Annotated in this window: 53 protein-coding genes and 1 tRNA gene (2 of these 54 running past the window's edge); 42 read left to right on the top strand and 12 right to left on the bottom strand. The window is 54.9% G+C overall.

Annotation, left to right across the window (positions count from 1 at the left end; all coding sequences use genetic code 11):
* From V8J88_RS10715 to V8J88_RS10730, 4 genes are all read right to left on the bottom strand, one after another.
* A protein-coding gene (locus V8J88_RS10715) for a coniferyl aldehyde dehydrogenase (protein ID WP_338849497.1) crosses the window boundary here: on the bottom strand, positions 1–1077 show its 5' portion. The gene continues 372 nt to the left of window position 1, outside the view; 1077 of the gene's 1449 nt are visible here — the first part of the coding sequence; the start codon lies at positions 1075–1077; its stop codon lies off the left edge, out of view.
* Between the two features lie 112 nt (positions 1078–1189).
* Positions 1190–2092 (bottom strand): SDR family oxidoreductase, encoded by a 903-nt coding sequence (locus tag V8J88_RS10720; protein ID WP_338849498.1) that lies wholly within the window; start codon positions 2090–2092, stop codon positions 1190–1192.
* A gap of 27 nt (positions 2093–2119) precedes the next feature.
* A complete protein-coding gene (locus V8J88_RS10725) occupies positions 2120–2905 on the bottom strand; it encodes an SDR family oxidoreductase (RefSeq protein WP_338849499.1) in 786 nt (261 codons plus the stop codon).
* A gap of 1 nt (position 2906) precedes the next feature.
* Positions 2907–3215 (bottom strand): Dabb family protein, encoded by a 309-nt coding sequence (locus tag V8J88_RS10730; RefSeq protein ID WP_338849500.1) that lies wholly within the window; start codon positions 3213–3215, stop codon positions 2907–2909.
* A gap of 319 nt (positions 3216–3534) precedes the next feature.
* On the opposite strand from V8J88_RS10730, the gene V8J88_RS10735 reads away from it, so the two are divergent.
* Positions 3535–5232, top strand: coding sequence for an MFS transporter (locus V8J88_RS10735; RefSeq protein WP_338849870.1), 1698 nt, complete (start codon positions 3535–3537; stop codon positions 5230–5232).
* 71 nt (positions 5233–5303) lie between these two features.
* On the opposite strand, the gene V8J88_RS10740 is transcribed toward V8J88_RS10735, so the two are convergent.
* Positions 5304–6005 carry a PEP-CTERM sorting domain-containing protein gene (locus V8J88_RS10740; RefSeq protein ID WP_338849501.1) on the bottom strand — a complete coding sequence of 234 codons (702 nt, stop codon included), beginning with the start codon at positions 6003–6005 and terminating at the stop codon, positions 5304–5306.
* Here V8J88_RS10740 and V8J88_RS10745 point away from each other — a divergent pair.
* Positions 6004–6255, top strand: coding sequence for a hypothetical protein (locus V8J88_RS10745; protein WP_338849502.1), 252 nt, complete (start codon positions 6004–6006; stop codon positions 6253–6255). The two genes, V8J88_RS10740 and V8J88_RS10745, sit on opposite strands and share 2 nt — an antisense overlap.
* 72 nt (positions 6256–6327) lie before the next feature.
* Here V8J88_RS10745 and V8J88_RS10750 read toward each other — a convergent pair.
* Positions 6328–6404: transfer RNA gene (locus tag V8J88_RS10750), tRNA-Met, on the bottom strand.
* A gap of 317 nt (positions 6405–6721) precedes the next feature.
* On the opposite strand from V8J88_RS10750, the gene V8J88_RS10755 reads away from it, so the two are divergent.
* The 6 genes from V8J88_RS10755 (at position 6722) to V8J88_RS10780 (ending at position 12721) form a co-directional block, all read left to right on the top strand.
* A complete protein-coding gene (locus V8J88_RS10755; RefSeq protein WP_338849503.1) occupies positions 6722–7300 on the top strand; it encodes an NUDIX hydrolase in 579 nt (192 codons plus the stop codon).
* Positions 7301–7303: 3 nt separating this feature from the next.
* The gene (gene aat / locus V8J88_RS10760; protein ID WP_338849504.1) at positions 7304–8026 is read left to right on the top strand and encodes a leucyl/phenylalanyl-tRNA--protein transferase; all 723 of its coding nucleotides are present in this window, start codon (positions 7304–7306) and stop codon (positions 8024–8026) included.
* Between the two features lie 15 nt (positions 8027–8041).
* Positions 8042–8851 carry an arginyltransferase gene (locus V8J88_RS10765; RefSeq protein WP_338849505.1) on the top strand — a complete coding sequence of 270 codons (810 nt, stop codon included), beginning with the start codon at positions 8042–8044 and terminating at the stop codon, positions 8849–8851.
* Between the two features lie 53 nt (positions 8852–8904).
* Positions 8905–9939, top strand: a complete 1035-nt coding sequence (locus tag V8J88_RS10770) for a quinone-dependent dihydroorotate dehydrogenase (RefSeq protein ID WP_338849506.1) — start codon at positions 8905–8907, stop codon at positions 9937–9939.
* Between the two features lie 218 nt (positions 9940–10157).
* Positions 10158–11537, top strand: coding sequence for a pyridoxal-phosphate dependent enzyme (locus V8J88_RS10775; RefSeq protein ID WP_338849507.1), 1380 nt, complete (start codon positions 10158–10160; stop codon positions 11535–11537).
* Positions 11534–12721 (top strand): PLP-dependent aspartate aminotransferase family protein, encoded by a 1188-nt coding sequence (locus V8J88_RS10780; protein WP_338849508.1) that lies wholly within the window; start codon positions 11534–11536, stop codon positions 12719–12721. Before V8J88_RS10775 ends, V8J88_RS10780 begins: the two co-directional genes overlap by 4 nt.
* Before the next feature lie 287 nt (positions 12722–13008).
* Here V8J88_RS10780 and V8J88_RS10785 read toward each other — a convergent pair whose 3' ends face one another.
* Complete coding sequence (locus V8J88_RS10785) at positions 13009–13635, bottom strand: DUF1294 domain-containing protein (protein WP_338849509.1); 627 nt, start codon at positions 13633–13635, stop codon at positions 13009–13011.
* 322 nt (positions 13636–13957) lie between these two features.
* Here V8J88_RS10785 and tssI (V8J88_RS10790) point away from each other — a divergent pair, with 322 nt between their 5' ends.
* From tssI (V8J88_RS10790) to V8J88_RS10805, 4 genes are read left to right on the top strand one after another with little or no spacing between them, the layout of a single operon-like run.
* The gene (gene tssI, locus V8J88_RS10790) at positions 13958–16111 is read left to right on the top strand and encodes a type VI secretion system tip protein TssI/VgrG (RefSeq protein WP_338849510.1); all 2154 of its coding nucleotides are present in this window, start codon (positions 13958–13960) and stop codon (positions 16109–16111) included.
* 13 nt (positions 16112–16124) lie between these two features.
* Positions 16125–17456: a DUF2169 domain-containing protein gene (locus V8J88_RS10795; RefSeq protein WP_338848268.1), complete on the top strand. Its 1332-nt coding sequence runs from the start codon at positions 16125–16127 to the stop codon at positions 17454–17456.
* Position 17457: 1 nt separating this feature from the next.
* The gene (locus tag V8J88_RS10800) at positions 17458–22860 is read left to right on the top strand and encodes an RHS repeat-associated core domain-containing protein (protein ID WP_338849511.1); all 5403 of its coding nucleotides are present in this window, start codon (positions 17458–17460) and stop codon (positions 22858–22860) included.
* A gap of 23 nt (positions 22861–22883) precedes the next feature.
* Positions 22884–23135, top strand: coding sequence for a hypothetical protein (locus V8J88_RS10805; RefSeq protein WP_338849512.1), 252 nt, complete (start codon positions 22884–22886; stop codon positions 23133–23135).
* A gap of 59 nt (positions 23136–23194) precedes the next feature.
* On the opposite strand, the gene V8J88_RS10810 is transcribed toward V8J88_RS10805, so the two are convergent.
* Positions 23195–23335, bottom strand: coding sequence for a hypothetical protein (locus V8J88_RS10810; RefSeq protein ID WP_338849513.1), 141 nt, complete (start codon positions 23333–23335; stop codon positions 23195–23197).
* A gap of 139 nt (positions 23336–23474) precedes the next feature.
* Between V8J88_RS10810 and V8J88_RS10815 the strand changes: the two genes are divergently transcribed.
* The 22 genes from V8J88_RS10815 (at position 23475) to V8J88_RS10920 (ending at position 45019) form a co-directional block, all read left to right on the top strand.
* Positions 23475–24551 carry an RHS repeat-associated core domain-containing protein gene (locus V8J88_RS10815; RefSeq protein WP_338849514.1) on the top strand — a complete coding sequence of 359 codons (1077 nt, stop codon included), beginning with the start codon at positions 23475–23477 and terminating at the stop codon, positions 24549–24551.
* Between the two features lie 136 nt (positions 24552–24687).
* The gene (locus tag V8J88_RS10820; protein ID WP_338849515.1) at positions 24688–24942 is read left to right on the top strand and encodes a hypothetical protein; all 255 of its coding nucleotides are present in this window, start codon (positions 24688–24690) and stop codon (positions 24940–24942) included.
* Positions 24939–25283 carry an IS66 family insertion sequence element accessory protein TnpB gene (gene tnpB / locus V8J88_RS10825; protein ID WP_338844870.1) on the top strand — a complete coding sequence of 115 codons (345 nt, stop codon included), beginning with the start codon at positions 24939–24941 and terminating at the stop codon, positions 25281–25283. The genes V8J88_RS10820 and tnpB overlap by 4 nt, the downstream gene beginning before the upstream one ends.
* Before the next feature lie 119 nt (positions 25284–25402).
* Positions 25403–27025: an IS66 family transposase gene (locus V8J88_RS10830; protein ID WP_338849516.1), complete on the top strand. Its 1623-nt coding sequence runs from the start codon at positions 25403–25405 to the stop codon at positions 27023–27025.
* Positions 27026–27190: 165 nt separating this feature from the next.
* Positions 27191–27628: a hypothetical protein gene (locus tag V8J88_RS10835; RefSeq protein ID WP_338849517.1), complete on the top strand. Its 438-nt coding sequence runs from the start codon at positions 27191–27193 to the stop codon at positions 27626–27628.
* 341 nt (positions 27629–27969) lie between these two features.
* A complete protein-coding gene (locus V8J88_RS10840) occupies positions 27970–28173 on the top strand; it encodes a hypothetical protein (RefSeq protein ID WP_338849518.1) in 204 nt (67 codons plus the stop codon).
* 2 nt (positions 28174–28175) lie between these two features.
* The gene (locus V8J88_RS10845) at positions 28176–28484 is read left to right on the top strand and encodes a hypothetical protein (protein ID WP_338849519.1); all 309 of its coding nucleotides are present in this window, start codon (positions 28176–28178) and stop codon (positions 28482–28484) included.
* Positions 28485–28882: 398 nt separating this feature from the next.
* Positions 28883–29278: a hypothetical protein gene (locus V8J88_RS10850; protein ID WP_338849520.1), complete on the top strand. Its 396-nt coding sequence runs from the start codon at positions 28883–28885 to the stop codon at positions 29276–29278.
* A gap of 7 nt (positions 29279–29285) precedes the next feature.
* Positions 29286–29957: an RHS repeat-associated core domain-containing protein gene (locus V8J88_RS10855; protein ID WP_338849871.1), complete on the top strand. Its 672-nt coding sequence runs from the start codon at positions 29286–29288 to the stop codon at positions 29955–29957.
* A 76-nt stretch (positions 29958–30033) separates the two neighbouring features.
* Positions 30034–30360 carry a hypothetical protein gene (locus tag V8J88_RS10860; protein WP_338849521.1) on the top strand — a complete coding sequence of 109 codons (327 nt, stop codon included), beginning with the start codon at positions 30034–30036 and terminating at the stop codon, positions 30358–30360.
* A 105-nt stretch (positions 30361–30465) separates the two neighbouring features.
* Positions 30466–30864, top strand: coding sequence for an RHS repeat-associated core domain-containing protein (locus tag V8J88_RS10865; RefSeq protein ID WP_338849522.1), 399 nt, complete (start codon positions 30466–30468; stop codon positions 30862–30864).
* A gap of 431 nt (positions 30865–31295) precedes the next feature.
* Positions 31296–33494 carry a type VI secretion system tip protein TssI/VgrG gene (tssI, locus tag V8J88_RS10870; protein ID WP_338849523.1) on the top strand — a complete coding sequence of 733 codons (2199 nt, stop codon included), beginning with the start codon at positions 31296–31298 and terminating at the stop codon, positions 33492–33494.
* Positions 33495–33503: 9 nt separating this feature from the next.
* Positions 33504–33950 (top strand): hypothetical protein, encoded by a 447-nt coding sequence (locus V8J88_RS10875; RefSeq protein ID WP_338849524.1) that lies wholly within the window; start codon positions 33504–33506, stop codon positions 33948–33950.
* Positions 33937–35286 carry a hypothetical protein gene (locus tag V8J88_RS10880; RefSeq protein WP_338849525.1) on the top strand — a complete coding sequence of 450 codons (1350 nt, stop codon included), beginning with the start codon at positions 33937–33939 and terminating at the stop codon, positions 35284–35286. The genes V8J88_RS10875 and V8J88_RS10880 overlap by 14 nt, the downstream gene beginning before the upstream one ends.
* Positions 35276–36295 (top strand): DUF2169 domain-containing protein, encoded by a 1020-nt coding sequence (locus tag V8J88_RS10885; RefSeq protein ID WP_338849526.1) that lies wholly within the window; start codon positions 35276–35278, stop codon positions 36293–36295. Before V8J88_RS10880 ends, V8J88_RS10885 begins: the two co-directional genes overlap by 11 nt.
* The gene (locus V8J88_RS10890) at positions 36292–37419 is read left to right on the top strand and encodes a hypothetical protein (protein WP_338849527.1); all 1128 of its coding nucleotides are present in this window, start codon (positions 36292–36294) and stop codon (positions 37417–37419) included. Before V8J88_RS10885 ends, V8J88_RS10890 begins: the two co-directional genes overlap by 4 nt.
* A gap of 26 nt (positions 37420–37445) precedes the next feature.
* Positions 37446–41825: an RHS repeat-associated core domain-containing protein gene (locus V8J88_RS10895; RefSeq protein WP_338849528.1), complete on the top strand. Its 4380-nt coding sequence runs from the start codon at positions 37446–37448 to the stop codon at positions 41823–41825.
* A 13-nt stretch (positions 41826–41838) separates the two neighbouring features.
* Positions 41839–42468 (top strand): SMI1/KNR4 family protein, encoded by a 630-nt coding sequence (locus tag V8J88_RS10900; RefSeq protein ID WP_338849529.1) that lies wholly within the window; start codon positions 41839–41841, stop codon positions 42466–42468.
* Positions 42469–42490: 22 nt separating this feature from the next.
* Positions 42491–43255, top strand: coding sequence for an RHS repeat-associated core domain-containing protein (locus V8J88_RS10905; RefSeq protein ID WP_338849530.1), 765 nt, complete (start codon positions 42491–42493; stop codon positions 43253–43255).
* Between the two features lies 1 nt (position 43256).
* On the top strand, positions 43257–43631 hold the full coding sequence (locus V8J88_RS10910) for a hypothetical protein (protein WP_338849531.1): 375 nt from the start codon (positions 43257–43259) through the stop codon (positions 43629–43631).
* Between the two features lie 189 nt (positions 43632–43820).
* Complete coding sequence (locus V8J88_RS10915; RefSeq protein ID WP_338849532.1) at positions 43821–44615, top strand: RHS repeat-associated core domain-containing protein; 795 nt, start codon at positions 43821–43823, stop codon at positions 44613–44615.
* Entirely contained in the window at positions 44612–45019 is a 408-nt protein-coding gene (locus V8J88_RS10920; RefSeq protein ID WP_338849533.1) for a hypothetical protein, read from the top strand. The genes V8J88_RS10915 and V8J88_RS10920 overlap by 4 nt, the downstream gene beginning before the upstream one ends.
* 61 nt (positions 45020–45080) lie before the next feature.
* On the opposite strand, the gene V8J88_RS10925 is transcribed toward V8J88_RS10920, so the two are convergent.
* On the bottom strand, positions 45081–46427 hold the full coding sequence (locus tag V8J88_RS10925; RefSeq protein WP_338844876.1) for an IS5 family transposase: 1347 nt from the start codon (positions 46425–46427) through the stop codon (positions 45081–45083).
* Positions 46428–46583: 156 nt separating this feature from the next.
* Here V8J88_RS10925 and V8J88_RS10930 point away from each other — a divergent pair, with 156 nt between their 5' ends.
* The 7 genes from V8J88_RS10930 to V8J88_RS10960 all read left to right on the top strand — a co-directional run bounded on the left by V8J88_RS10930 (position 46584) and on the right by V8J88_RS10960 (position 55452).
* Positions 46584–50960, top strand: coding sequence for an RHS repeat-associated core domain-containing protein (locus tag V8J88_RS10930; protein WP_338849534.1), 4377 nt, complete (start codon positions 46584–46586; stop codon positions 50958–50960).
* 15 nt (positions 50961–50975) lie between these two features.
* Entirely contained in the window at positions 50976–51290 is a 315-nt protein-coding gene (locus V8J88_RS10935) for a hypothetical protein (protein WP_338849535.1), read from the top strand.
* Between the two features lie 172 nt (positions 51291–51462).
* Positions 51463–52467 (top strand): RHS repeat-associated core domain-containing protein, encoded by a 1005-nt coding sequence (locus tag V8J88_RS10940; RefSeq protein ID WP_338849536.1) that lies wholly within the window; start codon positions 51463–51465, stop codon positions 52465–52467.
* 13 nt (positions 52468–52480) lie between these two features.
* Positions 52481–52966 (top strand): SMI1/KNR4 family protein, encoded by a 486-nt coding sequence (locus V8J88_RS10945; protein ID WP_338849537.1) that lies wholly within the window; start codon positions 52481–52483, stop codon positions 52964–52966.
* A gap of 109 nt (positions 52967–53075) precedes the next feature.
* The gene (locus V8J88_RS10950) at positions 53076–54422 is read left to right on the top strand and encodes an IS5 family transposase (RefSeq protein ID WP_338844876.1); all 1347 of its coding nucleotides are present in this window, start codon (positions 53076–53078) and stop codon (positions 54420–54422) included.
* A 210-nt stretch (positions 54423–54632) separates the two neighbouring features.
* Positions 54633–55007 (top strand): RHS repeat-associated core domain-containing protein, encoded by a 375-nt coding sequence (locus V8J88_RS10955; RefSeq protein ID WP_338849538.1) that lies wholly within the window; start codon positions 54633–54635, stop codon positions 55005–55007.
* Positions 55008–55122: 115 nt separating this feature from the next.
* Positions 55123–55452 (top strand): hypothetical protein, encoded by a 330-nt coding sequence (locus V8J88_RS10960; protein WP_338849539.1) that lies wholly within the window; start codon positions 55123–55125, stop codon positions 55450–55452.
* A gap of 64 nt (positions 55453–55516) precedes the next feature.
* Here the strand turns inward: V8J88_RS10960 and V8J88_RS10965 are convergent, their stop codons facing one another.
* Positions 55517–55882: a hypothetical protein gene (locus tag V8J88_RS10965; RefSeq protein ID WP_338849540.1), complete on the bottom strand. Its 366-nt coding sequence runs from the start codon at positions 55880–55882 to the stop codon at positions 55517–55519.
* Positions 55883–56032: 150 nt separating this feature from the next.
* Here V8J88_RS10965 and V8J88_RS10970 point away from each other — a divergent pair, with 150 nt between their 5' ends.
* A complete protein-coding gene (locus V8J88_RS10970) occupies positions 56033–56197 on the top strand; it encodes a hypothetical protein (RefSeq protein WP_338849541.1) in 165 nt (54 codons plus the stop codon).
* Here V8J88_RS10970 and V8J88_RS10975 read toward each other — a convergent pair.
* Positions 56187–57263: a tetratricopeptide repeat protein gene (locus V8J88_RS10975; protein ID WP_338849542.1), complete on the bottom strand. Its 1077-nt coding sequence runs from the start codon at positions 57261–57263 to the stop codon at positions 56187–56189. The two genes, V8J88_RS10970 and V8J88_RS10975, sit on opposite strands and share 11 nt — an antisense overlap.
* A gap of 28 nt (positions 57264–57291) precedes the next feature.
* On the bottom strand, positions 57292–57671 hold the 3' portion of the coding sequence (locus tag V8J88_RS10980) for a TetR/AcrR family transcriptional regulator (protein WP_338849543.1). It continues 268 nt past the right edge of the window; 380 of the gene's 648 nt are visible here — the last part of the coding sequence; its start codon lies beyond the right edge, outside the window — the gene reads right to left on this strand; it ends in the stop codon at positions 57292–57294.

Genomic DNA, 57671 nt, shown 5'->3' on the forward strand with positions numbered 1-57671 from the left:
GAAGATTTCTTCCTGCAAAATGCGCATCTCATCGGTAGCGCCTAACACCAGGGTCGGGGCCAGCATGCGCGCTGCCGGATCCAGGGTTTCATGTTCCGGGTTGATTTCAATCACTTGCGCGCCGTGCGCATGGGCATCATCGAGCAGACTGCGCAAGCGCTGGTAATGGCGCTCAGAAATAATGCTGGTGTAATCCGGATTATTGGCGATGCGTGGAAACATACGCACCGTGGCGCGTTTGAAGGCGTCGATAAATTCCTGCAATTTGTCTTTCGGCACAAACACATAGTCCGGCGCGACACAAGTCTGGCCGGCATTGAACAGCTTGCCGTGCGCCACCCGCGCCGCCGTCTCTTCAATTTCAGCCGAGCTGTGCACCAGCACCGGCGATTTGCCGCCCAATTCCAGCGTGACCGGGGTCAGATTGCGCGCCGCCGCCTGCGCCACCAGACGCCCGACCTGGGTAGAACCGGTGAACAATAAATGATCAAAGGGCAGCTCGGAAAATGCGCGGCCAACTTCGGCATCGCCAGTGACTACCGCCATTTCATCGCTGCGGAAAAACTCAGCCACCATTTTTTGCAGCAAGGCGGCAAAACGCGGCGTCAATTCAGAAGGTTTGATCAAGACCCGGTTGCCGGCGGCCAGCGCGCCGACTGCCGGCGCCAGGGCCAATTGATAGGGATAATTCCAGGGGGCGATCACGCCGACCACGCCTAAGGGTTGGCGCATGATGCGGTTGGAGCCGGGTTGAAAATACAGTGCGGTAGGGGCGCGTCTGGTGCGCATCCAGCTGCTCAAATGTTTTATCGCGTGGCGCGCCGCTGCTTCCACCAGCATGGTGTCGGCCAGCATGGTGAGTTGCGGCGCGCGGTTGCCAAAATCTGCGGAAATGGTCTGCGCCAATTCATCTGCATATTTGCGCGTCATCAATTCCACCCGGCGCAAGCGGTCTTTGCGCACTGCCTTGGATGGGATCATCTCGGCTTGAAAAGCCTGTTGCTGCGCCGCGAACAGGTTTTTCAATTCCTGCAAAGGGGCTTGGGCTGTGGTGGGAAATTTGAGCACGCTGTCCATTTGTCTGTCCTTATTTCTTGTGCGCGGTGTGGCATGAATTTGCGCGGCAAGCGCAATGAAGCGCACAAGATAGCACAGGCGCAGGCCGGGCAGCTTAGTGCGCGCACTCCAATCAAGCTTGCAAACCCTGGCGCAAACGTTCGGCGATTTGCGGCGCGCTGGCATACGGGTCGCGCGGATTATTCCCCTGCAACACATCCTCCATGCGCTCTTGCACCCCCTGCAGGGCGTCGGGATGCGAGTAAATATAAAACCGCCCTTGTTCGATCGCGCCAAAGGTCAGCTGCGCCACTTTCTGCGCGCTGACGTGGGACGATTTGACCGCTTTATCGACCATGTTTTGCGCCAATAACTGGCTGTTGCTGGGCGCTTGCGCATTTTGCAAATCCGCCGGACGCTGCAAATGTGAACGGCTGATGCCGGTGCTGACAAAGTACGGACACAAGACCGAAACCGCAACCGCCTTGCACTGCAATTGCAAATCCTGGAACATGCTTTCGCTCAAAGCCACCACCGCATGCTTGGAAACATTATAGGCGCCCAACAAAGGCGCGTTGAGCAAGCCGGCCATCGAAGCGGTATTCACAATATGCGCTTGATAATTGGCATCGTCCCGCGCTGCTTGCAACATGCGCGGGGTGAAGTATTTCACGCCATGAATCACGCCCCACAGATTCACGCCCAAAACCCACTCCCAATCGGCCAGCGAGTTTTCCCACAGCAAACCGCCACAGCCGACGCCGGCATTATTAAACAGCAGGTGCACCGCGCCGAATTCAGTAAACGCCGCATCAGCCCAGGCCTGCACCTGCTCCGCTTTGCTGACATCGCACAAGGAACACAACACCCGGTGACCCTTGGCGCGCAATTCATCGGCAAACGCGTGCAAGGGTTCTTCTTGCACATCGGCTAAGGCCAAATGCATGCCGCGCGCGGCTGCTTCGAGTGCAAATTCGCGCCCGAAACCACTGGCGGCGCCGGAAATGGCCGCCACTTTATTACTGAATTCACGCATAGGTTTCTCCTGTTTTCCCGGATCAATTCAAGCCAGCACGGCGGAAACCCCGCCATCCACCGCCAACACCTGGCCGGTAATATGTTTGCCGGCAGCGCTGGCGAATAAGAGCGCAGCGCCCTTCAAATCATCTTCATCGCCCAAACGCTGCAGCGGCGCATGGCGGCTTAAGGCTTCAGCGCCATATTGCTGCAACACGCCTTGCGTCATGCGCGAAGGGAAAAAACCGGGCGCCAGGGCATTCACCGTGACGCCATATTGACCCCATTCAGCAGCCAGGGCGCGGGTGAAATTGATCAGGCCGGCTTTGGAAGTGTTATAGGCCAGGGTTTTCATGGTGTCCGGGGCATTCCCGGCCAAACCGGCAATCGAAGCGATATTGATGATGCGGCCATGGCGCTGCGCAATCATGGCGCGCCCTAGCGCCTGCGAGAGTAAAAACACGCTGCGCAGATTCAAATTCATCACCTTATCCCAAGCCGCCAGCGGATAGTCCTGGGCCGGCGCGCCCCAGGTGGCGCCGGCGTTATTCACCAGAATATCGACCTTGCCCAAGCGCGCCATGGCCCCATCGGCGCAGGCTGCCACGCCCTCTTCCGCGCCCAGATCAGCGGCCAGCCAGTCCGCGTCTTGCACGCCCGCCTCGCGCAAAGCGGCGCAGGCCTGCTCCAATTCCGCCTGCTTGCGCGCAACCAGCAGCACGCGCGCGCCCTGTTCGCCCAAGGCCTGGGCGATTTGCAGCCCCAGCCCGCGTGAGCCGCCGGTGACGACTGCGGTTTGTCCGTGCAAATCAAATAATTGCGCCACCCGCATCTTATTCTCCGCTCAGATAATCCATACATTGGCGCTCTTGCCGCACGGCGCCGATAAAGTCTTTGATCTTCACATGCTCAGGATGCGATTGATAGGCGTCGAGCGCCGCTTTATCGCTGAATTCACTGTACAACACCACATCATAGGTGGCTTCCAGACCGTCGCTGGCCAAAGCCACTTCAAATTTCAACGTGCCCGGCGTCAAATCGGCGCATGACAGCAGCAAAGCTTTGAGTTTTTGCGCGTTCTCAGCACGGCTGGCGCCTTCAGCAAAATCCTTTAATTTCCACATCACGATATGTTTGAGCATGACCTTCTCCAGCTGGCAAAAAAAGCCAGCATAGCACAGCGCCGCCAGCCCGCCGTGCGCGCCTCATGTGAAAAAAATTGTCTGCCTGACAGCCATGCAAGCTTTGCGTAAGGTTTCGCGCTGACACTGTTGGCAAGGATGGCAGCAAAACATCCTTGCACCTGGTGAAACCGGCGCCGCCGGATTCTGAGGAAGGGGACACGTAAGACAAGCGAAAAGCACAACGTGGCCAGTTGAAGTCTGCCAGCGCTGCGGGGCACAGCAAGCCCGTCAAAGCGCTGGCGCAATGCAGGGGACAAACAAAATGAGCAATATTCCTATGGACGCGGCCAACCGTGTCGGCAGCGTCAAGGCCGCAAGCAGCGAAGGCATGAGCAAAGAAGAGAAGAAGGTGGTGTTCGCCTCTTCGCTGGGCACTGTGTTTGAGTGGTATGACTTTTATCTGTATGGGGCCTTGGCGACCATCATCGCCAAGAAATTTTTCGCCGGCACAGATCCGAATACCGCCTTTATTTTCGCCCTGCTGGCGTTTGCCGCAGGTTTTATCGTGCGTCCCTTCGGCGCGCTGGTGTTTGGCCGCCTGGGCGATATGATTGGGCGCAAATACACCTTCCTGGTGACAATGGCCTTGATGGGCGGCTCGACCTTTCTGGTCGGCATGCTGCCCAGTTACGCCACGCTGGGGATTGCCGCCCCCATCATTCTGGTGTTCTTGCGCATCATTCAAGGCTTAGCCCTGGGCGGTGAATACGGCGGGGCCGCCACCTATGTGGCTGAACATGCGCCGCACGGCAAGCGCGGTTTATTCACCTCCTGGATTCAAACCACCGCCACCATGGGCTTATTCCTGTCCCTGCTGGTGATTTTAGGCACGCGCACGCTGTTAGGCGAAGCCGCTTTTGCTGAATGGGGCTGGCGCATTCCCTTCCTGCTGTCGCTGGTTTTGCTCATGTTTTCGCTCTGGATCCGGCTCTCCATGAATGAATCGCCGGCCTTTTTGCGCATGAAAGCCGAAGGTAAGACCTCCAAAGCGCCGCTGTCTGAATCCTTCCTGGTGTGGGGTAATCTGAAGCTGGTGATTTTCGCCCTGCTGGGCTTAACCGCCGGGCAAGCCGTGGTCTGGTACACCGGCCAGTTTTACGCCCTGTTCTTCCTGACCCAGACCTTGAAAATAGATCCGGTCACAGCGAATATTCTGATCGCGCTGGCGCTGCTGGTCGGCACCCCGTTTTTCATCGTATTCGGTTCGCTGTCTGACAAAATCGGGCGCAAGCCGATTATTCTTGGCGGCTGCCTGCTGGCGGCAATCACCTATTTCCCGGTGTTTAACGCCATCACCCACTATGGCAACCCGAAACTGGAACAGGCTTTACTGAATTCGCCGGTGGTGGTCAGCGCTGATCCGGCCTCTTGCCAATTCCAATTCAACCCGACCGGACAAAAGAAATTCACCAGCTCTTGCGATATCGCCAAGAAAGCCCTGGCTGATGCTTCGGTGAATTACAAAAATGAAATCGCCCCGCCCGGCAGTGTCGCCACCATCAAAGTGGGAGATAAACAGATTGCCGCATTTGACGCCGTATTGACGCCGGATGGCTTGAATTTCAGCAAGGAAAGCAAAGCCCAGGAAGACGCCTTCAAGAAACAATTGGGCGGCGTTATCAAGGCTGCCGGCTACCCGGAAAAAGCCGATCCTGAACAGATCAACAAAACCATGCTGTTCCTGCTCTTGCTGTATCTGGTGATTTTGGTGACGATGGTGTACGGCCCGATTGCCGCGATGCTGGTGGAAATGTTCCCCACCAAAATCCGTTACAGCTCTATGTCCCTGCCCTACCACATCGGCAATGGCTGGTTTGGCGGCTTGCTGCCCACCATTTCCTTCGCGCTGGTGGCATACAAAGGCGATATCTTCTATGGCCTGTGGTATCCGATTGTGGTGGCCACCATCACGGCGGTATTAGGCTTGCTGTTTGTGCGTGAAACAGTGCATCACGATATCAATCAGCACGATTGAAGCCGGGGTTGATGCTGCCGACACAAAAACAGCCCGGCGCCGGGCTGTTTTTATTTCAGGCAAAGTGCAGATCAAGCCTTGCGGCGACGCGCCAGTGCGCCCAATACGCTCAAGCCGCCCAACATCATGGCCCAGGTTTCGGCTTCCGGCACCGCTGCGATTTGGAAATTGGCTTGCAAGGCGCCCACATTGTCGGCGTAGTAACCCGGCGCGGCATTGAAGTTGTAAGCGTCCACAAAACCCAGATACAGGCGCGATGCATTGGAAGGCGCAATAAATTGCTGGATCTGGCCTTGCGCATTGCGGCCATCGCCAATGAAGAAGGTTTGACCGATTTGCGGCGCCAGTTGGCTGAAGTCATTCGCATCCGAGAAATTCAGCACAGCCGGGGCCGTCGCGCCCGGCGCGGCATCCGACAGGAAAACCCCGACCATGAACATAAAACGGTCGCTGTGGTTGACGCCGCTGATACCGCCAAAAGACGGCACCAGCGTGCGCCAGCGCGCGCCATCCGCACCGGCCATGCCGCCATTCGGGCCGCAGCAGCCAATCTGACCGCTCACGCTGGAAAAGGTCAGCACATTGCCAGCCGAGGCGGTGAAGTTATAGGCCGCCGGCAGCAAACCTGCGCCGCCGCCGCCCGGGGCTGGCGCGACACTCAAACCGGCGCCAAAGATATTCGATTTCGCATCCACCGTCATCGTCACGGCCTGGGCTTGCGCGCCGGCGAAGAACAAAGAAGCGGCCAATACGCTGAATTGCAGTTTTTTCATGAATACTCCTGTGTGGGGTGATTGTTTTGATGCTGTGGTTGATATTTCCGGTGGCTGTACGCCATTTGTTTTCATTGTTTTGATCATGCCACAGGGCAATATTCTGACTTTTTCCTTGCAAGATGGCAAGCACAGTCCGGAAAGTTTCTTGTTTTACAGATGCAGAGTAGCAAACTATGGCACACAGTGTGAAAATGTTAAACTTTCAGCAAAAACAGATCGCACAAGCAGGAAAAGCGGGGAGAAGTAACTTGAGGTAGATAGCAAAAAAGCCCGCTGTGAGCGGGCTTTTGGCGTCATGCGGCTGCATGATAAAATATTCTGGTTGCGGGGGCAGGATTTGAACCTACGACCTTCGGGTTATGAGCCCGACGAGCTGCCAGACTGCTCCACCCCGCGTCTGATGTAAGAATAATACAACAGCCTCCAAATTTTCGCAAGCATATCCGTCATTATTGTGAAGCTGTTACACTGTTTACTGCGTCAGACCAAGGTTTTGGCTGTCATCACCATCAAAAAATAGCCAAAATATCAATGTTTTTTGTGTTTTTCCCAAGAAAGTCTCTTTTTTTCGGCAACAAAAGCAATAAAGCGGTGTACAAACGTTTGCGCCTGCGCTTTTCTGCATCCGGCCAAGCAATCTGCCGCAAAATCTGCTATACACATAGGTGATGCTTGCGCATCACTGTTGTTCGATGTTTTTAGAAGTCACTCCAATGAAATTTTGTTCAGAATGCGCGCACCCGGTTGAGCTGCTGGTGCCCGAAGGCGACAACCGCCCCCGTTATGTGTGCGCCCAGTGTGCAACCATCCACTACCAAAATCCGAAAATGGTGATCGGCTCCATTCCCATCTGGGAAGAAGCAGGCGAAGTCGCCGTCTTGCTGTGCCGGCGTGCCATCGAGCCGCGCTACGGCAAATGGACCCTGCCGGGCGGGTTTATGGAAAACAATGAAACCACCTGGGCCGCTGCAATTCGCGAAACGCAGGAAGAATCCGGGGCCGATGTCGAGCTGCGCACCCTGTTTGCGCTCTTGAATGTGCCGCAAGTGCATCAAGTGCATATGTTTTACCTGGCGCGCCTGAAAAATCTCGACTTTTGCGCCGGCGAAGAAAGCCTGGAAGTGCGCCTGTTCAACCATGCAGACATCCCCTGGGACGAACTGGCCTTCCCGACCATCCGCAAGACCCTGAAATTTTTCTTTGAAGACTATGCCAAAGTGCAGGCAGGTGATGGCGACTATGGTTTTCACACCCACGACATCATCAAACGCCAGAACCGGCCAGATTTTTAAACCATGAATTTATGGATTGATGAAGACCAGCCCCTGCCGCCGCCGGAAGCCGCGCTGGGGCATGACACCGATGCGCCGGGCTTGCTGGCGATCACCCGCAGCTTGGACGCCGCGCGCCTGCAGCAAGCTTATCTGCAAGGCATCTTCCCCTGGTATGGCGAGAATATGCCGGTGCTGTGGTGGAGCACAGACCCGCGCATGGTCTTATACACCAGCGAATTCAAAATCTCCCCCTCCTTACAGAAAACCCTGCGCAAAGTGGCGCGCGATACACGCTGGGAAGTCCGCATGGATCATGATTTCGCCGCCGTGATGCGGGCCTGCGCTGCGCCGCGCGAAGGTCATGACGGCACCTGGATCAACCAAGACATCATCGCCGGCTATTGCGCCTTGCATGCGCAAGGCATGGCGCACAGCGTCGAAACCTGGTTTGACGGCGAGCTGGTGGGCGGGGCCTACGGGGTGGCGCTGGGACGCATGTTTTATGGCGAATCGATGTTTGCGCGCAAAAGCGACGCTTCCAAGATTGCGCTGGCGCATCTGGTCGATTTTTTACAAAAGCATGACGTGAAAATGATAGACTGCCAGCAGGAAACCGCCCATTTGGCCAGTCTCGGCGCCCGCCCGATTGCGCGTGCAGAATTTCTGCAACATTTGCGCGCTGCGGTGCAACTGGCCCCGATTGCCGAATGGCGTTTGCCTTCACACATTGCAGGCCAACCTTGAACTTTCAGGCAAACCATGAGCAATCTGAAAGATTTGCCCTACGCCAGACTGCAGTTCTACGCCACAGCGCCCTATCCGTGCAGCTATTTGGACGGGCGGCAGGCGCGCAGTCAGGTCGCCACGCCATCCAATCTGATCGGCGACGATGTGTACGCCATGCTGATTCAACATGGCTTCAGGCGCAGCGGAGTCTTCACCTACCGCCCGCACTGCGATGGCTGCCAGGCTTGCATTCCGGTGCGGGTGGAAGCCTTGCGTTTCACACCGCGCCGCAGTCAGCGCCGCGCCTGGCAGAAGCACGCTGACTTGCAAACCCGGGTGATGCCGCTGGACTTCATCGCCGAACATTACGCACTGTATTTGCGCTATCAAAATGCGCGCCACGCCGGCGGCGGCATGGATGCCGACAGCCGCGACCAATACGCGCAATTTCTCTTGCAAAGCCGGGTCAATACCCGCTTAGTCGAATTCCGCAGCCCGGATGGCGTCCTGCGCATGGTCTCTATTATTGATATCTTGCAAGATGGTCTGTCCTCGGTGTACACCTTCTTTGATCCTGATGTGCCCGGCGCCTCCTATGGCGCTTACAACATCCTGTGGCAGATCGAGCGCGCCAGAAACGCCGCCCTGCCCTTTGTGTATCTGGGCTACTGGATTGCGCAAAGTCGCAAGATGTCATACAAAATCCGCTACCAGCCGCTGCAAGCGCGCATCAATGGCGCCTGGCAAGCCTTGCCGGCGGATGCGCTGAGCGGATTCGATCCGCAAGATTTGTCAGACGCGCAAGCCGGCAACCCTGAGCCGGGCGACTTTCTTTCTGCTTGAGCGCTGCCGCCGCCTGTTACAATGGCGGCTTTCTTTCCAGCCACACGCCTGCCATGTCATTTCTGTACTCATTGGCGCGTCCCATGCTGTTTGGCATGGACGCCGAAGACGCCCATCATTTCACCTTGCGCAATTTGGCGCGTGCAGAGCGCGCCGGCCTCACCGCCCTGCTCAGCCGCCCGCCGGCCGATCCGCGCCGCGTGATGGGCATCAACTTCCCCAATCCGGTCGGCTTGGCTGCCGGTCTGGATAAAGACGGCGCCTGTATCGATGGCTTGGCCGCGCTGGGTTTTGGTTTTATCGAAATCGGCACCGTAACGCCGCGCGCGCAAGCCGGCAATCCGCGCCCGCGCATCTTCCGCCTGCCGGCCAAACAAGCCTTGATCAACCGCATGGGTTTTAATAATGGCGGGGTGGACGCCTTTGTCGCCAACGTGCAGCAATCCCGCTTTTATCAGGAAAAGCGCGGCGTGCTGGGCTTGAATATCGGCAAAAACGCTGACACCCCGATTGAAAAAGCGGTCGATGACTATTTGCTGTGTCTGCAAAAAGTCTATCCCTATGCCGACTATGTGACAGTCAACATCTCCTCGCCGAACACCAAAAACCTGCGCCAATTGCAAGGCGAATCCGAACTCGATGCGCTCTTGCACGCGCTCAAAGAAGCGCAATTGCGCCTGGCTGATCAATACAAACGCTACGCCCCGCTGGCGCTGAAAATCGCGCCCGATCTGGATCAAGAGCAAATCAAGGCGATTGCCGCGCTCTTGCTCAAACACAAAATCGACGCTGTGATCGCCACCAACACCACTTTACAGCGCGATGCAGTGCAAGGCTTGCCGCATGCCAGTGAAACCGGCGGACTGTCCGGCGCGCCGGTGCGCAGCCTGTCTGACGCTGTGGTGCGCGGTCTGCGCGCCGAATTGGGGACAGAAATCCCGATTATCGGCGTAGGCGGCATTTTGTGCGGGGCCGATGCGCAGGCCAAGATGCAAGCCGGGGCCAGCCTGGTGCAAGTGTACTCCGGCCTGATTTACCGTGGCCCTGCGCTGGTGACGGAGTGCGCCGCCGCAGTGCGCCAAAACTGAGCTTTGCGCAAGCGCCCACCCTGCCCCCGGCGCAGCCAACGCTGCGCGGGGCAGGCCTGCACATCCCGGAAAAGATGACATCCAGCACAAGCTTATCCTTTTTTTACGCATGCAAAAATGCGGCAATGCCGCTGTTTGCGCCTATAATGCGCTACCTGTAGCCGCCCCCGGCTTAGCACAGCATCCCCAACCCCCGTAATGCAGTGAGAGAGAAAGACATGAGACAAAGCCCGAATACCCCGGCAGTACTCAGCCTGATCGGCAACACCCCGCTGGTCGAAGTCACCCGTATTGACACCGGCCCCTGCCAATTGTTTTTAAAACTCGAATCACAAAACCCCGGCGGCTCAATCAAAGACCGCGTCGGCCTGGCCATGATCGAAGCAGCGGAAAAAGAAGGCAAGCTCAAACCCGGCGGCACCGTGATTGAAGCCACCGCCGGCAATACCGGCCTGGCCCTGGCCCTGGTGGCGCGCGCCAAAGGTTATAAAGTGGTGCTGGTGGTGCCGGACAAAATGTCTTCGGAAAAGATTTTGCATCTGCGCGCGCTCGGCGCGACAGTCTATCTGACCCGCTCCGATGTCGGCAAAGGCCACCCCGAATACTATCAAGACTATGCCGCGCGTCTGGTCAAAGAAATCCCGGACGCCTTCTATGTTGACCAATTCAACAACCCCAACAACCCGCTGGCGCACGAAACCACCACCGGTCCGGAAATCTGGGCGCAAACCGCGCACAATGTGGACGCCGTGGTGTGCGGCGTCGGTTCCGGCGGCACCATGGCCGGCCTGTCCACCTTCTTCCGCCGCGTCAATCCGGATCTGGAAATGGTGCTGGCTGACCCGGTCGGCTCGATTCTGTGCGAATACATCGAACACGGCAAAATCATCTCCACCCCCGGCTCCTGGGCAGTGGAAGGGATTGGCGAAGATTTCATTCCCTCAATTGCCGACATGAGCATGGTCAAGCGCGCTTACTCGATTCCCGACCAGGAAAGCTTTGCCTGCGCGCGCGAACTGGTGCGCGCCGAAGGGATTGCCGGCGGCTCCTCGACCGGCACCTTGCTGGCCGCCGCCCTGCGTTACTGCCGCGAGCAAACCACACCCAAGCGCGTGGTCAGCTTCGTCTGCGACACCGGCACACGCTACCTGTCCAAAGTGTATAACGACAACTGGATGGTGGATCAAGGCCTGCTCAAACGTGAAGTGTTTGGCGACTTGCGCGACATCATCGGGCGCCGTTATTCAGATGGCGGCGTGATCTCGGTCAACCCGGATGAAACCCTGATGGTGGCGTTTAACCGCATGCGCAATGCCGATATCTCGCAATTGCCGGTGATTGCCGAGCGCAGAATCGTCGGCATGATTGACGAATCCGATATTTTGATGAAAGTCGCGGCCAGTTCGGAAGCCTTCCGCAGCCCGGTTGCGCAAACCATGACCGCCTCCATCGAAACCTTGAAGCCGACTGATTCAATTGACGCCTTGAAGACGATTTTGAATCGCGGCCTGGTGGCGATCATCGCCGACGAAACCCGTTTCCACGGCCTGATCACCCGTTTTGACCTCTTGAACCATCTGCGCAGGAAATTATCGTGAGCGAACAAGACCAAGGCAGTAAGCGCGCCGGCTTTGCCACCCGCGTTATCCACGCCGGGCAAAGCCCGGATCCGTCCACCGGCGCCATCATGCCGCCGATTTACGCCACCTCGACCTTTGTCCAGGAAAGTCCGGGCGTGCACAAGGGCTTGGACTATGGCCGCTCGCACAACCCGACCCGCTGGGCCTTGGAGCGTTGCGTAGCCGATTTGGAATCCGGCGCGCAAGCCTATGCTTTCGCCTCGGGCTTAGCGGCGATTTCCACCGTGCTCGAACTGTTGCCGGCTGGCAGCCATATTGTGGCTGGCGACGATATGTACGGCGGCACCTTCCGCTTATTTGACAAGGTGCGCCAGCACAGCGCGAATCTGAAATTCAGCTATGTGGATTTGAGCAATGCGGACAATCTGCGCGCCGCCATCACGCCGGAAACCAAAATGGTGTGGATCGAGTCGCCCACCAATCCGATGCTCAAGCTGGCCGATCTGGCCGCCTTGGCCAGCATCTGCCGCGAGCACAATGTGCTGGCGGTTGCTGACAACACCTTCGCCAGCCCCTGTTTGCAACGTCCGCTGGAAATGGGTTTTGATATTGTGGTGCACTCAATGACCAAATATCTGAACGGCCACTCCGACATCATCGGCGGCATCGCCATCGTTGGCAAAGAAGCGCGCCACGCCGCAATCGCCGAGCGCCTGGGCTTTTTGCAAAACTCGGTAGGCGCGATTGCCGGCCCGTTTGACAGCTTTTTGGCCTTGCGCGGCATCAAAACCCTGGCCATCCGGATTGATCGCACCTGCAGCAATGCGCTGGCCTTAGCCAAGTGGCTGGAACAACAGCCCAAAGTGAAACGGGTGATTTATCCGGGGCTGGAATCGCACCCGCAACACGCCTTGGCCAAGCGCCAGATGTCGGGTTTTGGCGGCATTATCTCGCTCGAACTCAATACCGACTTAGCCGGTTCGCGCCGTTTCCTGGAAGCCTGCCATTATTTCTCGCTGGCGGAAAGCCTGGGCGGGGTGGAAAGCCTGATCGAACACCCGGCCATCATGACGCACGCCTCGATTCCGGCAGAACAGCGCGCCCGGCTTGGCATTACTGACAGCTTCATCCGCTTATCCGTCGGGATTGAAGATCTGGCCGATTTGCAGCAGGATTTGCAAAACGCCCTGGATGCGGTGTAAGCCGGTACGCCTCGACACATAGTTGATTGATGTAATGCTGGAAAGACGGCTTCAGACACGAATAATGCTTGCGCTATAGCGCGGCCTGATTCGTGGCTGAAGCCGCCGCCCAAGACAAACACATCGAAAGCAGCCCGGGCGGCAAACACTGAATATCTTAGCCATATTCAGCACAAGCACTGCCGGACATCTGCTGCAAAACCGCCAGCAGTTTTTTGTCGACAGTGCGCCTGCTGACGCGCGCCGCAAAGACAGCATAAAAACAAGCGCGGCCACAACGCAACAATTCAAGCCTCCAGCAATCGCCGCGCATATGGGCTGGCGATGAAGAGTAAGCCCGCGAGGTTCAGTCCAACGGTAAACCAAAACACGCTACGGAATGCTTGCTTTGCGGACTTGTGCCTGAGAATCTGTTGCGCCAACAAAGCGCCTGGCCAGCCACCCGCCAGCGCCAATACATGCAGTGTTGACTCAGAAGTTCGCCAGGCGCCACTTTGTGCAGCAGATTTATCAAGCGCGTAAGCAAAAAAAGTCAAGGCGCTCAATCCCATGTATAACCACAAAAGCCAACGCGGCGGATTCCCAAACATATAGGCAAGCATGAGCACAAGGCCAAACAGCGGGAGGATAAAAAGACTGGCCATACCCCATTGCGCTGGTCTGTTACGCATGCGCTGTATGCGATGCTGGATGGCAGTATCTGCTTGAATCAAGGCTGGATTGGTGGCGCGTTTCTTACCTTGCGGCCCCAATTCAACTTCAAAACTGAGACGCAAACCAAGTTTCGGACGCTGGCGCAGGCCTTGGCATGCTTTAATGTGTAAAAAAATATCCTGCCCACCCAAAGTCGGCTTGATGAAACCAAAACCGCGCTCATCGTCCCATGATGTAATCGTTCCTTCAAAACGCGCCATGATAAATTGTGGAAGTAAGAGTAAATAAGCAAGCGCCGTAGCAGCACTTGTCCAATCTTTATCCGATAAATCATTCGCTTCGAATAAAAAGAAACATGATAACTGAAAGGATGTATTCAGTGTTGCGCAAGGTGCGTGCTGCGCCGCCGCTATGCCCAGGCGCCGTTTGCACTTGGCAGCAATCCAGCGTTGCTAGCCGTAAAATGAGTGAATAGTCATCCTTTGTTTATAATAGCGCTCAAGCCCCTCCCCTGTGCGCCGCAATCCACCGCACCCCGGCTTGCCAATTGCCCTATCAATTGTCTTTACGCACGGATCGCCCATGCTTGCCAAACTCGCCTTGAACGCCAGCAAACGTTTAATGAAACTCTCATTCCTGCGCAATGACGGTCCAGCCGACACCTTATTGATTGAAAGCCTGCACGCCGAAGAAGAGGTTTCGCGCGACTTTGAATACACCGCCCATGTACTGTCAGACAATCCTGAAATTGCGCTCAAAGATGTGCAAGGCAAGCTGATCGGCATCGAACTCACGCGTGACGATGGCGGCAAGCGCTGGTTCACCGGCTATTGCTGGACCTTTGAGCTGCTGGAATATGCCAACAGCGTCGCCACCTATAAAATGACCCTGGTTCCCTGGCTGGCCTTCCTGCGCTTGCGCAAAGACATGTTCATTTTCCAGAACAAGACCTATATCGAGCAGACCAAGGAGATTTTTGAAGACTACGCGATGGCCAAGTTTGACCTCAAAGTCAGCAAAGCCGGCCACCGCCACACCTACTGCGCGCAATACGACGAAACCGATCACAACTATGTGCACCGGCGCTGGGAAGAAATGGGCTGGCATTACTGGTATGAGCACGACGCCAGCGGCCACCGCCTGATTTTGTCCGACCACTCGCCGGCGGCAGAGCCGGTCGATGGCGACACTACGATCGCCTACCATCATGGCGGCGGCAATAACAAAGAAGACAAAATCGGCATCTTTGGCGGCCAGCGCGAAATCGCCTCCGGCAAAGTGAATTTATCCAGCTTTGATTTCAAACGCCCGACCCCGGCCCTGGTTGGCAAAACCAGCCAGCAGGAACAGGGACAAATCGCCAAGCTCGAAGTGTATGAATATCGCGGCCTGTACGGCTTTGTCGATGCCGAAGAAGGCAAGTTTTACGCCGAACGGCAAATGGAGCAAATCGAAGGCGATGCGAAAAGCTTTGCCGGGCGCGGCAATGTGCGCCAGATGCAACCGGGACGCTGGTTCACCCTCACGCGCGACCATCTGAAACAATTATTCCGTGGCCCCGGCCACAAATTTGAATTCCTGCTGCTGTCTGTCACCCACGATATTCACAATAACCTGCTGAATTCCGATGGCGGCATGGGGACATATGACAACAGCTTTGTCTGCCTGCGGCGCAAAGTCTTCTGGCGCCCGGCGCGCGGCCATCACAGCGAAGAGGTGCGCGTGCCCGGCGTGGACACCGCGATTGTGGTCGGCCCGCAGGGTGAAGAAATTTACAGCGACAAATACAGCCGCATCAAAGTCCAGTTCCACTGGGACCGCATGGGCAAACAGGATGAAAACAGCTCACCCTGGGTGCGCGTGATGACGCCCTGGGCGAATAAAGGCTTCGGCATGGTCGCCGTGCCGCGCATCGGCACCGAAGTCGTGATTCAGTATTTGCAAGGCAACCCCGACCGTCCCCTGGTGGTGGGACAGTTATACAACGAACGCCACATGCCGCCCTGGACGCTGCCGGCCAATCAAACCCAATCCGGCGTGCTGACCCGCTCCAGCAAAGGCGGCGGGCCATCGAATGCCAACGCGCTGCGCTTTGAAGACAAAAAGGGAGAAGAAGAAGTCTGGTTGCATGCGGAAAAAGATCAGCGCATCGAAGTCGAAAACGACGAAAGCCACTGGGTCGGGCGCGATCGCAAAAAAACCATCGACCGCGATGAAACGGTGCATGTCAAACGCGACCGCACCGAGACGGTGGACCACAATGAAACCATCACCGTGCACAACGACCGCAAAGAGCGGGTCGATCACAATGAAAAAATTTCGATTGGCGACAATCGCACCGAAGATGTCGGCAAAGACGAAGATATTCACATCGGCCACAGCCGCAGCGTGCACATCGGCGACCATAAAAACGAAACGGTAGGCAAAACCAAAACCGAAACCGTGGCCCTGGCCAAATTTCTCTCGATTGGCGGCCTGTATCAAACCACCGTCGGCGGCGCCATGAACACCACCGTGGCCTTGGCGCAAGCGGAAGAAGTGGGCTTATCCAAAACCGTGGTCGTCGGCAAAACCCTGACTCAGACCGCCGGCGAGCAATTCAAACTCACCGTTGGAAAAAGCAGCTTAACCCTGCATGCCGATGGACGGATTGAACTCGAAGGCACAGAAATCCTGATTTCCGGCAGCAAAAAAGTCGAGCTGCACGGCAAAGATATTGATAACAACCCGGCATAAGGCAAGGCGAAGAATGCAAGAGCTGATGCAAACCGCCACGCCCGGCAAAATCAAGCTGGCCGAAATCCCCGAGCCGCCCTGTCCCCCTTTGCAAAACGACAGCGGCCTGGACGCCATGCTGTTCAACACCATCGACCCGCTGCGCCAGGCGTTTCATGTGCTGGTGGCGAAAAGCGCATGGCGCATCACCCCCGGCCCGCAAACGGGACAAGCGCAACTGCAAGAAGATATGTCGCCGCCGCCGTTGGCCGATAGCGATCTGGCGTTTGCCGGGCAAGACCCGGCTGCTTATGGCTGGCGCGCCGAAAGCGATCTGGCGCCATACAAACCGCTGTGCGATGTGCTGCTGGCCGCTGACGCCATCGCACCCGGCGCACAGGCGCTGCCGCAATTCGGTGTGCGCTTGCAAGTGCAAGCCGGCGGGCAAGCCGCCGACGCAGGCGCCATCCTGATCGACAAACGACTCTTGATCAGCGGCGCGCGCCACTTCAGCGGCAGCGGCAAAGACTGGCGCTTGAGCGCGCCCGCCCCCATCAGCCGCCTGCCGCTGCGCCATACATACGCTTGCGGCGGCAGTCTGCAACTGCGCGCGCAAGACCCGGCTTTGCGCCACGCCCCCGCCGCCGAATTGCTCGCGGCCCCGGATGAGCAAGGACGAAGCCTGCATCTGGTGGCCCAAAGCAATCCGCTGGGACAGGGCTTTGCGCGCGCCTGGCATTTGCAAAGCGGGACAGTGCAAAGCATCGCCGCACCACAGATTGAATATCTGGATCAAACCATGGATGGGGCCGCCTTCTGGCGCGCCGCCGAAAGTGGCGCACTGCCGCCCAGCGCCGCGCCCTGTCCCCTGGGACGGGCCTGGCTGCCGCGCCGCCAGCTGGCCGGAGTCTTGCCGGAACAGCGCTATGCGGCGGATGAAGTCCCGTTCTTACCGCCGGATTTTGATTACCGCTATTGGAACTGCGCCCCCGCCGACCAGCAATGCCGCTATCTGCAAAGCGGCGATCTGCTGCGCTTGTGGAATTTGAGCGAAGCGAACGATCCCGCCGCCACGCTTGACGCGCAAGGCAACCATTTCCTGCAATGCAGCCTGCCGCCGGCCCGATGCGTAGCCTTGATAACGCTGGACGTGAACGGGGAAGCCATGCTGGACGTGCAGGATTTGCAGCTCGACACCTTGATCTACGAGCAGGCCGAACGACGCTTTTACTGCACCTGGCGCTTAAACCTGTTGGCCGATCCCGCCATTCTCAGCATCCGCCTGCTGTATGTGAGCGAGCCGGCGCAAATCGAGCGCATCAATACCCTGCAGAGCGCACAAGCGCTGCTGGCGCAAGGAGCGTGACATGGCTAAAGAAACCGTCACCCAATCCAGCCGCTTCTTTTGCGTGAGCTTAGTGCCGGATTTTTGTAAAACCCCGGTCGGCCCCGCCACGCCGCCGCTGCCTTACACCATCAAGGGCGAATTCAAACAAACCAGCAAGCCCAGCAAAACCCTTAAAACGCACAGCGAGCCGGTGTTTTTGCACAATACAAGCGTGATTCCCAGCGTCACCGGGGACGAACCCGGGGTGGCCAAGGGCGTCAAGAGCAATACCGTGGGCAAACGGGTGGAGAGCCTGCGCTTTTCCAGCAGCTATGGCGCAAACAACACCAAGACCATCGAAGTCGGCCACATGGTGTGGATGAATGACCGCAACACAGTGGGACAGATTCAGGAACGCGGCGCACAGCCGGCCAAGCCGACCCAGGCCGACTGGACGGATAAATTTCAACAAGGCTTTAAACAGACCGAACAAAAAGTCACGCAAAAGCTGCAAGACTTGTCCAAACAAGTGAATCAAAAGGTGAAAGCCAGCAGCAACGCCTTGCTGGATCAAGGCGCCAGTATTTTGCAAAGCATTCACCAGAAAGCAGAAAACGTGCGCATCAGCTTGCAACCGCTGGCGCGCGAGTGGCAAAACGGCAAATCGCAAGCCTTTCACGCCTTTGGCCAGGACGCCATGGACACCGGCGGCAAGATCGGCGTCGGCAGCGCGGCGCTGGGCGTGGCCGGCTTGGGCGTCGGCGCCACCGGGATTGGCGCGCCGGTGGCGGTGGTGATGGAAGGCGGGGCCGCCGCCGGCGGCGTGGTGGCTGCCGGCGTAGGCGGAACCGGGGCCGTGGTCGATTCCGGCGCCACCTTGCTGGACGACGCAGCCAACTTCATCCTCAACGGCAAAACCCCGGATTTAGTGGCCAGCGCCAAACAAATCGGCAGCAATGCATTGCAACTCTTACCCATCGCCAAGCTGCGCGGCCTGGCCGGCAAACTCTTGCCCAAGGGCGCAGCGAAAGCGCCCAAACCCGGCGCGCCGGCCCCCAAACCACCCGCCAAACCGCCTAAACCCCCGGCCAAAGACCCGCCAGCCAACCGCAGCGGACGCGATGGCGGCAAAATCAAACCGGGTAAAAAACCCAAGCAAGACAAGCCCAAGGACGAGTGTCCCAAGAATTGCGCCACCGGCGGCGCCAATCCGCGCCCGGCCAAATCACGCCGCCCGGTGCACTTTGGCACCGGTGAAGAAATTCTGTATCAGACCGATTTCGTCACGCGCGGCAGCCTGGGACTGGAATGGACGCGCTGCTACCGCTCAGGCAGCGCAGCGCAAGACTGGGGCGTGCTGGGCGCACGCTGGTCTTTACCCTACAGCGCCAGCCTGTCGATCTCGCGGCGCGGCATCGTGTATCACGACGCCAGCGGGCGCGCCCTGCGTCTGCCGCGCATCGCAGTTGGCGAGCGCCATGCTGTCCCCGGCGAAGGTTTTACCTTGGAGCGCAGCAGCGAGACAGAATGCATCCTGCATTGGCAGGACGGCAGCCAGGACCGCTTCACACGCGGCCCGGATGGCTGGCTGCCGCACGGGCATGATGGCGTCAACGCCATGCTGCGTCCCGGCGCGCCATTGGCGGTGCGCAGCTATCACTTAAGCCGGCATCAAGCCGCCAATGGCCAGGGCTATCGCGTGCTGCGCGACTTCGCCGCCGCTCCCGGCGCGGTGATGCTCGAAGTTCAGGGCGACGACGGCACGGTATTGCGCGCGGTGCGCAGCCAGAGCGCGGCGCAACACAGCCCGCACAGCCAACCAGTGATCGGCGAAGTCTGGCAACTCTTCGAGGATGGCGCAGCGCAATGTATGGCGCGCTATGAATATGGGACAGAAGACTGGGCCTGCGCCGCGCCGCCGCCAGGCTTCGCACCGCTAGCCGACAGCTGGCCCGGCGGCGAGGAGCAAGTAGCGCAACACGCCCCCGCCTTGGCAAACCAGGGCTTGCCGCATCCGGCCTTCCTGCAACTGCCGCCACGCTTAAATCTGACGGCGCAACGCAATGCCCTGGATGCGCGCCGCGAGTATGCCTACCGCCTGCACCTGCTGCAGCGCTACACCGATTATCTGGGACATGGCTTCACGCTGGAATGGATCAGCCTGGAGGCCTTGCGCGCCAGCTGGCGGCGCGACTTGAGCAGTATGACGCCGGAACAATGCGCCGCATGGCAAGCCGAGTGCGCAGCCCATGCGCCGATCCGCTTAAGCAGCAGCCAGCAAGCGCGCGCCATCGTCAGCGGCGCGGAAGACGGCGCGGAGCGGGTGCAGATCCGCTATCTGGATGAAGACAGCACAGAAGTGACAGAGGCCGACGGCAGTCGCCATCTGTACTATTTTAATGACGCCTGGCTGGTGACAGCCTACCAGGCATGGCAGCCCGGCATGCAAGATGAACCGGAACGCCCGGTGCAACTTGGCAAGCGGCGCTGGAGCCGCGAAGGCTGGCTCTTGAGCGAAAGCGACGCCAACGGGCATACCGAGCAATACAGCTACGATGCGCATGGCAATCTGATCGAACAAATCGACGCCTGCGGCGCGCGCACCCGCATTGAGTATGACGCCGGCAATCGGCCCATCCGCATTCAGGATGCGCTGGGCGGCGAGACCCGCATGGAGTGGGACGCAGGCGGGCAACTGCTGCGCCACATTGACGCACTGGGACACTGCACCGCCTATGTCTGGGATGCGCAAGGGCGCTTAAACGGCGTGCAAGACGCGCGCGGCGGCCAGACCCGTCTGCAATACGATGCCGCCGGGCGGCTGATACGGCATACCGATTGCTCGCAACGCAGCACGGAATACAGCTACGACCGCAGCGGCAATTTGCTGCGCCAGACTGATGCCATGGGACAGAGCACCAATTACCGCTACGATGCGCTGGGCCGCCTGCTGCAAGTGATGTACCCCGATGGACTGAGCGAAACCCTGGAATGGGACGCGGCTGACAATTTAATCTGTCACACTGACACAGGCGGAGCGCAAACGCGCTATCGCTACAACAATCTGCAATTGCCGCTTGAGCGGATTGATGCGCTGGGGCAGCGCATGCGTTACGGCTATGACGCCATGGGACGTTTGAGCATGCTGGAAAACGCCAACGGCGAGCGCTGCAGCTTTGCCTACAACCGGCAAGGCTGGCTGATCCGCGAAACCGGCTTTGACGGCAAAGTGACAGAATACCAATACGACGCGGCGGGCCGGCTGCAAAGCAGCGCCAGCGCCGGGGCGCAAACGCACTATGTGCGCGATGCGCTGGGCCGCATCTTAGCGCGCAACAGCGCGGATGACACGGTGCGCTTTGACTGGGATGCGCTGGGCCGGCTCACCGCCGTGGAAAACCGGCACGCCAGCATGCGCATGCGTTATGACGCGCTCGGACGCCTGCTGGAAGAGCGGCAGCACACGCATCTGCCGCAAGCCTTGTGCGCAGCGATGCAAGCCTGGCGCAATGCGCCCGATCAAGGTGATTTGCCGCACAGCATCGCCCTGCTCACCCGGCATGAATACGATGAACTGGGCAAGCGCATCGCCAGCATTTTGCCGAACGGTCGGCGGCTGGACTGGCTGCGCTATGGTTCCGGGCATTGGCATGGAACCTTGTGGCAGGGACAGGAGATGGCGCAGATTGAGCGCGATGCGCTGCATCGCGAAGTGCGGCGCAATATCGGTTACCGGCGCGATCCGCAGCACAGCAGCCGCGGCCTGGAGCTGGAAAAGCATTACGATGCGCAATCGCGCCTGTCCCGGTTTGCGCTATACAGCGCGCGCGGACAGCAAAGCCGCAGCTATGAATACGACAGCGCCGGGCATTTACGCCGCATCACTGACAGCCGGCGCGGTTTGTTGGAATATCAGTACGACCCCTTGGGCCAAATCTTGCAAGCAACGCAAAGCGGGCAACGTGAACGTTTCGCCTTTGATCCGGCAGGCAATTTGCTCGAAACGCCCGAGGCTGGCGGCGGGCATGCGGCAAGCAGCAGCAATCTCAGCAGCCACAGCCAAGCGCCCAATGCACTGCCCGGCATGGGACGCATCACACACAATTTGCTGCAACAATGGGGGCCATGCCGTTACGCCTACGACAGCCAAGGCAATATGATCAAGCGCAGCCGCCAGCATGGCAGCTTGCAAGAGCAAAGCGAATACCAATGGGACGCACAGCAATGTCTGGTCAGCATGCAGCGCGAGTATGCCGGACGGCGCTATCAGGCGCATTATGTATATGACGCCTTCCAGCGCCGCATCGCCAAATACGTGCAGAGCGCGCGTTACGACGAAGCCGGCGTGTTGCAGGACAAGGCGGGCGAGCTGCATTATTTTGTGTGGGATGGCGATGTATTGCAGCAGGAAATCCGCTTCACCCAGCATCTGCCGGGCTTCCCCGCACCGAACCCGCGCCCGCGACCTGCCAGCACCGGCTGGGACGGCGCCGCCAGCGCACATGCGGCTTATGCCCTGGACGAAGGACTGGGCGAATGCAGCACCTATATTTATGAAGCGGACAGCTTTGTGCCGATGGCGCGCGTGGTCAGCCAACACGAACAGGAGGAATTCGCCAGCCCCTCGGTCTATCTGCAACCGGTCCCCGCCTGGCGCAGCGCGCGCGCCCAAGTGGAAGACCCATCCCCACAGGACGGCCACTGCCAGGCGCAAGAGGAATGGCGCTGCCGGCAAATGCAAATGCAGCGCGAAGCGCGCGCCGCCAGAGAAGCAGGCAAAGATCGGCAACTCTACTACCACTGCGACCACATCGGCGCCCCGTTGGAGCTGCTCGACAGCGACGGCGACGCGCTCTGGTCCGCACGTCGCCTTACCTGGGGCAAGCTGCACGAGACGCAAGACAAGCATGCGAACCAGCCCTTGCGCTTTCAGGGGCAGTATTACGATGCGGAAAGCGGATTGCATTACAATCGTTACCGGTATTATGATCCGGAGGTGGGGCGCTTTGTTTCGCAGGATCCGATTGGGTTGTTGGGTGGGGAGAATCTCTACCAATATGGGCCGAATGCGGAGGGGTGGGTTGATCCGCTGGGGTTGGCTCGATGCAAGAAATTTGGTGGATTGGATTGGGGAGCTGTTGTTGGTAAAGATGGAGAAACAAGGCAGGAACATGTACGAAACGGACATGGGAAACTAAATCCGAAAAAACCAGTCCAGACGTTATTCTACAAAGACCCAGTTCAAGAAATTAATCGAGCATGGCGGAAGCGGATGAAGAGTAATCCTTGCCCTGATTCGACGGATGAATTTGGGGATAATTATATAATTGATATGAGGCGGCCTGTTGGCTACGATAGGGATAGTAGATTAGAAACCAGTAAAATTACTATCCATGTAAGAAAGGGGACTAATAAAATTGTTACTGGATACCCTAAAATATAAATATTAACAAAAAGGAGGTTTGCATGTCTTCATACTGGTTTTGCCCATGCATAGCTTGCGATGGGCAAGGGCGTCTAGTTATTCAAAGAGATATTAAAACAGGGCGGCTATTTCTTCATTGTGATGAATGTTTGAGATCATGGGATAATCCGAGGGATGTTAATGACCGGAAAAAATGCCATCCAGATTTACGTGAGAACTATGAAGAAATTGATTTGCCAGAAATCCAACGGATGGGCTGGGGGGGGTACGCAAAACATTTGTATGAAAAATGATGCTCTTGTAGAAACTGATAGACGGAAATCCTTTCCGCGCCAGCGACAGCCGGCGCGGATTACAGGAATACCAATACGACCCGCTGGGGCAATTGCTGCAAGTGAGCCAGAGCCGGCATCAAGAGCGTTTCGCCTTTGATCCAGGCGCGCGCGCAAAACCCGCAGACGCCAACGCCGCTGCCGGGCATGGGGTGCATCACGCACAATTTGCTGCAACAATGGGGGCCATGCCGTTACGCCTACGACAGCCAAGGCAATATGATCAAGCGCAGCCGCCAGCATGGCAGCTTGCAAGAGCAAAGCGAATACCAATGGGACGCACAGCAATGTCTGGTCAGCATGCAGCGCGAGTATGCCGGACGGCGCTATCAGGCGCATTATGTATATGACGCCTTCCAGCGCCGCATCGCCAAATACGTGCAGAGCGCGCGTTACGACGAAGCCGGAGTGTTGCAGGACAAGGCGGGCGAGCTGCATTATTTTGTGTGGGATGGCGATGTATTGCAGCAGGAAATCCGTTTCACCCAGCATCTGCCGGGCTTCCCCGCACCGAACCCGCGCCCGCGACCTGCCAGCACCGGCTGGGACGGCGCCGCCAGCGCACATGCGGCTTATGCCCTGGACGAAGGACTGGGCGAATGCAGCACCTATATTTATGAAGCGGACAGCTTTGTGCCGATGGCGCGCGTGGTCAGCCAACACGAACAAGAGGAATTCGCCAGCCCCTCGGTCTATCTGCAACCGGTCCCCGCCTGGCGCAGCGCGCGCGCCCAAGTGGAAGACCCATCCCCACAGGACGGCCACTGCCAGGCGCAAGAGGAATGGCGCTGCCGGCAAATGCAAATGCAGCGCGAAACGCGCGCCGCCAGAGAAGCAGGCAAAGATCGGCAACTCTACTACCACTGCGACCACATCGGCGCCCCGTTGGAGCTGCTCGACAGCGACGGCGACGCGCTCTGGTCCGCACGTCGCCTTACCTGGGGCAAGCTGCACGAGACGCAAGACAAGCATGCGAACCAGCCCTTGCGCTTTCAGGGGCAGTATTACGATGCGGAAAGCGGATTGCATTACAATCGTTACCGGTATTATGATCCGGAGGTGGGGCGCTTTGTTTCGCAGGATCCGATTGGGTTGTTGGGTGGGGAGAATTTTTATTTATTTGCTCCTAATGCCATTTCATGGAGTGATCCACTGGGATTAAAACCATGTATAAATCGGAGGGAGGCGCTGAATAAAGCAAAGGAATTGGCTGGAATTCCAAGGTCGCAACAGCCAAGGTCTCAATGGGTAGTTGGGGATGATGTAACAAGGCAAGGTATGAAAAACTACAAATACACAAAGAATCCCACTCACTTTGGACGATTTTATGAGTTTGTTGATGCTAGAGGCCATGTCAAAGTTGTTGTTGAACAGTAAGCGCCCACCCCCCCCATCTCCCCAAGCCCACAAAACCCGCGCATGCTGTGCCCATCAAACTGGAGGGGCAAGTATGCAAAGCAAATCACCGAAGAAAAGCAGAGAAGAATGGCTCGCGCACGTGCGGGCGTGGCGCATGAGTGGACAAACGCAAAGCGCGTATTGCCGGCAGCACGAAATCAATCTGCCGGTCCTGCAATACTGGATCAAGCGCAGCCGCAGCGGATCTGAATGCGCGCCGCTGACCTTGGTTGCCGCACAAGCGCCAACTGGCGCCATTTCTGCCCCCATCAGCGGCAATCTGACGCTGGAATGCGGCGCGCAGCGGCTGCATATTCCGCTGCATGTTCCGGCGCAATGGCTGGCTGCTTTATTGCGAGAGCTGGCGTGAGCTGGCCGCAGCCTAAGCAAATCTGGCTGGTGCAAGAAGCGATGGATATGCGCGCCGGCATCGATAGCCTGGCCGCGCGCATTCAGCACAGCTTGGGACGCACGCCGTCGGATGGCGCTGCATACGTGTTTCGCAACCGGCGCAACAATCGCCTCAAGGCGCTGGTGTTTGACGCCAGCGGCATTTGGCTGTGCCAGCGCCGTCTGCATCAAGGCGGCTTCACCTGGCCGGAACCGGGCGCGCAAGTGTTTCTGCTCAACACAGAACAATGGGAATGGCTGTGTAAAGGTGTGGATTGGCGCCGTCTGAGCGCTGCCCACATCCCCGCCTGGCTGTATTGAAATGCGCTTTGGCAACGATCCGACTGGTTCTTGATCAGGTAAAAAAATCCCATGAGAGAAACCGCAAAAAAGATGGTGTTTACGCAGGAAAAAGCGCTTGAAAGCGTTACACTTCAGGCATGGATTTCATTGCGCAAAAACACCGCTTGCAACACACCGAAGGCATCCCGTCCCCGCTACGGGAAGAGCTGTTGGCGATCATTGAGCAAGCCACGCAGGCTGAGCAAAAAGCTGCTGCATTCGCACAACGCGCCACACATGCAGAGCAGCAAGCCGCACAAGTGCAAAGCTATGCGGATCAACTGCGCCAGCAAAAAGAAAAACTCCATCAAGAAGTCACGTACTTGCGCCGCATGCGTTACGGCATCAAGAGTGAGCGCATGGTCGACAGCACGCAGCGCGATTTGTTTGAGCAAGATTTGGATGCCGATATTGAGGCGCTGCAAGCCGAGTTGGATAAGCTCGCAGCAACGTCCCCAAAAAACGAAGCGGTCAAACAAAAGCGCCCTGGTCGCCTGCCGCTGGCGGCGCACTTGCTGCGCGAAGACGTGTTGCACGAGCCGGCCAGTTGCGACTGCCCGGAATGCGGCAAAGCGATGCGCAAAGTTGGCGAAGATGTCACAGAAAAATTATCGGTGCAGCCGGCAGTGTTCAGCGTCAAGCGTCACCGCTATCCGAAATATGCCTGTCAGGCTTGCCAATCCATTCATCAGGCGCCCAGCGCACCGTCGATTATTGACGGCGGCGGCGTTGAGCACGATGTGCTGGCTTGGTTGCTGGTGTCGAAATATCTTGATCATCTGCCGCTGTATCGCCTGGAGCAGATCGGTGAGCGCCATAATGTGCCCCTGTCCCGCACCAAGCTGGCGCAGTGGGTAGGACGTACAGGCGTGGCGCTGGCGCCGTTGGCGGATCGCTTGGCGCAATTGTTGCGACAGCGGCGCTGCTTGCATGCCGATGAAACGCCGGTGGCGCAATTGGCGCCGAAAACCGGCAAAACCGAGCGCGGCTATCAATGGGTGTACCGCAGCAACGATATGGAGCCTGGGCCACGGATTGTGGTGTATGACTATCAGCCATCACGCCAGGGACAGCACGCGCGCAACATGCTGGCGGGCTGGAGCGGCTATTTGATGGCGGATGCGTATTCCGGCTATCAGGCATTATTTGCTGGCGGCGTGGTGGAACTGGGCTGTATGGCGCATGCGCGGCGCAAATTCTTCGATTTGCACGCAGCACGTCCAACGCCCATCACCACCGAAGCCTTGCATCGCTTTGCTCAGTTATATGAAATTGAGCGCGAAGCAAAAGATATGTGTGTAGAACAACGCGCGGATTTGCGACGGGAAAAAAGTCTGCCTCTGTTAGCGGAATTCGAGACCTGGCTGAATGAAACCAGCGCCCGCGCCAGTCCGTCCTCCGGCTTGCAAAAAGCGATCGTGTACACCCTCAGCCGATGGCCTGCGCGGGTGCGCTATGCACACAGCGGGGATTTGCCGATAGATAATAATGCGGCGGAAAACACCTTGCGCCCGGTGGCCATCGGGCGCAAGAACTGGCTGTTTTACGGCACAGAGCGCGCCGGCCATCGCGCCTCTTGCATCATGTCTTTGCTGACCACGGCAAAGCTTAATGGCCTTGATCCATACGAATGGCTGCTTGATACGCTCAACAAATTGCCCACTTGGCCAGCCAATCGCTTGGATGAGCTATTGCCGCTTGGGTCTGTGATTCATGTCTGATCGAGATGGGGGCGTTGGGCGCTTACGTTGAACACACAAATGACCCTTGCGGTCCTCACACGCATGCAGGGAAAGCAAAAGGGGAAGATCCAAGAAACTATGACTTTAAGCAAAATCCATATCAAAAAATAAACAACCCAAAAACAAACGATCATCATATACATTATGGTTTCTGAAAAATTACATGAGAAAATTGTTGAGCTTCGTGCGAGACAATATGCATCCTCTCTCACTGGAGTGAAAATATCGAATGTTAGAAAGGAGGTTGAAGGCGAATTTGAGCGTTATAGGGAAAATATCCAAGAATTTTGCAAAATTGATTCAATTTCATCACAATCTTGGGAGGATTCAGAGAATGTCAATACTATTGCCAGATTTTTGTGCTCAAAAATTTCAGCGTACGATAGAAATTTATTTATTCCATTCGAGCGGCCCTTTTTTATCGAAATATATGTGGAAAATTGCATTAGTTTTCTAGAAAGTATTTGGAAAATAGAGGGTACACGTGACTTGACATTATATATGGTTTCGCCACCTGCAGTTATTCAACTTCAAGACCTTGAATATGGATTTGCATATTTTGAGTTTCAACTTGATAAATAATTTTGATTACTTGCCGGGTTGTTCTCCTGCCATAGAACCTGTCGATGTCGACATGGACATCGCTTATTACCATGGCGGCGGCGACAATAAAGAAGACAAAATTGGTGTTTTTGGCGGCCAACACGAAGCGGCGATAAAAGTATCCCGCATATACAAAAACCCTTACTTAGGGAAATGCTGGTTTAATACAACGGTAGGTTGTCCTATCCTAATAAAATCACTGACTTAGGATGCAACTTTTTCTTGCAAGTTAAATTAATCAGCGTTTCCTTAGATGTGGATATGTAAAAGCACGGGATACAGGTGCAAATCAAACCTGGAAACATTCCGATGGATCTGAAGTGTGGGTGCATAAATATGGAAATGTAAGTCCAAGTGGATATAAATCAGGAAATAATGCTCACGTTCATAAAGAAGATCCATGTGGAAATGAATTGGCAGATAAAGGAGTTCCAACATTGAATGCTGATGACATGCATATTGGTATAAAAAATCCTTCTAATTTACCAACAGTTCGTGGCCGACCACATGGGGATGGGACTTAAATATGAGCTATGAATATTCAATTAAGGTAGAAAAAGGGGAAGTAGATATTGTGCTTGAAATACTCAGGCAATCAAATTTTCTTATTTTCGAGAAAAACAATTGTCTGGCATTTAAGAAGGAAAGGGATAGTTCTTGGTTTCATGATTTCAGAGTTTTTAAAATCAATGATAAAGAATTATTTTTAGAAATTTCTGTGCGGAACTATGAATATTACGAAATGCTAAAAAAATCTCTCAGACGATGTAGTTATTTAATTACAGAGCATGAAGGAGAAGAGGTAATTTCATTAGAGGATGTTTTTAGAGTTTAAAAAAGTGCTAAGAAACTGTTTGAAAACTCGAGATTTAGTCAAATTCCCACAATTTCCATCCAACATATTAGTTGGATACAAGATGGTTTGCGCAAAAAAAAGTGTATAATGACAATCAAAAAAATTGAAAATCTTTTGTTCGATTGTTTTCTTTGGAGGAATATTTCATGAAAGTTATTGAATAGTTTCTAAGGCAAACTGCATTCCAAAATATGCCAAAGATGCCAACATACACAAGGGAAAAATATCGCTATGGATATAAAGAGCACCCATTAAATGCAAGAGAAATCGCCGTCCATAACTATAAAAAGCATTTAAAATGGGAAGACAATGGACGTGAAGGTCATATTTACTATGGCCAACGACATTGCATAGAAGGAACTTAAGGAAATAATAGAATGTTACCTGAACAAATATGTAAATTGCAAGAGAAAAAGCTGGCAAGGCGAGAGAAACTATTTGAAGAATTATGGAATGCTAGTAATAGCGAGTACTCTCGTGCCAGAGAAATTACTGAATTCATTAAATTGAATGGTGGGAAATATGAAGATGTGTTGGTAATTCCTTCGGAGTGTTTGGCTGACCTTTTGAAATTATTAAGTAGAAATTTCTTTCTGGGTATGGAAGATAATAGGTTTGGATGCAAGAAGAGTGTTGCTGAAAAATTTATTTTGGAAAATAATTTAGATATCAAGAAATTTGAGTCATGGTGTAAGCAAGATAAGATTTTTCAAGATGGTGCTTTTTTAGGAATGCAGCTTGATATTTGGGGGGTATTAATGGACAGGGAGTAAGAATTCGATTTGTCATCGAAAACTCTACTACCATTGCGACCACATCGGCGTGCCGCTGGAGCTGCTCGACAGCGACGGCGACGCGCTCTGGTCCGCACGTCGCCTTACCTGGGGCAAGCTGCACGAGACGCAAGACAAGCATGCGAACCAGCCCTTGCGCTTTCAGGGGCAGTATTACGATGCGGAAAGCGGATTGCATTACAATCGTTACCGGTATTATGATCCGGAGGTGGAGCGCTTTGTTTCGCAGGACCCGATTGGGTTGTTGGGTGGGGAGAATCTCTACCAATATGGGCCGAATGCGGAGGGGTGGGTTGATCCGCTGGGGTTAAAATACGTTTCGGGGCCACGTTCAACGAATGTAGTTAAAGGGAAGGATAAGCCTGGAAGCGCTAATATTTCTGAATGGATGCGAACGATTTGTAGCTCAAATATTAGAAATGAAAGAGAAAAATTCTTAGGGGATAATTATGTAAAAGTTGGGCCTGGAAAATGGCGTAGCGCTGATGGAAAACGACAATTTAGGGTGAATGAGGATGATTATGAAGGAGGGTACGGCATGGGAATGCCTGTTAAGAGAAATACACCACACATTCATTTTGAATTTTTGCGTGAAACACCAGCTGGGAACTTTAAGGTAACAAAGAATGTTCACGTTCCAATAGATAAGGGTTGCTAAAATGATTAAAATAAAGAGGTCACACGTTAGTAAATTTTCCTTGCATTTTGAATTTGATCTCAATGATGCAATTGAAATGAGAAAGATTTTCTTTAATTTAAACATGGACGAATCGCCAAGCCTCCGAGTTCTTTTTTTGTCTCGGAAAAGAGATGGTGAGTATGATCTCAGTGTAAAATTAAGTAATGATGAGAATTTATCATTGCGAAATGGTCGTTTGGTGTTGTTGGTTGATGAGGATACACGTGAACAAGCAATTTATCTTCTTGATGGCTATATTAATAATGGTTATTTCCCAATAGCAGAATTTTGTCAAATAGATTTCGATTATTTGAAGAACGATGTTATGTTATATTTTCATGGGAAAGAAATTAACGAAAACCAAAAATCAATAAAGTTTTAAGAAAGACAACTGTGATAGGTTTTATCATTCTATTTAGTTTATTTTTTGGGGGGTCTCATGCAGGTTGGCCACTACCAGACGCAGCAGGAATAGTGCTGCCGGTAAATGCAGCGCGAAACGCGCGCCGCCAGAGAAGCAGGCAAAGATCGGCAACTCTACTACCACTGCGACCACATCGGCGCCCCGTTGGAGCTGCTCGACAGCGACGGCGACGCGCTCTGGTCCGCACGTCGCCTTACCTGGGGCAAGCTGCACGAGACGCAAGAAAAGCATGCGAACCAGCCCTTGCGCTTTCAGGGGCAGTATTACGATGCAGAAAGCGGATTGCATTACAATCGTAACCGATATTATGATCCGGAGGTGGGGCGCTTTGTTTCGCAAGATCCGATTGGGTCGGATGGGGGGATTAATTTATATCAGTATACGGCGAATCCAATTCATTGGATTGATCCATTGGGTTTGGCATATATACCAGCACCAAAAGCGTTACCAGAGCCAACGTAACACATTGATTTGTACAGAAATTTTCACGCCGAACAGTCACTCCATTTTAATCATTCCTTGCAACTCTGCGCCCCCCCTTTCTTCAGTTTTCTCAATAAAATCAGGATGTTGGAAATTGTTCAGGAGCGCCTAAATAAGGAAGCGCCATAGCAGCACTTGTCCAATCTTTATCCGATAAATCATTCGCTTCGGATAAAAAGAAACATGGAAATTTAAAGAATGTATACAGTGTTGCGCAAGGTGCGTGCTGCGCCGCCACCATGCCCAGGCGCCGTTTGCACTTGGCAGCAATCCAGCGTTGCTAGCCGTATGATGGCTGAATAGTCATCCTTTGTTTATAATAGCGCTCAAGCCCCTCCCCTGTGCGCCGCAATCCACCGCACCCAGGCTTGCAGATTCCCCTATCAATTGTCTTTACGCACGGATCGCCCATGCTTGCCAAACTCGCCTTGAACGCCAGCAAACGTTTAATGAAACTCTCATTCCTGCGCAATGATGGGCCAGCGGATACATTTTTGATTGAAAGCTTACATGCGGAAGAAGAAGTCTCACGCGACTTTGAATACACCGCCCATGTGCTGTCAGACAATCCGGAAATTGCGCTCAAAGATGTGCAAGGCAAGCTGATCGGCATCGAACTCACGCGCGACGATGGCGGCAAGCGCTGGTTCACCGGCTATTGCTGGACCTTTGAGCTGCTGGAATATGACAACAGCGTCGCCACCTACAAACTGACCCTGGTTCCCTGGCTGGCTTTCCTGCGCTTGCGCAAAGACATGTTCATTTTCCAGAACAAGACCTATATCGAGCAGACCAAGGAGATTTTTGAAGACTACGCCATGGCCAAGTTTGACCTCAAAGTCAGCAAGGCCGGCCACCGCCACACCTACTGCGCGCAATACGACGAAACCGATCACAACTATGTGCACCGGCGCTGGGAAGAAATGGGCTGGCATTACTGGTATGAGCACGACGCCAGCGGCCACCGCCTGATTTTGTCCGACCACTCGCCAGCGGCAGAGCCGGTCGATGGCGACACCACGATCGCCTACCACCATGGCGGCGGCAATAACAAAGAAGACAAAATCGGCATCTTTGGCGGCCAGCGCGAAATCGCCTCCGGCAAAGTGAATTTATCCAGCTTTGATTTCAAACGTCCGACCCCGGCCCTGGTTGGCAAAACCAGCCAGCAGGAACAGGGACAAATCGCCAAGCTCGAAGTGTATGAATATCGCGGCCTGTATGGTTTTGTCGATGCCGACGAGGGCAAGTTTTACGCCGAGCGGCAAATGGAGCAAATCGAAGGCGATGCGAAAAGCTTTGCCGGGCGCGGCAATGTGCGCCAGATGCAACCGGGACGCTGGTTCACCCTCACGCGCGACCATCTGAAACAATTATTCCGTGGCCCCGGCCACAAATTTGAATTTCTGCTGCTGTCTGTCACCCACGATATTCACAATAACCTGCTGAATTCCGATGGCGGCATGGGGACATATGACAACAGCTTTGTCTGCCTGCGGCGCAAAGTCTTCTGGCGCCCGGCACGCGGCCATCACAGCGAAGACGTGCGCGTGCCCGGCGTGGACACCGCGATTGTGGTCGGCCCGCAGGGTGAAGAAATTTACAGCGACAAATACAGCCGCATCAAAGTCCAGTTCCACTGGGACCGCATGGGCAAACAGGATGAAAACAGCTCACCCTGGGTGCGCGTGATGACGCCCTGGGCGAATAAAGGCTTCGGCATGGTCGCCGTGCCGCGCATCGGCACCGAAGTCGTGATTCAATATTTGCAAGGCAACCCCGACCGTCCCCTGGTGGTGGGACAGTTATACAACGAACGCCACATGCCGCCCTGGACGCTGCCGGCCAATCAAACCCAATCCGGCGTGCTGACCCGCTCCAGCAAAGGCGGCGGGCCATCGAACGCCAACGCGCTGCGCTTTGAAGACAAAAAGGGGGAAGAAGAAGTCTGGTTGCATGCGGAAAAAGATCAGCGCATCGAAGTCGAAAACGATGAAAGCCACTGGGTCGGGCGCGATCGCAAAAAAACCATCGACCGCGATGAAACGGTGCATGTCAAACGCGACCGCACCGAGACGGTGGACCACAATGAAACCATCACCGTACACAACGACCGCAAAGAGCGGGTCGATCACAATGAAAAAATTTCGATTGGCGACAATCGCACCGAAGATGTCGGCAAAAATGAAAGCATCAGCATCGGCGACAACCGCAGCAAGACCGTCGGCAAGAATGAAAAAGACAAAATCGGCAAAAACTGGTCGATCAATGTCGGCAAATTCAAGACCGAGACAATCGGCATGGCCTACATGCAAAACGTAGGCATGGGACGGATGGAAAACGTCGGACTGGCGTATAACCTGAACGTCGGCACCATGATGGTGAGCATGGTTGGCTTGAACAAAAACACCATCGTCGGCAAACAATACACCTTGAACGTGGGCGGCGAGAGCACGATTCAAATGGATGGCGAAAGCATCACCCTCTCCGTTGGCAAATCCAGCATCACGCTGAATAAAAATGGCGAGATCAGCATTGCCGGCGAAAAAATCACCATCGCCGGCAATGACAGCATTAACGCGATCAGCCCCAACATCAATAATAATTAAGGAAGCGCCATGCGTAAGACCGCCTTATCCGCCCAGCCAGCCGCAACGGCCACGCCAGCGCAGAGCGCGCCAATCGCCGCCCGCGTCGTAGCGCAGGAAGGCGCGCAATACCGGCTGCAGACAGACAGCGGCGAAGTGTGCGCCAGCCTGGCCACCCACTTACCGCCCCTGGCGCCGGGGCAGGACGTGCTGATCGCCGGCATGCCCGGCGCGTATCTGGTGATTGCCGCCTGGCCGCACCCGGATGCGCCGCCGCTGTTGCAAATGCAAGAGGGGCGCTTGCGCATCCACGCCGCCCAATTGCAACTCGATGCACTGCAAGAATTGGAATTGGTGTGCGGCGACGCCCGCATCCGTTTAAATCTGGCAGGACAAGTGCAGATCAGCGGCAACCATATTCTGTCGTCTGCGGTGCACAGCCAACGGATTGAGGGAGGCAGCATTGACCTCAACTGATTTGCAATTTAACCCGCAGCGCCTGCCGCCGCAGCCCGGCTTGCTGGAAGACATGCACGCGCAAGCCCTGCGCGCGCGCATCCGGCGCGTGATGAGCGCCGCCAGCCAGCAGGATTTATATGCGCTCAAAGCGCCGGATGAAAAGCTCGATGAACTCATCCCCGCCTGCAGCTTATACGGCGCAAGCGCGCTGGAATACTTCGCCAGCCAAACCCTGCACCCGGAAAAAATCCCCGGCCAGCGCGCCGCCAGCGTGTTTTTGCATCTGGCCCTGGCGCTGCAAATGGACGATCCCGGCTTGCTGCAACTGGTGCGCGCCTACTGGCCGCTGCAAGCGCAAGCCACCCTCGAAGCGCTGTGGTTTTTCCCCGTACCGCGTAATCTGTTTGAGGTGCGCCAGCAACATATCGCGCAGCTCTGTAAGGCCGCACAAAACGACCGCCATCTGTGGCCGCTGTGCCTGGAATTGATTGGCCGCTGCGACTATCAAGCGGGCCGCGCCGCCGCCCAAGCTCTGTTGCAAGACGCCGATTACGCCGGCGCCGCCTTGCTCGCGCTGGCCCGCCTGGGACAGCCGGCCACCCAGCTGACCAATCTGCACAGCCTGGCCGAATACGCCTGCCAGGGCGAAGCAGAAAACAATGGCTGGCTGGAGGTCTTGCTGCACATCATCAGCTGCCAACCGCGCGCGGCCAGCGACCAAATCCTGCAAATCCTGCAAGCGCAACAACCGCAACGCGCCGAACTGGCCTGGGCCATCTTCGCCATGCGCTATCCGCGCCAAATGATGCAGCAAGCCATGGCCGCCCCGCAGCACCTGGCCGCGGATTGGTATTGGCGCGTGCTGGGCCTGTGCGGCTGGCTCGATGGTGTGTTGGCGGCGCTGCAGATACTCAGCCAGCAAGAAGACGCGCTCAGCATCGCGCAGCGCGACTTTCTGATGCTCAGCCTGGGCAGCATCCCGCCAGAAGCGCGCCAAACCCCGTTTGATCCAGCCGCTTTTGGCGCCGCCTTGCACAGCGCACTGCTGGAAACCTTGCGCACACTCGGTCTGACACTGGCGCCCGGCGCCGAATACCTGCAAGGCCCCGCCAGATGGGACGCACAAGCACTGTTTGGCGGGGCCGCGCCGGAATTACGCCTGCGCCATGGCCGCCTGATATCAGCGATTCCGGCTCTGGGCCAGGAACTGTTGGCTTTAAGCCATGCAGCACGCCAATGGCTGTACTTGGAACGCGCCGAACTGGCGCGCCACCCGCTGTCACTGCAAGCGCTGGATGTATTCCGCCGTCAGCAAAGCGCGCTCATGATCGCCGAGGTCAGCGATGCGCTTTGAGCTGGACAACCAAACCCCGTTTGCCGCCCATGTGCAAAGCGAACCCGATCTGCAGGGACATGATGCGGCCCTGGTCTTGCTCAAAGCCAGCTTCATCCTGGGACAGGAAGGCTTTGCCCCGGTCGAGCAGCAAACGCCGCTGCGCCAGCAGGCGCTGCGCAAACGGATAGGCGAATTGGGTTTGGAAGAGGTACAAATGCGCCTCTTGTCCAGCTGGCTGGAAGAGGAAGTGGTGTGGCAAACACATGAAACCAGTCCGCCCAAAGCACAATTTGAAATCCTGCTGTGCGGCCACGTCAGCCACGCACAGCCGCAAGCCGCGCTAGACGCCATACTTGACCTGGGCGGGCAACAACGCCACTTGCGCGCGCATGCGCCGCGCTACCACGACGGCGCGCAAATACGCTTGGTGGGCGGCGGCGTGCGCAGCGTGCCGCTGTGCGCCAGCTTCGCCCATTGGGATGGCGGCATATTTACCCAAAGCCAGCGCCTGCCAAGCGTGGCCGGCTTGCCGGCGCCGGAATGGCTGCCCTGGTTCGACGATCCGGCGCAAAGCGTTACGCGGCGGGCGCAACAAGCAGCGCCGCGCTGCTTTGCGGCCTGGCCGGAAAACGCCCCCAGCCGCCTGCCCTACGCCGGCACATTTGACGAACGCTGGCAGCAACAACGCGCCCCGCTCATGCCGCAAGATTTCAACCCGCGCTTTTACAATTGCGCCGACCCGGCGCTGCAATGGGCGCAAGCGCCGGCCCCCGGCACATTGCTGACGTTGCACAACTTCGGGGCCCAGGGACGCAGCGCCCTGCGCTGGCCGGCCTTGCGTTTCGCCGCCCGCGTGCAAGGCGTGGATGGACGCACACAGCAAGCCGAAATGCGCGCCGACACACTGGAAATTGACTTATTGAGCGGGCGCTATCACATCGTATGGCGCGCGCAGATCGCCGCCGCCCAACGCCAGGACGGACGCGGCGTGGCGCACATCTGGCGCTTAAGCAAGGAGGCGGCATGAATCCCCACCCCCTGTTCGCCATCGCCGGTTGCGGCGCACACAGCGCCGCCGGCAGCTCCGCCGGCCAAAGCGCAGCCTCCCTGCAAGCGCAAAGCCGCTGTACCCAACGCCGCGCCACACCCTGGCAAGCCGAAGCTGTCAGTCTGGCCCCCTGCCCTTCCCTGGACAAACAAAGCAGTGGCGCGCAACGCCTGTTGGACTTATTGGCGCCAGCCCTGGCCGAAGCCTTGCCACCCGCCCTGCAAATGGAAATCCGCCAAACCGCCGCCCGCGCAGGCGGCACAGACATGCAAGTGTATGCGCTCTTACTGCTGCCGGATTGGCTGGCGCCGGAGCACAGCGCCGAAATGCACACGATCTGGCTGGACTGCTTGCGCGCCAGCCTGCCGGGTCTGCACATCAGCGCCCACTGCTTACAGCGCGGCGCCATTGCGCCCTGGGAAGCACTGCAATTTTGCCAACAGCAAACGCAACAGCATCCGCGCACCGCCTACACCATCCTGGCCGGCGTGGATTCCTGGTGCGAGCCGTCGCGCATCGGCTTTGCCGTGCATCACCACTTATTGCTGTGCAAAGGCAATCAAGAAGGATTTATTGGCGGCGAAGCCGGGGCCGCCGTCGTCTTGCAAACCGTGGCGCGGGACATCCAAGGCCAACGCCTTGGCTGGCCGGCGCCGCAAGCAGGCCGCTTCCTGCTGCACCCCGCCGCCGCAGACTACGCCAGCCATGGCTTTTGGCCGCATGGCAACGCCAGCCAGCGCGCCGCCGGCATGCGCCAATTACGCCATACCCTGGCGCAAGCTTTGGCGCAAGCCGGCATGCAAGCCCAACATCTATCCCATCTGGCAAGCGATATGGATGGCTCAGTGTGGCGCGCAGAGATCGAAGGCGATGCGCTCAACCAAGTCTTGACGCAGGGCCAGGGCGCAGCACACAGCCGCCCGCCGCATCTGCAAATCGCCGGCATGCTGGGACAAACCGGCTGCGCCGGCGGGCTGCTGCTGTGGAGCATGCTGCCGCATCTGCAACGCCTGCAGAACATCAACAGCGTCTTACATTGGACTCTGGCCCCCGGCGGCCAGAGCGCCGCCTGCGTGATCGAACGCGTCACCGGCTCAGATTAAAACAAGCGAAACAAACAGGAAGCCCCATGCCCACCAACGTCAGAACCGATGGCAAAGATTTAATCAGTCAGCACAGCAAAGGCTTTGTATTCCAGCCGGCTGACCCGGTTTTGCTATTGCCCAAGGGCGACCCGGGGGTGGCGCCGCATTTCAATATCAGCACCAAGATCAATAATCCGGCGGGGACGGTGTATGACCACGGCACAGCTGTTGCGCACCGTCAGAGTTTTTTGGGCAGCGGCAAGCATGCGCCGGTGGTGATGATAGGCAAAAACGTGCCGACCAAAGACGGCGACAACAGCTTCTTGTCCTGGGCCAAATCGCTGTATGTGGAAAGCCGCCAAGCGGTGATGCATGCGGTGAAGACCGGCGTCAATACGCTGTGGACGATGTTGCCGGCGGCGGCGCAAACCGCCCTCAACAACGCCGGCCAAATCACCGGCGGCATGAGCGCGCAAGATTTCAAAGACGCGGCGATGGACGACGCGCAAGCCATGCTGGATGAATTGCTGTCCACTGACACCCTGATTTCACTGGGCGAATCGCTCGCCTTGACCGCGCTGGCCGGGGTCCCGGTGGTGGGACAGATCGCCGGCGGCGCGGCGGTGGTGCAGCGCATGAACAGCGTATTGCAGGCGACCGCCGGGGCCGGGCAAGAGTTAGCCGCCATGGCCGAACGCTGGAGCAAGCCGATGACGCCGGAGCAGATCAAGGCCGAGCGCAAAAAGCTGGCCTCCTTCCTGATCCGGGTCGGCATCGCCGCGATTTTGGCGGCCTTGGGCAAAGCGCTTAAAAAACGCTCCAAAGGCGCACAAGACAATGGCCCGAATTCCAATAAAGACGCGCAAGTCGGCCAAGGCCCGAAAGCCCAAGCCACCGGCTGCGCCTGCGCCATCGGCAAACCGGTGATTATCGCCACCGGCGAAAAAATGCTGGCCGATACCGATTTCAGCTTGCCCGGCATGATAGACCTCAGCTGGCGCCGCCACTACCGCTCCGGCAATACGCGCATGTCCTGGTTTGGCCAGGGCTGGAGCCACCCGCTGGCGCAAATGCTGCAACTCGGCGCGCAAGGCATCTTGCTGCATGACGCCAATGGCCGCAGCGTGAACCTGCCCATGATCGCGGTCGGCGCGGAGCACTTTGACGCCTACGAAGGCTTCACCCTCTACCACCCTGAAGCGCACGCCTGGCACATCATCGGCAAAGACGGCCTGTGCCGCACTTGGCGGCGCGCGCGCGCCGATTGCTGGCTGCTGCCGCTGGCCGCCATCACCAACCGCAATGGCCAGCGCATCAGCCTGCACTATGGCGACGCGCCCGCCGACAGCTTTGCGCCCTACCGTCCCCATGCCTTGAGCGACAGCGCCGGCCGCATCCTGTCCCTGCAATGGAATGCCGGCGGGCAATTGCTGCAAGTCGGCCTGCAAGCGCATGGCGGCGTATGGCCGCTGGCGCGCTACGCCTACGACGAACAAGGCTGCTTGCTGCAAGCCGAGAGCGGACGTGAAGAAGACGGCTCACACGCCATCCGCCACTACCACTGGCGCCAAGGGATGTTGATTAGCTACACGCGCGCCGACGGCAGCCGCTTCGCCGCCGAATATGATCAACTCAGTCCGCAGGGACGCGTCTTGCGCTCCTGGCATGTGGAAAGCGGCGCAGGCCTGCGCTTTCGCTATGACCCGCAGCGGCGCTGCAATACCGTGACAGACGCGCTGGGACGCAGCACCCGCTATGAATATGATGAGCGCGAAGACATCATCGCCACCACCGGGCCGGACGGCGTGCGGCTGGCGACGCCGTTCGACCCCAGCGGCCGCCCCAGCCAGGAAAGCGATGCGCTGGGACGCAGCACACACTTCCAATTTGATGCGCGCGGCAATTTGACCGCCATCACCGACCCCGCAGGCGCCAAAACCACAATTGCCTACAACGTCCTGGATTTACCCATCAAACTGACTGACGCCCTGCAACAAGTGACGCAGCAGGAATACGATGCGCGCGGCAATCTGCTGACGCGGATTGACGCCGCCGGTCAGCAAACGCGCTTTCGCTATGACGAACGCGGCTTGCTGCGCGAGATCGAAGACGCGCGCGGCGGCCTCAAGCGCTTGCAGTGGGACGGGCATGCGAATTTGCAGGAATACCGCGATTGCTCGCAACGCAGCACGCGCATGACATACGATGCCCTGGGACGCTTGCTGACGCAGAGCGACGCCCTGGGGCAAACCACGCGCTATGTATGGGACGCCAACAGCCGCCTGCGCCAAGTGCAGGAAGCCGACGGCAGCGTGCAGCATTACGCCTGGGACGCTGAAGGGCGCCTCGTGCGCCATACCGATGCGCTGGGACACAGCACCTGCTATGCCTACGACGGACTGGGCCGCTTGCTGCAAAAAACCGACGCCAACGGCCACAGCCTGTGCTATGCCTACGACGCCGTCGGGCGCTTAATCACGCTCACCAATGAAAACCGCGAAGAAACCCATTTCCGTTACGACCTGCAAGACAATCTGATCGAAGAAATCGGCTTCGATGGCCGCCTGCAACGCTACCACTACAACGCCGCCGGCGAACTCACGCATTTGCTGGAAGTGGGCGGCAGCGATTACGGCCCCGGCAAAGTGACGCGCTTCACGCGCGACGCCCTGGGCCGCCTGCTGGAAAAAGTATGCGACGCCGCGCCACATGAAATCACACGTTACCGTTACGACAAACTGGGCCAGCTGCTGGGGGCCGACAATGCGCACGCCAAACTCAGTTTCGCCTACACCGCGCAGGGCCAGTTGCGCGAAGAAATCCAGCATCTGCACGGCGGCGCACCCTTAAAACTGGCGCATGAATACGATGTGCTGGGCAACCGCAGCCTGACCAAACTGCCCGATGGCCGCATCATCAACCGCCTGTTCTATGGTTCCGGCCATTTGCATCAAATCAATCTGATGCAGCCTGATGGCGCAATGCAAATCATCGCCGACATCGAACGGGACGCACTGCACCGTGAAATCCAGCGCAGCCAGGGCGCCTTGCACAGCGCCTACGACTACGACCCGATGGGCCGCCTGCTGCGCCAGCGCGCGCAACAGACCCTGGCCAATCGCGAATTGTCAGTAGCGATTGCACGCGACTACCGCTATGACGCCGCCGGCAATCTCTTGCAAAAACACGCCAACATCGGCGCCACGCCGCATTTCAATGGACGCCAGGAAACCCAGCACTACGCCTACGACCCCGCAGGCCGCATCCTGCAAGCGCAACATCAACGCGGCGCCAGCCAGATTCAAGAGCGTTTTATCTATGATCCGGCGGGCAATCTGGACGAATTCAGCTTCGGCCTGCCGGGCAACCGTTTAACACGTTGGCGCGACCTGGAATACCGTTACGACAGCCACGGCAATGTGCGCCAGCGCACACGCGGGGCCGACGAGCGCGCCGAATTTGCATGGGACAGCAGCCACCAACTGCGCAGCGCCACGGTGACACGACAAGGCGTGACACAACAAACAGCCTACGAATACGACGCCCTGGGCCGCCGCACACGCAAACGCGATGCGTTTGGCGTGACAGAATTTCTGTGGGATGGCGACTTGCTGCTGCATAGCCAGCGCGGGGCCAAACAGGCCTTATACTTTTATGAAGCCGACAGCTTTGTGCCGCTGGCGACCTTGCAAGATGGCGCACTGTACTGGTACCACTGCGACCAAATCGGCACACCGCAAGAGCTGACCGACGCCCAAGGCCGGGTGGTGTGGGCGGCGCAATACCAGGTGTGGGGCGAAGCCGAAATGCTGCAAACCGGAACAGGTGCTGCATGGCAATACAGCGAGCCGCTGCCGCAGGTGGAACAGCCCTTCCGTTTCCAGGGACAGCAATATGACGCGGAAACGGGTTTGCACTATAATCGTTTCCGCTATTATGATCCGGCGATTGGACGGTTTATCAGTCAGGATCCGATTGGGTTGAATGGTGGAGATAATTTATTTATTTTTGCGCGCAATCCCCTTGCTTGGATTGATCCGGTTGGTTTGCGTGCATGTCAGAATTGTCGACCTGATCCATGTGGAATTGCAAAACATGGTCATCAACCCTCCCCTCGACCAACTGACAACGAATCTCATCACATTATTCAAGACAAATGGGCAAAAGTTAACATTGGAAAGCCTGGTGGATACTCAACATATGGAGCCCCGGCAATTTTACTGGAAAACTCCCCGCATGATATTGCGAATAATAGGCAAAATACGCGGCGAGATAGCCGGGTAGCCAATGGGCAGCCTCGATGGGGAACGTCATTGCGAGAGGAATTTAATAATGCATCTGGAGATCTAAGGGCAGCAGGTGTATCTGAAAAGTGCAGAAAACGTGCCTTAAAGAAAGCATATCAATATTTCTACAACCGGTAAAAGGGAGAGTATCATGACTGGGTTGATCAATATATTACCACCAACATTCAATCTTTCTTCTGGCGCTAAGAGCACTGATATCAGCGATCTTGAAAAATTAATTAAATTAAAGTTACCAAATGATTACAAAGATTTTTTACTTATTTCAGATGGTGGCGAGGGGCGCATTGGAAGTGCTTATTTCTTATTTTGGCCAATTTCAAAACTTTATGAAAGAAATCACTCAGCAAATATTTTCAATTACATGGGAGAACAATTTCTTGGGATTGGCACTAATGGTGGTGGTGAATGCTATGCCTTAGATTACACAAACGATAGAGAAAATCCAAAATTTGTTGTTGTTTCATTGGGCGATTTAGATCACTCAGAAAAATTCATTATTGCGGATTCAATATCACAGGGACTGGAAAATGCTCGCAATGGTGTTTTTGATGATAGCACTTATAATGAACCAAGCAATGTTATTTTATCCAAAGAGATTTTAGATATTAAATTGAGAAATTTAAGAATGAAAGCTGATGCCAAATGGAAGGAAAAGAATTATAAAGAATACATAAAGATAATGGATGAATTTAAAAGTGAATGGACTGATAGCGAAATAAAGAAAATTCAATATTCAAAGAAAATGCTGTCAGAACCATAATCCACATAAATAATAATATGATGTGCTGGGCAACAACACTGACAGCCGCCTGCTCGATGGCCGCATCATCAACCGCCTGTTCTATGGTTCCGGCCATTTGCATCAAATCAATCTGATGCTGCCTGATGGCGCGGTGCAAGAACTGACCGATGTCCAAGGCCGGGTGGTGTGGGCGGCGCAATACCAGGTGTGGGGTGAAGCCGAAATGCTGCAAACCGGAACTGGGTCGGCTTGGCAATACAGCGAGCCGCTGCCGCAGGTGGAACAGCCCTTCCGCTTCCAGGGACAGCAATATGACGCGGAAACTGGTTTGCACTATAATCGCTTCCGGTATTATGATCCGGCGATTGGACGGTTTATCAGTCAGGATCCGATTGGGTTGTTGGGTGGGAGTAATCTGTTTGCGTATGCGAATAATCCAATTGATTGGATTGATCCGTTAGGTCTTGCAAAATTTGGCTCTGGCAAGGGCACTCATACTGCAAAAATTACAGTCAAGAATAAAGCAGGTCAGACGACTCATTGTGAAACAATGAAAAGTGGCGATATGACTGAAGAAGAGAAAGCATTAGGCTTTCCTCGCAGTACTTTAGCAACACATACTGAGAACCGTGCAATGAGGCAGTTAAAGCTAGAAGAAGGAGATATTGTGGATATTCAAGGAGAATATCCACCTTGCAAATCTTGCAAAGGAGCTATGAACAGGAAATCAAAAGAAGTAGGATGTGTAGTAAATTACACATGGCCTGAAGGTACGTGGAGTACATCAACAAAGAAAGGAAAATAACATGGATGATATTTTTTTTAAGGCGAAATTTACAACCTCTTACGAAGAGGATGGCGTCCTGACAGTTGCATTTTCTGATAGTGAAAAGCCTGACCCCGAAAATTACATAATATTACAAAGGGCGATCCCTGAAGATCCAGATGATTATTTTTTTGAAATAAATTCTCGTGAATTATCAGGTGAGGGAGGTTTTTTCTCAGCCGAACTTAACGAGAATGAACTAAAGATCATTTTTTCAGAAAAGTTAAAGGAATACTCAGAGAAAAATGGCATTATCATTAATATTTCTGAGTGTAAAGAATTAGTGCATAGCGGAATATCAAATGCTCTTGATTTAATTTTCCAATTATCAGATTGTAAATATATGCATAGATAAGCTACGCTTAAAATTTTCCATTCAACTAAATTTCAAGCACGTCGCCGAACTGCAGCACATCACGCGTTACCGCTACGACCAGCAGGGCTAGTTGCGCGAAGAAATCCAGCATCTGCACGGCGGCGCCCCCCTTAAAACTGGCGCATGAATACGATGTGCTGGGCAACCGCAGCCTGACCAAACTGCCCGATGGCCGCATCATCAACCGCCTGTTCTATGGTTCCGGCGGAGCGTGTCAAGGTAGTTGTCGCAAAAAATCGATTACGCAACCATGCGCTGGCAACCTTGCAAGATGGCGCACTGTACTGGTACCACTGCGACCAGATCGGCACACCGCAAGAGCTGACCGACGCCCAAGGCCGGGTGGTGTGGGCGGCGCAATACCAGGTGTGGGGCGAAGCCGAAATGCTGCAAACCGGAACTGGGTCGGCTTGGCAATACAGCGAGCCGCTGCCGCAGGTGGAACAGCCCTTCCGTTTCCAGGGACAGCAATATGACGCGGAAACGGGTTTGCACTATAATCGTTTCCGGTATTATGATCCGGCGATTGGGCGGTTTATCAGTCAGGATCCGATTGGGTTGTTGGGTGGGAGTAATCTGTTTGCGTATGCGGATAATCCAATTGATTGGATTGATCCGTTGGGGTTGAGTGTTGGGCGAAAGCCAAAAACTGGAAAACCAAACATTGATAATCGTTGCGAAGATTGTGAGAAATGGAAATTAGATCGCTTCGATAGAAGCTGTGAAGGGCATGTTCCTGGCGTTGGCAACGCAAAATATTTCCGTGATCCTAAAGATGGAAGATGGTACTCAGTTGACAAGACAGGTCATGGCGAAAGTGCTTTTAAACAATTTAGACAGGAAGGAAATAAGCTTGTTCATATATATGACCTAGATGAATTTGGCGATAGAATGGGGAAACACAAAGGCGAAGCAGGAAAAACCATTGATCTTAAAACACTCAAATGCAAGGATGCAAAATGATGAATCATGATGAAAACATTTTTCTAAATCTTTTGAAAGAGGATGAAAGTGATAATGGTATTAGAAGCTTGAGCTATCAAGCAAGCCATGAAACTTGGAATTTAATAATTTCCAATCATCCAGAACTTCAAGTAGAGATTGCGCAGAATAGATTATTGCCGGATGAGACAATTATGCTTCTCACTGCAAGCAATAGTATCACCGTTAGGACAATTTTAGCTGAAAAGAGAAAGTTGCCTTATGAAGCATTCTTAAAGTTGGCAAAAGATGAAAGCGAATCAGTTCGCATGACAGTTGCCAGCAATAAAAAAATACCTGATTCCATTTTAACTCTACTATGTGAAGATGGTTGTGATGAGGTTGTTAGGATTGCCAAAACTAATTTTTATTCAAGATCAAAATAGCTATCTGTCCAAAATTTAATCAAATAGATAATTAGTCGGCCCTGAACAATTCAAATTAAGGTCAACAAATGCAATCTGCGGTCAGACAAGGTTTTCCCTCAGGAAATCTGAAGCTGCAAAGAAACGCAAGGAAGGCCAAAAAAAGCCGGAGCTTTCGGAGGATCATGCGCAGATTGTGGCCGCAGCCGCATAACAAAGCATGAAAGGCATCACCATCAGCGCCTTTCAACCAATTTCTGCTCAATCTTCCGTCATTTTTCATATGTCCAATCACCGGTTCAATTGCGCTTCGCCGTCGGATATCCCGCCGAAGTCGCGCTGTGATGTTGCGCTTTAAACGTCGATGGAAGACTTTAACGCCGCTTGGCGCTGTGCCGCCGCGATAGCCCAAATCTGTAAATGCCTCTTTTGGAAGGGTATCTGTCAGGATGGCCGCTTGTTCCAATGCTTCGTATAAAGTATGGCCATCGTATGGGTTGCCGGGCATACTGCGCATCCCCACCACCAAGCCTTCTTTGTGTGTCACCGTAATCGAAACCTTCACACCGAATTCATATGGCTGCCGGGCCTTTCCTTTGGAGATGCATTCAACTTCCGGCGCATGCAGGCTATAAAGTTTATTCTTGTCATTTTTTTGTTGCGTCAGCAGGCGCTTCGCTTTGGCCAGCAAGTCGCTGGCTTTCTGCTTCACGCTCTCAGACTTGTTGGCGAGCTTGCGCTCCACATCCCGATAAACGCGCCCCACCAGCGTCTTGAGCTTCTTTAAACTGCCGCGCATGCGTTTGAACTGCTTGGCGTGAGCATAACGCGCTACTTGCCCGGCTAATTTTGGCGCCTCACGGTTATAGTTTTGCCGCAAATCCAACTTTTCCTCAATGGCAAATTTGACCAGATGCTGCCTGGCGCGCTCCAGCAATTTTGCGTCGGTTGGCCACGTAATCGCTTTTTCTTGCACTGTGCTATCAACGATCACCTTCTCAAAGCTTTTTTGTTCCACCACCTTGGCTTTTTCTGCTGCTTTGATTGTCTGCGTCAGCATCCATTCCAGACCTTTTTCTCCAATCCGTTTGCGCCAACGCGTCAGCGAACTGGGGTCAATTGGCGGGTGATGTTGAAACCAAATTTCCCCGCAAAACAATTGCCAATATGGATTCTCAACCCATCCCCACACAACATCTTCGTCAGATAACGCAAATGTGTGTTGCAGATACAAAAGGCCTGCGATCAGGCGCGTAGAAGTTGCTGGTCTGCCTCGCGATGACGGGAAATGCGTCGTCCATTCCCTCTCGAACACGCTCCAATCCATCAAATCGGCCAACTTCACCAATGGATGTTTGGGGTTGACCAACTCATCAAGCCTTTGTCGGAACATATCCGCGCTTACTGTCCCCGTCGGTTTCGGCCCCATTTGCCCCTCCGCTTTTTGCCGGAAATGAATTCTATTTTAATCATTTCTTGCAATTCTGCGGTCTCCATTCCTCAATTTTTTTCAATAAAATCAGGAGGTTGGGAATTGTTCAGGGGAGACTAATTATCAAGACCATCTGATCCCCCCCACATCCCCATGCCCACCAACGTCAGAACCGATGGCAAAGATTTAATCAGTCAGCACAGCAAAGGCTTTGTATTCCAGCCGGCTGACCCGGTTTTGCTCTTGCCCAAGGGCGACCCGGGGGTGGCGCCGCATTTCAATATCAGCACCAAGATCAATAATCCGGCGGGGACGGTGTATGACCACGGCACAGCTGTTGCGCACCGTCAGAGTTTTTTGGGCAGCGGCAAGCATGCGCCGGTGGTGATGATAGGCAAAAACGTGCCGACCAAAGACGGCGACAACAGCTTCTTGTCCTGGGCCAAATCGCTGTATGTGGAAAGCCGCCAAGCGGTGATGCATGCGGTGAAGACCGGCGTCAATACGCTGTGGACGATGTTGCCGGCGGCGGCGCAAACCGCCCTCAACAACGCCGGCCAAATCACCGGCGGCATGAGCGCGCAAGATTTCAAAGACGCGGCGATGGACGACGCGCAAGCCATGCTGGATGAATTGCTGTCCACTGACACCCTGATTTCACTGGGCGAATCGCTCGCCTTGACCGCGCTGGCCGGGGTCCCGGTGGTGGGACAGATCGCCGGCGGCGCGGCGGTGGTGCAGCGCATGAACAGCGTATTGCAGGCGACCGCCGGGGCCGGGCAAGAGTTAGCCGCCATGGCCGAACGCTGGAGCAAGCCGATGACGCCGGAGCAGATCAAGGCCGAGCGCAAAAAGCTGGCCTCCTTCCTGATCCGGGTCGGCATCGCCGCGATTTTGGCGGCCTTGGGCAAAGCGCTTAAAAAACGCTCCAAAGGCGCACAAGACAATGGCCCGAATTCCAATAAAGACGCGCAAGTCGGCCAAGGCCCGAAAGCCCAAGCCACCGGCTGCGCCTGCGCCATCGGCAAACCGGTGATTATCGCCACCGGCGAAAAAATGCTGGCCGATACCGATTTCAGCTTGCCCGGCATGATAGACCTCAGCTGGCGCCGCCACTACCGCTCCGGCAATACCCGCATGTCCTGGTTTGGCCAGGGCTGGAGCCACCCGCTGGCGCAAATGCTGCAACTCGGCGCGCAAGGCATCTTGCTGCATGACGCCAATGGCCGCAGCGTGAACCTGCCCATGATCGCGGTCGGCGCGGAGCACTTTGACGCCTACGAAGGCTTCACCCTCTACCACCCCGAAGCGCACGCCTGGCACATCATCGGCAAAGACGGCCTGTGCCGCACTTGGCGGCGCGCGCGCGCCGATTGCTGGCTGCTGCCGCTGGCCGCCATCACCAACCGCAATGGCCAGCGCATCAGCCTGCACTATGGCGACGCGCCCGCCGACAGCTTTGCGCCCTACCGTCCCCATGCCTTGAGCGACAGCGCCGGCCGCATCCTGTCCCTGCAATGGAATGCCGGCGGGCAATTGCTGCAAGTCGGCCTGCAAGCGCATGGCGGCGTATGGCCGCTGGCGCGCTACGCCTACGACGAACAAGGCTGCTTGCTGCAAGCTGAGAGCGGACGTGAAGAAGACGGCTCACACGCCATCCGCCACTACCACTGGCGCCAAGGGATGTTGATCGGCTACACGCGCGCCGACGGCAGCCGCTTCGCCGCCGAATATGATCAACTCAGTCCGCAGGGACGCGTCTTGCGCTCCTGGCATGTGGAAAGCGGCGCAGGCTTGCGCTTTAGCTATGACCCGCAGCGGCGCTGCAATACCGTGACAGACGCGCTGGGACGCAGCACCCGCTATGAATATGATGAGCGCGAAGACATCATCGCCACCACCGGGCCGGACGGCGTGCGGCTGGCGACGCCGTTCGACCCCAGCGGCCGCCCCAGCCAGGAAAGCGATGCGCTGGGACGCAGCACACACTTCCAATTTGATGCGCGCGGCAATTTGACCGCCATCACCGACCCCGCAGGCGCCAAAACCACAATTGCCTACAACGTCCTGGATTTACCCATCAAGCTGACTGACGCCCTGCAACAAGTGACGCAGCAAGAATACGATGCGCGCGGCAATCTGCTGACGCGGATTGACGCCGCCGGTCAGCAAACGCGCTTTCGCTATGACGAACGCGGCTTGCTGCGCGAGATCGAAGACGCGCGCGGCGGCCTCAAGCGCTTGCAGTGGGACGGGCATGCGAATTTGCAGGAATACCGCGATTGCTCGCAACGCAGCACACGCATGACATACGATGCCCTGGGACGCTTGCTGACGCAAAGCGACGCCCTGGGGCAAACCACGCGCTATGTATGGGACGCCAACAGCCGCCTGCGCCAAGTGCAGGAAGCCGACGGCAGCGTGCAGCATTACGCCTGGGACGCCGAAGGACGCCTCGTGCGCCATACCGATGCGCTGGGACACAGCACCTGCTATGCCTACGACGGACTGGGCCGCTTGCTGCAAAAAACCGACGCCAACGGCCACAGCCTGCGCTATGCCTACGACGCCGTCGGGCGCTTAATCACGCTCACCAATGAAAACCGCGAAGAAACCCATTTCCGTTACGACCTGCAAGACAATCTGATCGAAGAAATCGGCTTCGATGGCCGCTTGCAACGCTACCACTACAACGCCGCCGGCGAACTCACGCATTTGCTGGAAGTGGGCGGCAGCGATTACGGCCCCGGCAAAGTGACGCGCTTCACGCGCGACGCCCTGGGCCGCCTGCTGGAAAAAGTATGCGACGCCGCGCCACATGAAATCACACGTTACCGCTACGACAAGCTGGGCCAGCTGCTGGGGGCCGACAATGCGCACGCCAAACTCAGTTTCGCCTACACCGCGCTTGGCCAGTTGCGCGAAGAAATCCAGCATCTGCACGGCGGCGCCCCCTTAAAACTGGCGCATGAATACGATGTGCTGGGCAACCGCAGCCTGACCAAACTGCCCGATGGCCGCATCATCAACCGCCTGTTCTATGGTTCCGGCCATTTGCATCAAATCAATCTGATGCAGCCTGATGGCGCAATGCAAATCATCGCCGACATCGAACGGGACGCACTACACCGTGAAATCCAGCGCAGCCAGGGCGCCTTGCACAGCGCCTACGACTACGACCCGATGGGCCGCCTGCTGCGCCAGCGCGCGCAACAGACCCTGGCCAATCGCGAATTGTCAGTAGCGATTGCACGCGACTACCGCTATGACGCCGCCGGCAATCTCTTGCAAAAACACGCCAACATCGGCGCCACGCCGCATTTCAATGGACGCCAGGAAACCCAGCACTACGTCTACGACCCCGCAGGCCGCATCCTGCAAGCGCAACATCAACGCGGCGCCAGCCAGATTCAAGAGCGTTTTATCTATGATCCGGCGGGCAATCTGGACGAATTCAGCTTCGGCCTGCCGGGCAACCGTTTAACACGCTGGCGCGACCTGGAATACCGTTACGACAGCCACGGCAATGTGCGCCAGCGCACACGCGGGGCCGACGAGCGCGCCGAATTTGCATGGGACAGCAGCCACCAACTGCGCAAAGCCACGGTGACACGGCAAGGGGTGACACAAGAAACCGAATACGAATACGACGCACTGGGCCGGCGCACACGCAAACGTGACGCCTTTGGCGTGACAGAATATCTGTGGGATGGCGATTTGCTGTTGCACAGCCAGCGCGGCGCCAAGCAAGCGCTGTATTTCTACGAAGCAGACAGCTTTGTTCCGCTGGCCACACAGCAAGATGGAGCCATGTACTGGTACCACTGCGACCAGATCGGCACGCCGCAAGAACTGACCGACGCCCAGGGGCGGGTGGTGTGGGCTGCACAATACAAAGTCTGGGGCGAAGCCGAAATGCTGCAAACCGGCACAGGTTCCGCCTGGCAATATGGCGAGCCGCTGCCGCAGGTGGAACAGCCTTTCCGTTTCCAGGGACAGCAATATGACGCGGAAACGGGTTTGCACTATAATCGCTTCCGGTATTATGATCCGGCGATTGGACGGTTTATCAGTCAGGATCCGATTGGGTTGTTGGGTGGGAGTAATTTGTTTGCGTATGCGGATAATCCAATTGATTGGATTGATCCGTTGGGATTAGCAAAAAAACACTGCGGAAAAGTGTATCGCGCGTTAACCCCGCAGCAAACAAGCAGTGCACTGAAAGGAGAGGCATTGCAGCCGAAAAATATACATGCAAGTTATACACCGCAAGAGCACGTTGAAGATGGAAAGAGAAGGACTCAATACAATTCAACATCAAAAATGAAAGATCGGGCCGAGTTCTATGCCGGGGATAAAGGTACAATGGTTGAAATTGACTTGAGTTTAATACCAGATTGCAACATTGAAGATGTTAGTGATGGTGCAGATTTTTCAGGAAAGGCATACCGTTATGCAAGAAAAGATAAGGAAGTATTAATTAAAGGAAGCATTCCAAAAGGAAGTTATAAAATATTGCCGAAAAAATAGCCAAAGGAGTGGGGTATGATTTTTAGTTTTGATTACATTAACTCACGATTAGATGAATTCTATAACTCAAGTTATTCGTCTGACGCGGAAGAGGAAAGTGAGAATTTTCGAGTTAAAAGTGAAATTGGGGAATTGATTCTTCATTTTTTCAAATTGGGTGATGCTGAGTCAACTCAGGCGGCATTGAGCTTGCTAATTGAAAATACAGGCTGTGCTGAAGATGTTGCAGTCTTTAAATCTGTTATTCAGATGTTGAAAAGTGAAGGACTTTTCAAAGATAAAATAGTTGAGGAAATGTTGATTACAAGCCCTTTGGGGAGATGGTTGTAAGAGACTGTTGGGAAACTCAAAATTCAGTCGAATTTCGGCAATTTTCATCCAAGAAGTTGGTTTGTCACGAGACTGAAGTTTGCGATTATTGTTAAATAAAAGTTGAAAATTTTAGTTTAATTGCAAGTATTGAATCCTCTTATGTAAATACAGCTATGATGCGCACGGCAATGTGCGACAACGCCGGCGTGGCGCAGGCGAGCAGGCAGAATTTGAATGGGACAGCAGCCACCAACTGCGCAAAGCCACGGTGACACGGCAAGGGGTGACACAAGAAACCGAATACGAATACGACGCACTGGGCCGGCGCACACGCAAGCGCGACGCCTTTGGCGTGACAGAATATCTGTGGGATGGCGATTTGCTGTTGCACAGCCAGCGCGGCGCCAAGCAGGTGCTGTATTTCTACGAAGCAGACAGCTTTGTTCTGCTGGCCACACAGCAAGATGGGGCCATGTACTGGTACCACTGCGACCAGATCGGCACACCGCAAGAGCTGACCGAAGCCCAAGGCCGGGTGGTGTGGGCGACGCAATACCAGGTGTGGGGCGAAGCCGAAATGCTGCAAACCGGAACTGGGTCGGCTTGGCAATACAGCGAGCCGCTGCCGCAGGTGGAACAGCCTTTCCGTTTCCAGGGACAGCAATATGACGTGGAAACGGGTTTGCACTATAATCGCTTCCGCTATTATGATCCGGCGATTGGACGGTTTATCAGTCAGGATCCGATTGGGTTGAATGGTGGAAATAATTTATTTATTTTTGAGCGCAATCCCCTTGCTTGGATTGATCCGGTTGGTTTGCGTGCATGTCAGAATTGTCGACCTGATCCATGTGGAATTGCAAAACATGATCATCAACCCTCCCCTCGACCAACTGACAACGAATCTCATCACATTATTCAAGACAAATGGGCAAAAGTTAACATTGGAAAGCCTGGTGGATACTCAACATATGGAGCCCCGGCAATTTTACTGGAAAACTCCCCGCATGATATTGCGAATAATAGGCAAAATACGCGGCGAGATAGCCGGGTAGCCAATGGGCAGCCTCGATGGGGAACGTCATTGCGAGAGGAATTTAATAATGCATCTGGAGATCTAAGGGCAGCAGGTGTATCTGAAAAGTGCAGAAAACGTGCCTTAAAGAAAGCATTTCAATATTTCTACAACCGGTAAAAGGGAGAGTATCATGACTGGGTTGATCAATATATTACCACCAACATTCAATCTTTCTTCTGGCGCTAAGAGCACTGATATCAGCGATCTTGAAAAATTAATTAAATTAAAGTTACCAAATGATTACAAAGATTTTTTACTTATTTCAGATGGTGGCGAGGGGCGCATTGGAAGTGCTTATTTCTTATTTTGGCCAATTTCAAAACTTTATGAAAGAAATCACTCAGCAAATATTTTCAATTACATGGGAGAACAATTTCTTGGGATTGGCACTAATGGTGGTGGTGAATGCTATGCCTTAGATTACACAAACGACAGAGAAAATCCAAAATTTGTTGTTGTTTCATTGGGCGATTTAGATCACTCAGAAAAATTCATTATTGCGGATTCAATATCACAGGGACTGGAAAATGCTCGCAATGGTGTTTTTGATGATAGCACTTATAATGAACCAAGCAATGTTATTTTATCCAAAGAGATTTTAGATAGTCTCCCCTGAACAATTCCCAACCTCCTGATTTTATTGAAAAAAATTGAGGAATGGAGACCGCAGAATTGCAAGAAATGATTAAAATAGAATTCATTTCCGGCAAAAAGCGGAGGGGCAAATGGGGCCGAAACCGACGGGGACAGTAAGCGCGGATATGTTCCGACAAAGGCTTGATGAGTTGGTCAACCCCAAACATCCATTGGTGAAGTTGGCCGATTTGATGGATTGGAGCGTGTTCGAGAGGGAATGGACGACGCATTTCCCGTCATCGCGAGGCAGACCAGCAACTTCTACGCGCCTGATCGCAGGCCTTTTGTATCTGCAACACACATTTGCGTTATCTGACGAAGATGTTGTGTGGGGATGGGTTGAGAATCCATATTGGCAATTGTTTTGCGGGGAAATTTGGTTTCAACATCACCCGCCAATTGACCCCAGTTCGCTGACGCGTTGGCGCAAACGGATTGGAGAAAAAGGTCTGGAATGGATGCTGACGCAGACAATCAAAGCAGCAGAAAAAGCCAAGGTGGTGGAACAAAAAAGCTTTGAGAAGGTGATCGTTGATAGCACAGTGCAAGAAAAAGCGATTACGTGGCCAACCGACGCAAAATTGCTGGAGCGCGCCAGGCAGCATCTGGTCAAATTTGCCATTGAGGAAAAGTTGGATTTGCGGCAAAACTATAACCGTGAGGCGCCAAAATTAGCCGGGCAAGTAGCGCGTTATGCTCACGCCAAGCAGTTCAAACGCATGCGCGGCAGTTTAAAGAAGCTCAAGACGCTGGTGGGGCGCGTTTATCGGGATGTGGAGCGCAAGCTCGCCAACAAGTCTGAGAGCGTGAAGCAGAAAGCCAGCGACTTGCTGGCCAAAGCGAAGCGCCTGCTGACGCAACAAAAAAATGACAAGAATAAACTTTATAGCCTGCATGCGCCGGAAGTTGAATGCATCTCCAAAGGAAAGGCCCGGCAGCCATATGAATTCGGTGTGAAGGTTTCGATTACGGTGACACACAAAGAAGGCTTGGTGGTGGGGATGCGCAGTATGCCCGGCAACCCATACGATGGCCATACTTTATACGAAGCATTGGAACAAGCGGCCATCCTGACAGATACCCTTCCAAAAGAGGCATTTACAGATTTGGGCTATCGCGGCGGCACAGCGCCAAGCGGCGTTAAAGTCTTCCATCGACGTTTAAAGCGCAACATCACAGCGCGACTTCGGCGGGATATCCGACGGCGAAGCGCAATTGAACCGGTGATTGGACATATGAAAAATGACGGAAGATTGAGCAGAAATTGGTTGAAAGGCGCTGATGGTGATGCCTTTCATGCTTTGTTATGCGGCTGCGGCCACAATCTGCGCATGATCCTCCGAAAGCTCCGGCTTTTTTTGGCCTTCCTTGCGTTTCTTTGCAGCTTCAGATTTCCTGAGGGAAAACCTTGTCTGACCGCAGATTGCATTTGTTGACCTTAATTTGAATTGTTCAGGGCCGACTAGATATTAAATTGAGAAATTTAAGAATGAAAGCTGATGCCAAATGGAAGGAAAAGAATTATAAAGAATACATAAAGATAATGGATGAATTTAAAAGTGAATGGACTGATAGCGAAATAAAGAAAATTCAATATTCAAAGAAAATGCTGTCAGAACCATAATCCACATAAATAATAATATGATGTGCTGGGCAACAACACTGACAGCCGCCTGCTCGATGGCCGCATCATCAACCGCCTGTTCTATGGTTCCGGCCATTTGCATCAAATCAATCTGATGCTGCCTGATGGCGCGGTGCAAGAACTGACCGATGTCCAAGGCCGGGTGGTGTGGGCGGCGCAATACCAGGTGTGGGGCGAAGCCGAAATGCTGCAAACCGGAACTGGGTCGGCTTGGCAATACAGCGAACCGCTGCCGCAGGTGGAACAGCCTTTCCGTTTCCAGGGACAGCAATATGACGCGGAAACGGGTTTGCACTATAATCGCTTCCGGTATTATGATCCGGCGATTGGGCGGTTTATCAGTCAGGATCCGATTGGGTTGTTGGGGGGGCGCTAATAAATTTATTTATGGTGCAGACCCTAATGGATGGACTGATATCAGTGGATTAATGGCATGTCGATTACGCGACAGTAGAGGGAGATTTAGACGACCAAGTACTGCTTTGGAGGAGTTGCAGCAGTTACCTCCATTCAATGGCATGCAACAATCAGATATTGAAGCGATTTTGCGAAGAAAAGGATATACACAAGTTACTGCAAGAAGTGGAGGAGATGTTTGGACGAAAGCAACGCCTGATGGGAATACTGCTGCAATTCGACTGGACCCGGCAAAGGTTCGTACTCCCCCAAGGGGCTTTGCCGATGAAGTAAAGCACGCACACAAGGAGATTGTGCCGACATCCAATGTTTCTGGTGGAAATTACCGTGGAGCTTCTCATGTCCTGGATGATAGTTGTATAGTTTCAACAAACCCGAGAGATTTACATATACCGATTTTATAATGGATCAGCGGGAGAGTATTGAATTTTAAAAAAACATTAAAGATACATTTCCAGTATGAAATATTCAATCCTCAATGTTTTGCAAAGAGTTAAGCCAATGTATAAAGTCATCTACATTGGCCCAATTGTGCACCACGGCATCATCTGAATAAACAGATATCATCCCAGGGGAGTGACTATTGTCGGATTTGAAACAATAATAATCAATTCCCTGTGATTGAATTTCAACCATGAAAGGAAGTAACTCATTCTTTTTAAAGTTGGAAAGGAAGTCATGGAAATTTTCTGGTTGAATTATTGAGAAATTTAAATATTTGTTTTTATTTAACGATATTATCGAAAAAATATTTTCAATTTCACTATGAAAGTTTTGATGGAATTTTATTCCGGACGTTTTTTCCAAATCAGAAAAATATTTTTTAACATCCATATCATCACCTTTAAGTTAATCAACTTCATTATTATAGCATGACTTATTAACCAGACATCTCTATTCAGCACCTGAGCCTCCGCCGTCATTCCTGTTTGTAGGGGGGCTGAAATTGCACGCGACTACCGCTATAACACCGCCGGCAATCTCTTGCAAAAACACGCCAACATCGGCGCCACGCCGCATTTCAATGGACGCCAGGAAACCCAGCACTACGCCTACGCCCCCGCAGGCCGCATTCTGCAAGCGCAACACCAGCGCGGCGCCAGCCAGATTCAAGAGCCAGTCAGTCGCCGCAAGCCCATCAGGGCTTAGCGCCTGCGCTCAGCGATTGTATCCTTTGTACGGTTTTCTCAAACTTATCCTGCGCCCCGCTTTCTTTGTAGGCCACCGCCAGACCCTGCAAAATCGCCAGCTTGCCGGTATGCTCGGCCGGGAACAGTTTTTCATCAATCGCCAAGGCGCGCTGATAATGTGCAATCGCCTTGTCATAGGCTTTCATTTCCAGATAAACCGCAGCCAGATTATTCAAGCGCACTGCAGTTGATAAATGGGTGAGGCCAAAGGCTTTTTCGGCGATTTTCAAGGCGCGCTGCTGATATTGCAAAGCCTTGTCGTAATTGCCCATGGCGCGCTGAATTTCCGCCAAGACATTCAAGCAGGCGCCGGTGGAGGGGTGTTCCGGGCCTGAGGCTTTTTCCATAATCAGCAAACAACGCTGCGCCATCATCAAGCCTTTTTGATACACGCCCATGCGGCGCAGCAATTCAGCTTGATTCAAATACGCCACGCCGGTATTCGGATGTTCGGCGCCCTCCTCTTTTTCCGATAATTCCAGCACTTGCTGATACAGCGGCTGGGCTTTTTCCAGCGCGCCCTGGGCCACATGTAAATTCGCCATGCTGTTCAAAATCTGCAATTTGGCTGTGGCGGCGGCGCTATCTTTTTCCACCAGCGCCAAGGCGCGCTGATACAGGGCGTCCGCGCTTTTCAAATCGCCCAGACCTTGCAAAATTTCCGCCTGGGTGTGTAAAAACTGCGCCTGTTCAGCGCTGGCCGCCGGCTTTTTACTCTCCAGCACGGCCAAGGCGCGTTTCACCAGCGGCAAGGCTTTGTTATACGCCCCCATGTTTTTGTACAGACCGGATAAATTCGACAGTGAGGCTAACAGCCGCTCGGTTTGCACCGTGGGGTCGCTGTCAGCCAGGCGCATCGCCTGTTCGGCTTTTTCCAATGCCTGTTTGTGCTGGCCAGCGCCGAATAATTGCACCACTTCCTGATTAATGGCGTGCAATTGCTGATTCACATCGGTCTTGCCCTGCGCAAAACATGCGGCGCCGCTCAAGATCAGCGCCAAAGCCATTTGTCGCCCGCTGCGCATAATTCCTCCGTTTTACAAGCTGCGCGGTTTATGCGCGCAAAAAGATTTCCAACACGCGGTCGGTCAATTCATCCAGGCTGACGCCTTTGCCGGGGCGATACCATTGCACGGTGTAATTAATCGCGCCCAACAGCAATAAACGCACCACTTTATCGTCCGAATCAAGCAGGCTGTGTTGTTTTAAATCAGCCAGCGCTTGCTGCCAAATGGCGTCATAACGGTCTTTCAAACCGATAATGCGCTGCTGCAATTCCGGCGTCAGGCTGCGCCAGTCATACAGCAAGACCGGAATAAAATCCTGGCCTTCACCCAGCACGGTTTGCAAATGGCTGCGCACCAGGGCGCGGAATTTCTCGCGCGGGGCCAGGCCGCTTTGGCCGATTTTTTCGGTTTCCGCCAAACCGGCCA

This window comes from Massilia sp. W12, from assembly GCF_037300705.1.
In the GTDB taxonomy this organism is placed as follows: Bacteria; Pseudomonadota; Gammaproteobacteria; order Burkholderiales; family Burkholderiaceae_D; genus JACPVY01.

Excerpts from the sequence above, each read along its gene's own strand:
- V8J88_RS10720 (WP_338849498.1), bottom strand. The coding sequence starts at position 2,092 with ATGCGTGAATTCAGTAATAAAGTGGCGGCCATTTCCGGCGCCGCCAGT.
- V8J88_RS10725 (WP_338849499.1), bottom strand. The coding sequence starts at position 2,905 with ATGCGGGTGGCGCAATTATTTGATTTGCACGGACAAACCGCAGTCGTC.
- V8J88_RS10730 (WP_338849500.1), bottom strand. The coding sequence starts at position 3,215 with ATGCTCAAACATATCGTGATGTGGAAATTAAAGGATTTTGCTGAAGGC.
- V8J88_RS10735 (WP_338849870.1), top strand. The coding sequence starts at position 3,535 with ATGGACGCGGCCAACCGTGTCGGCAGCGTCAAGGCCGCAAGCAGCGAA.
- V8J88_RS10745 (WP_338849502.1), top strand. The coding sequence starts at position 6,004 with ATGAATACTCCTGTGTGGGGTGATTGTTTTGATGCTGTGGTTGATATT.
- V8J88_RS10740 (WP_338849501.1), bottom strand. The coding sequence starts at position 6,005 with ATGAAAAAACTGCAATTCAGCGTATTGGCCGCTTCTTTGTTCTTCGCC.
- V8J88_RS10755 (WP_338849503.1), top strand. The coding sequence starts at position 6,722 with ATGAAATTTTGTTCAGAATGCGCGCACCCGGTTGAGCTGCTGGTGCCC.
- aat (WP_338849504.1), top strand. The coding sequence starts at position 7,304 with ATGAATTTATGGATTGATGAAGACCAGCCCCTGCCGCCGCCGGAAGCC.
- V8J88_RS10765 (WP_338849505.1), top strand. The coding sequence starts at position 8,042 with ATGAGCAATCTGAAAGATTTGCCCTACGCCAGACTGCAGTTCTACGCC.
- V8J88_RS10770 (WP_338849506.1), top strand. The coding sequence starts at position 8,905 with ATGTCATTTCTGTACTCATTGGCGCGTCCCATGCTGTTTGGCATGGAC.
- V8J88_RS10775 (WP_338849507.1), top strand. The coding sequence starts at position 10,158 with ATGAGACAAAGCCCGAATACCCCGGCAGTACTCAGCCTGATCGGCAAC.
- V8J88_RS10785 (WP_338849509.1), bottom strand. The coding sequence starts at position 13,635 with ATGGCGCGTTTTGAAGGAACGATTACATCATGGGACGATGAGCGCGGT.
- tssI (WP_338849510.1), top strand. The coding sequence starts at position 13,958 with ATGCTTGCCAAACTCGCCTTGAACGCCAGCAAACGTTTAATGAAACTC.
- V8J88_RS10795 (WP_338848268.1), top strand. The coding sequence starts at position 16,125 with ATGCAAGAGCTGATGCAAACCGCCACGCCCGGCAAAATCAAGCTGGCC.
- V8J88_RS10800 (WP_338849511.1), top strand. The coding sequence starts at position 17,458 with ATGGCTAAAGAAACCGTCACCCAATCCAGCCGCTTCTTTTGCGTGAGC.
- V8J88_RS10805 (WP_338849512.1), top strand. The coding sequence starts at position 22,884 with ATGTCTTCATACTGGTTTTGCCCATGCATAGCTTGCGATGGGCAAGGG.
- V8J88_RS10815 (WP_338849514.1), top strand. The coding sequence starts at position 23,475 with ATGCAGCGCGAGTATGCCGGACGGCGCTATCAGGCGCATTATGTATAT.
- V8J88_RS10820 (WP_338849515.1), top strand. The coding sequence starts at position 24,688 with ATGAGTGGACAAACGCAAAGCGCGTATTGCCGGCAGCACGAAATCAAT.
- V8J88_RS10830 (WP_338849516.1), top strand. The coding sequence starts at position 25,403 with ATGGATTTCATTGCGCAAAAACACCGCTTGCAACACACCGAAGGCATC.
- V8J88_RS10835 (WP_338849517.1), top strand. The coding sequence starts at position 27,191 with ATGGTTTCTGAAAAATTACATGAGAAAATTGTTGAGCTTCGTGCGAGA.
- V8J88_RS10845 (WP_338849519.1), top strand. The coding sequence starts at position 28,176 with ATGAGCTATGAATATTCAATTAAGGTAGAAAAAGGGGAAGTAGATATT.
- V8J88_RS10850 (WP_338849520.1), top strand. The coding sequence starts at position 28,883 with ATGTTACCTGAACAAATATGTAAATTGCAAGAGAAAAAGCTGGCAAGG.
- V8J88_RS10860 (WP_338849521.1), top strand. The coding sequence starts at position 30,034 with ATGAGAAAGATTTTCTTTAATTTAAACATGGACGAATCGCCAAGCCTC.
- V8J88_RS10865 (WP_338849522.1), top strand. The coding sequence starts at position 30,466 with ATGCAGCGCGAAACGCGCGCCGCCAGAGAAGCAGGCAAAGATCGGCAA.
- tssI (WP_338849523.1), top strand. The coding sequence starts at position 31,296 with ATGCTTGCCAAACTCGCCTTGAACGCCAGCAAACGTTTAATGAAACTC.
- V8J88_RS10875 (WP_338849524.1), top strand. The coding sequence starts at position 33,504 with ATGCGTAAGACCGCCTTATCCGCCCAGCCAGCCGCAACGGCCACGCCA.
- V8J88_RS10885 (WP_338849526.1), top strand. The coding sequence starts at position 35,276 with ATGCGCTTTGAGCTGGACAACCAAACCCCGTTTGCCGCCCATGTGCAA.
- V8J88_RS10890 (WP_338849527.1), top strand. The coding sequence starts at position 36,292 with ATGAATCCCCACCCCCTGTTCGCCATCGCCGGTTGCGGCGCACACAGC.
- V8J88_RS10895 (WP_338849528.1), top strand. The coding sequence starts at position 37,446 with ATGCCCACCAACGTCAGAACCGATGGCAAAGATTTAATCAGTCAGCAC.
- V8J88_RS10900 (WP_338849529.1), top strand. The coding sequence starts at position 41,839 with ATGACTGGGTTGATCAATATATTACCACCAACATTCAATCTTTCTTCT.
- V8J88_RS10910 (WP_338849531.1), top strand. The coding sequence starts at position 43,257 with ATGGATGATATTTTTTTTAAGGCGAAATTTACAACCTCTTACGAAGAG.
- V8J88_RS10915 (WP_338849532.1), top strand. The coding sequence starts at position 43,821 with ATGGCCGCATCATCAACCGCCTGTTCTATGGTTCCGGCGGAGCGTGTC.
- V8J88_RS10920 (WP_338849533.1), top strand. The coding sequence starts at position 44,612 with ATGATGAATCATGATGAAAACATTTTTCTAAATCTTTTGAAAGAGGAT.
- V8J88_RS10925 (WP_338844876.1), bottom strand. The coding sequence starts at position 46,427 with ATGGGGCCGAAACCGACGGGGACAGTAAGCGCGGATATGTTCCGACAA.
- V8J88_RS10930 (WP_338849534.1), top strand. The coding sequence starts at position 46,584 with ATGCCCACCAACGTCAGAACCGATGGCAAAGATTTAATCAGTCAGCAC.
- V8J88_RS10935 (WP_338849535.1), top strand. The coding sequence starts at position 50,976 with ATGATTTTTAGTTTTGATTACATTAACTCACGATTAGATGAATTCTAT.
- V8J88_RS10945 (WP_338849537.1), top strand. The coding sequence starts at position 52,481 with ATGACTGGGTTGATCAATATATTACCACCAACATTCAATCTTTCTTCT.
- V8J88_RS10950 (WP_338844876.1), top strand. The coding sequence starts at position 53,076 with ATGGGGCCGAAACCGACGGGGACAGTAAGCGCGGATATGTTCCGACAA.
- V8J88_RS10965 (WP_338849540.1), bottom strand. The coding sequence starts at position 55,882 with ATGGATGTTAAAAAATATTTTTCTGATTTGGAAAAAACGTCCGGAATA.
- V8J88_RS10975 (WP_338849542.1), bottom strand. The coding sequence starts at position 57,263 with ATGCGCAGCGGGCGACAAATGGCTTTGGCGCTGATCTTGAGCGGCGCC.